Raw genomic sequence first — 52,136 nt, 5'->3', positions numbered from 1 at the left:
GTTAATTCTGGCTGACAAGGGTTTATTGCAAAAAAATGATCGTTCGGCCTAAATTTCACCACTACGCTCTATTTCACAACAATTTGCCTGGTAAGTGTGCGAAATCCCGGGCAAAGGCGGTGACTTTCTGCCAGTCCGTGTACTCCACTTCTTTACGGGTATCTGTTTCACCGCCCGTCATACGCATAATGAATTGAATCATGATGCGATCAACCCAGCGGTAACGCGGATAGCGCAGCGCTCCGGCAAACACTGCGCAGCAATCCGGCTGCCACGGCGACTGTGCCAGAAACTTACGTGTATAAGCGTTCGTCTCCGGCGTGCACTTATCCGCTTTGCGCGCCGTCAGGTTTACGCTAAAGAAGCCGCTGACCCGCTTTTGCAGTTCTGCCTGATGCGCAGTGACAAACTTCATCAATGCCGGCTGGAAATGCCCGTAACGGATCGATGCGCCGATCAGTACGCGATCGTACTGTGCCCAATCCACCTGCTGTGCAACGGCCAGGTCCAGCACATCACAAAGCTGTTGTGGGGCGAGCGCCTGTGCGATACGCGCCGCGATCTCGCGGGTCTGCCCGTCACGGCTGGAATAGAGAATCAACGCTTTCATCTTTTAATCCTGTTTCAGTTATTCGCGCCAGAAGGTTGGCGTGAACAGCACCAGCAGCGTAAACACCTCAAGGCGCCCAAACAGCATGGTGGAGATCAAAATCCACTTCGCCACATCGTTCATGGAGGCAAAGTTATCGGCCACCACCCCCAGGCCGGGCCCGAGGTTGTTCAGCGTGGCGGCCACAGCGGCAAACGCAGAGAAGTCATCAACGCCGGTGGCGATAATTGCCAGCATGCTCAGCAGGAACACTAAAGCATAGGCGGAGAAGAAGCCCCACACCGCTTCCAGAATGCGTTCCGGCAGCGCACGGTTCCCCAGCTTAATGGTGTAAACCGCATTGGGGTGCACCAGCCGCTTCAGTTCACGCGAGCCCTGTTTGAACAGCAGCAGAATGCGGATCACCTTCAGACCGCCACCGGTCGAGCCGGCCATTCCGCCGATAAACGCCGAACAGAGCAACAGTACCGGTAAAAACAGTGGCCAGCGCGCAATGCTGTCAGTGGTGAACCCCGCCGTGGTCGCCCATGAAACCACCTGGAAAAATGCCTGGTTGAGCGTTTGCCAGCCATCGTCGTAAACGTTATGCAACCACAGCACAAGGGTGCAGATAATTACCAGCGTCAGTTGTACGCCGATAAACATCCGGAATTCCGGATCGCGCCAGTACACTTTCAGGTTACGGCCGCTGAGCAGGGAGAAGTGCAAACCATAGTTGCAGCCAGAGATCAGCAGGAACACGGCAACAATCGTGTTGATGGTCGGACTGTTAAAATAGCCGATACTGGCATCGTGTGTAGAGAACCCGCCAATAGCAATGGTGGAAAAGCTGTGGCCGATGGCATCAAACATCGGCATCCCCGCCAGCCACAGCGCCACTGCGCACACCACGGTTAGCAACACGTAGATCAGCCAGAGCGTTTTTGCCGTCTCGGCAATACGCGGACGCATTTTGTTATCTTTAAGGGGGCCGGGCATCTCCGCACGGTACAGCTGCATCCCGCCGACGCCAAGAATCGGCAGAATGGCGACCGCCAGTACGATGATCCCCATGCCACCAAGCCACTGCAGCATCTGGCGGTAGAACAGAATCGCTTTGGGTAACGTATCCAGCCCCACCAGCGTGGTCGCGCCGGTAGTGGTTAAACCGGAAAAGGATTCAAAGAACGCATCGGTCACCGAAAGGTGCGGCTGCTCAGCGAAGATAAACGGCATCGCCCCCACGCTGCCCAGCACAGTCCAGAACAGCACCACAATCAGAAAGCCCTCACGCGGCTTAAGCTCCGTTTTCTGCTTCCGGTTCGGCCACCACAACAGCGAACCAATAACGATCGCCATCATAAAGGTCTGGCTGAACGCCCGCCCGGCACCGTCACGATAAATCAGAGCCACTAAGCCCGGCACGATCATCGTCACCGAGAACAGAATTACCAACAGGCCCACGATGCGGGTAATGGCGCGAAAATGCATTCAGCCGTTTCCTTTAAACAGATGCTTTTAGTTGTTCAGCGGGATCAGCGCCAGCGCGCCCCGGCTATAGTCAGAAAGGTTTTGCGTAAAGCCCGTAATCTGCGGATGCGGCAATGCCAGGCGCAGCGTGATGCGATCAAGATAATGGCTCTCTTCCACTCTGCCGTCAAAACGCTGCACCAAACGCTCAATATCGCTCAGCTGCGCATACTCGCACTGCAGGGTAAAGGATTGCATCGGGACTTTACGCTGGCGTGCGAGCTGCTTCAGCCCAAGCTGTACTCCGCCGCCGTAAGCTTTCACCAGGCCGCCGGTGCCCAGCATGATACCGCCATAATAGCGCACCACCACGGCAGTGATCTCGCCGATGCCGCTACCCATCAGCTGAGCCAGCATCGGCTTACCCGCCGTGCCGGAGGGTTCGCCATCGTCGGAGAAGCCCAACTGCTGTGAATCATCCGGCGCACCGGCTACCCACGCCCAGCAGTGATGCCGGGCAGCAGGATGCTCACTTTTCACCTGCTGCACAAACGCCCGCGCCGCATCTGTGCCGTCCGTATGTGCCAGCAAGGTAATAAAGCGGCTTTTTTTTATGGTCTCCTCGCTGAGGCTTACCGCCTCAGCAGGAATGTCGTAAGCATCCATCAGGCAAGGTGCAGGTCGCGCGTCATATTTTCGATACGGTTGGCGTGAACTACCACGTTATCCTCGATGCGAATACCGCCATAGGGCTTCAGTGCATCAATAGCCTGCCAGTCAAAGTGCTGACTAAACTTGCCGCCGCGCAGCTTCGCCAGCAGTGAATCGATAATATAGAAGCCTGGCTCGATGGTCAGCACCATGCCTGGCTCCAGCACGCGCGTACAGCGTAAGTACGGATACTGCGATGGCGCGGCCAGATGCGTGCCGTTCTCATCCTGCATGAATCCTGCGACGTCATGCACCTGCAGCCCCAGCGGATGGCCAAGGCCGTGCGGCATGAACGGACCGGTAAGATCTTCCGCCACCAGCGTCTCTTCGGTTAACCCTTTCACCAGCTCAAATTTCAGCAGCAGTCGCGCGATGCGCTGATGCATCTGCAGATGATAATCGGTATAGCGTACGCCGGCTTTCAGCGTGGCGATCAGCGCCAGCTCCTCTTTATTCAGTGCTTCAACCATCGCAGCGTAGCGCGATTTGCTCTGCGCGGCGTAGCTGCGCGTCAAATCAGCGGCGTAGCCGAGATACTCTGCGCCCGCATCAATCAGGAAGCTGTGACGTTTAGCCGGCGGCTGATGATCCAGTTTGGTGTAATGCAGTACCGCCGCGTGTTCATTCATCGCAATGATGTTGCCATACGGCACATCCGTATCACGGTGCCCGGTGGCGGTGAGGTACGTAAGGTTGATATCGAATTCACTCATCCCGGAGAAGAACGCCTCCTTCGCAGCGCGATGCCCTGCCACCGCCAGCTTCTGCGCTTCACGCATACAGGCCAGCTCGTAGTCAGTTTTAATGCTGCGATGGTAGTGCAGGAAGTCGATCACCCCTTTCGGATTGGTGTGCTCGCTGTGAATTCCCAGCTGGGCGGCACGTGCCGGCACCGGGCCGATATAGGCCACGTTATCCCGCTGAGCGGGCAGCAGCTGTGCGATATCATCCGCTTTTTTCAGGCCGACTACCTCAATATCGTGGGTCCAGAAGCTGTCCGGCAGCGGCTCCACGTTATGCCAGTAATCCACCGGCGAGTAGAACCACAGCTTTGGTTTATTCACGCCATCAATCCATAACCAGCAGTTCGGCACCTGCGTCACCGGCACCCAGGCCTTGAACTGTGGATTCACCTTAAACGGATAGTCATGATCGTCGAGAAATACGGTCAGTAACTCGCCAGAGTGAATCAGCATCGCATCGAGTTTAAAACGTGCCAGCACCTGTTGCGCGCGCTGCTGCAACGTCCTGATGTGCGCATGATACTGGGTTTTCAGTGAATCCATGGACTTGTCTCCGATGTCGCGAAAGTGGCCGCAGTGTAGCACAGCCGTGCGGCCGATGCCGTGCTGCCCGCGCTGTGATCGCTGTATCAAATAAGCAAACTCTCGTTTGCAAAAAATTAACATGACACCCACACTCCAGATCATCTGGTATGACCAGATCACCTTTCGCGTTTCAGGAGACGGACATGCTCTACCAAGGCGATACCCTTTCAGTTCACTGGCTTGACGATGGCATCGCCGAGCTGGTTTTTGATGCGCCCGGTTCGGTAAATAAACTCGATACCAACACTGTCGCTGCGCTGGGCGAAGCCTGAGCGTACTGGAGCAGCAACCCGCGCTGCGTGGCTTGCTGCTCACTTCGGCCAAACCGGCGTTTATCGTCGGTGCCGATATCACCGAATTTTTATCGCTGTTTGATGCGCCAGAAGCGCAGCTGAGCCAGTGGCTTACCTATGCCAACAGCATCTTTAATCGTCTGGAAGATCTGCCGGTGCCAACCCTTGCCGCTATCGACGGCTATGCGCTGGGCGGCGGCTGCGAGTGCGTGCTGGCAACGGATTTACGCGTGGCAACGCCCGCTGCACGCATTGGACTCCCGGAAACCAAACTCGGCATTATGCCAGGCTTTGGCGGCAGCGTACGCCTGCCGCGCCTGCTCGGCGCCGACAGCGCGCTGGAGATTATCGCAGCAGGTAAAGATGTTGACGGTTACGCCGCGCTCAAACTCGGCCTGGTTGATGCGGTCGTCAGCAGCGACAAACTGCGCAGCGCGGCGCTCACCATGCTGCAGGATGCCATTGCGCAGGGCAGCTGGCAGGCACGTCGGGCACCCAAGCTGGCACCGCTAAAGCTCAGCCCGATTGAAGCGGCAATGAGTTTTACCATCGCCAAAAGTATGGTGCTGCAGTCCGCAGGCAAACACTATCCGGCGCCGCTGACGGCGGTGAAAACCATTGAAGCAGCGGCCGGATTGGGTCGCGATGATGCGCTGAAGCTGGAAACCGCTGCCTTTGTCCCGCTGGCGCAGAGTGATGTGGCGCGCGCGCTGGTCGGCATCTTTCTCAACGATCAATATGTCAAAGGGCTGGCGAAAAAGCACAGCGCCGCAGTCGGTGCACCGCAGCAGGCAGCCGTGCTGGGTGCAGGCATTATGGGCGGTGGTATTGCCTATCAATCGGCGTGGAAAGGCGTGCCGGTGAAGATGAAAGATATCAATCCTCAGGCGCTGACGCTGGGTATGAATGAAGCCAGCAAGCTACTGAACAAGCAGATGGCGCGCGGCAAAATTGATGGTGCGAAGCTGGCCAGCGTGCTCACAACCATTCAGCCAACCCTGGATTACGCCGGGTTCGATCGTGCGGATGTTGTGGTCGAAGCCGTGGTGGAGAATCCCCAAATCAAAGCTAAAGTGCTGGCGGAGACCGAACAGCAGCTGCGCGACGATGCCATTCTCGCCTCGAATACCTCAACCATTCCAATCAGCCAGCTGGCGCAGGCGCTTAAGCGACCGCAAAACTTCTGCGGCATGCACTTCTTCAATCCGGTACCGCGGATGCCGCTGGTAGAGGTCATTCGCGGTGAGCAAACCTCGGAAACTACGCTCAGTAAAGTGGTGGCATGGGCCAGCAAAATGGGCAAGACACCGATTGTAGTAAACGACTGCCCGGGCTTCTTTGTGAACCGGGTGCTGTTCCCTTACTTTGCCGCCTTTAGCCTGCTGCTGCGCGACGGCGCCGATTTCCGTCAGATTGATACAGTGATGGAGAAACAGTTCGGCTGGCCGATGGGCCCGGCATGGTTGCTGGATGTGGTCGGCATTGATACTGCGCATCATGCTCAACAGGTGATGGCGCAGGGTTTCCCGTCACGCATGCAGAAAGATTACCGCGACGCCATCGACGTGCTGTTTGAGGCCAAACGCTACGGACAAAAAAACGGGCTGGGCTTCTACCAATGGGAACAGGACAAAAAAGGCAAAGCGCAGAAGCGCGCAGATGCCGCGGTCGATGCGCTGCTGGAGCCGGTTTGCGAACCGAAGCGCGTGTTCAGCGATGAGGAGATCGCGAATCGTATGATGCTACCGATGCTTAATGAAGTGGTGCGCTGTCTCGAAGAGAACATTATTGCCTCCCCTGCCGAAGCCGATATGGCGCTGGTTTACGGCCTGGGCTTCCCGCCATTCCGTGGTGGTGCCTTCCGCTATATGGATACGCTGGGTCTCAGCAATGTGCTCGATCAGGCCAAACGCTACACTGCACTTGGCCCACTCTATGCGCTGCCAGAGTTGCTGGTGCAGAAAGCCCATCAGCATCAGAGCTGGTATCCCGCCGTGCAACCGATTGATGCAGCCGCGCTGCAACGTGCCTGAGGTAATGAATATGGAAAAGGTAGTAGTTGTCGATGCAGTGAGAACGCCCATGGGCCGTTCCAAAGGTGGCGCGTTTCGTCAGGTGCGTGCAGAAGATCTCTCCGCGCATCTGATGCGTGAACTGCTCAGCCGTAATCCGGCGGTCGATCCGGCCACGCTGGATGACATCATCTGGGGCTGCGTACAGCAGACGCTGGAGCAGGGCTTCAATATTGCGCGCAACGCCGCACTGCTGGCAGAGATACCGCACCGCGTACCGGCCAGCACCGTTAACCGCCTGTGCGGCTCCTCGATGCAGGCGCTGCACGATGCAGCGCGCGCCATCATGGTAGGTGATGCGCACAGCTGCCTGATCGGTGGCGTGGAGCACATGGGCCACGTGCCCATGAGCCACGGCGTCGATTTCCACCCGGGCCTCGGACGCACCGTTGCCAAAGCCGCCGGCATGATGGGGCTGACCGCCGAGATGCTGGCCCGTATGCACCATATCAGCCGTGAGCAGCAGGATGCTTTTGCGCTGCGCTCTCACCAGCGCGCCTGGGCAGCCACCCAACGCGGCGATTTTCAGCGTGAAATTGTACCGACCTGTGGCCATGACGCTGACGGCGTGCTCAAACGCTATACAACGGACGAAGTGATTCGCGAGGAGACCAGCCTGGAGGGGCTGGCGGCGCTGCGCCCGGCCTTTGATCCGGCCAATGGCACGGTGACGGCGGGCAGCTCATCCGCGCTGTCTGACGGTGCCGCAGCCATGCTGATCATGAGCGAGAGCCGGGCGCATGAACTGGGCCTGACGCCGCGCGCGCGTATCCGCAGCATGGCGGTGGTCGGCTGCGATCCGTCGATTATGGGTTATGGTCCGGTACCGGCCAGTAAGCTGGCGCTGAAGCGCGCCGGACTGAGCGTGCAGGATATCGATCTGTTCGAGCTTAACGAAGCCTTCGCCGCGCAGACACTGCCCTGCATCAAGGATTTAGGCCTGCTGGAGCAGCTGGATGAGAAAGTGAACCTGAATGGCGGCGCGATTGCACTTGGGCATCCGCTGGGCTGTTCCGGCGCACGCATCAGCACCACATTGCTGAATCTGATGGAGCGCCGTGATGCGCAGTTTGGTCTGGCAAGCATGTGTATCGGCTTAGGCCAGGGTATCGCGACGGTGTTTGAACGGGTCTGATTCTGCGCTTAATGCCCCCTGCGCCGCGCCGGAACCCGAAGCGGCGCAGGGTATCACGCCTCTCTGACATCAGATAAAAGCGAACGCATCACCAAACATCTGCGCTTCAACGGCACCGCGCTCGGCACAGAAACGCTCGCGCGCAATCTTCGCCATCTCAAACCGTCCGGCGATATAGATATCGTGGCCGCTCAGCGTGGCGTAATCCTGCATGACGGCGGTCAGTACCGTGCCGCTGCGGCCGGTCCACGCTTCTGCCGGCTGCTCCACCACCGGAATGACCTTCAGGTTCGGGTGCTTCACCGCCAGTGCGTTCAGTTCATCCAGATCGTACAGGTGCATCAGCTCACGGCCGCCCCAGTAAATGGCGATGTCGCGATCCGGCTTTTGTGCCAGCGCCGTCAGTAGAATGGAGCGTGCGTATGAGAAGCCCGTTCCGCCGGCGATGAGGATCATCGGGCGCTCGCTCTCTTCGCGCAGCCAGGCGTCGCCGTGCGGCATATCAACGGTGATCTGACGATCCTGCTTGATGCGATCCATCACCGCCATGGCATAGAGGTTTAAATCAGATGCGCCAATGTGCAGCTCAATGATCTCTTTTTCCATCGGCGTAGACGCCAGCGAGAACGGACGCTTGTCGCGCTCATCCATCACCACCATCAGATACTGACCAGCGCGGAAGGTAAAATCCGCCGCCGGAATCAAACGGACGCGATAAACCGTATCCGTAATGGCTTCAACCGAAGTGACTTTGCAGCTTAACGTCGTCATACATGCCCTTTCTTATGGTTATTTATTGCCGTTCGCGCTGCGGCGGCGCGGCAAAAATGGCTAACTCATCCCAAATTGCGTCAATACGTGCCGTCACCGCCGGATCTTTAACAATCGGCGTGCCCCATTCGCGCGTGGTTTCACCCGGCCACTTGTTGGTGGCGTCCAGCCCCATTTTCGACCCCAGGCCGGAAACCGGCGAGGCGAAGTCGAGATAGTCGATCGGCGTGTTCTCTACCAGCACCGTATCGCGTGCCGGGTCCATACGGGTGGTAATCGCCCAGATCACGTCATTCCAGTCGCGCGCGTTGACGTCGTCGTCACACACAATCACAAACTTGGTATACATAAACTGGCGCAGGAACGACCACACGCCGAACATCACGCGCTTGGCGTGACCGGCATACTGCTTTTTGATTGTCACCACCGCCAGACGGTAGGAGCAGCCTTCAGGCGGCAGATAGAAATCGACAATCTCCGGGAACTGCTTGATCAGAATCGGCACCAGAACTTCATTCAGCGCAACGCCCAGAACTGCCGGTTCATCCGGCGGGCGGCCGGTGTAAGTCGAATGGTAAATCGGGTTACGCCGCTGGGTAACGTGCGTCACGGTAAACACCGGGAAGCTATCTACTTCATTGTAGTAGCCTGTGTGATCGCCGTACGGACCTTCCGGTGCCATGTCACCGGGCTCGATATACCCCTCCAGCACAATCTCGGCGCTGGCGGGCACTTCGAGATCGCTGGAGACACACTTCACCACCTCGGTTTTATTGCCGCGCAGTAAACCGGCAAAGGCGTATTCAGAGAGCGTATCCGGCACCGGTGTGACCGCGCCAAGAATCGTCGCCGGATCGGCGCCCAGCGCCACTGCGACCGGGAAGCGTTCACCCGGATGCGCTTTGCACCACTCCTGGAAATCAAGCGCGCCACCGCGGTGCGACAGCCAGCGCATGATCACGCGATTTTTACCAATCACCTGCTGCCGATAGATGCCCAGATTCTGCCGCTCTTTGTGCGGCCCGCGTGAAACGGTTAATCCCCAGGTGATCAGCGGTGCCGCATCGCCCGGCCAGCATTTCATTACCGGAATACGCGACAGATCAACATCATCGCCGCTGAATATCTCTTCCTGACACGGCGCATTACGCAGGCGCTTTGTCGGCATATTCAGCACCTGTTTGAACTGCGGCATCTTATCGAACAGATCGCGGAACCCTTTTGGCGGCTCCGGCTCTTTGAGAAACGCCAGCAACTTGCCCACTTCACGCAGCGCGCTGACCTCTTCCTGCCCCATGCCCATCGCCACGCGTTTGGGTGTACCGAACAGGTTGCACAGCACCGGCATGCTGTACCCTTTCGGGTTCTCGAACAGCAGCGCCGGTCCGCCGGCACGCAGCGTGCGATCGGCGATTTCTGTCATCTCCAGCTCAGGATCGATCTCCTGAGTGATGCGCTTTAACTCGCCACGCTGTTCCAGCAGTGCGAGAAAATCTCGTAAATCCTGATATTTCATATGGCGTTCGTTTCCGGCCAGAGTAAGTCGGGCATTATATACCCCAAAATCAGATAGGCTGACAGGAGAATGGCACCAGCGCCTGCAGTGCCAGCACATCGTGACAGGCCTTGACCGGTTCACCATGGCGGAACACTTTAAAGTCTTCGCCGCGCGCGCTGTAGTAGCTCAACCGATTTTCGCTGACGTGCAGGAAACTGGCTTCGCGGAGCGCAATCACGGATTCGTGCGGGTTAACGGCGCAGAACTCCGCCAGGCGTTCATCACGGGTTTCGCCCATATGACCGCTGACGTGCGCATCAATGTAGTGCGGGTTGATCTGCACCGGGAACAGGCCGAGCGCCGGCAATACCACGCTGCTGCGCACCGGCATATCGTTCGTGGTGCGGATAGAGGGTGTGGCGACGTTGCAGCCCGCGCTCCAGCCGACATAAGGCACATCGCGCTCACGCACTGCGCGCTGAATTGCCACAATCAGCCCCTGCTCATGCAGCATCTGATTCAGAAACCAGGTATTACCGCCGCTGACCAGAATCAGCTCAGCCTGCTCAATGGCCGCAATCGGGGAGTCGAATTCATGCAGGGTGCGTACCGGGATACCCAGCGATTGCGAAAGGTCCTGCGCCCGCGCCGCATGATCGCCCCGGATAATCGCATAAGGCACCAGTACCGCTGAGGTAATGCCACGCCGGGCAATCATGGCGTGTAGCTGCGGGTGGGCGTAACTTAGCAGCGGCGCATCCTCAGCCACTTTGCCATTACTCAACAGAAACAGTTCCATCAGCCAATCCTTTTCGTTCGCGTAATGGTTTGGCAGTCTGATACAGATGGTTATCAGCCGTCAATTTTCTTGCAGAAAACTGCGATAAAGCCGCATCAATCGGAAAATTCGTAGAGATTTTTCCTGCGCGACGCGGATTCCATTAGCCGATGCGCTATAACTCTGACAGCAGGTTTGATATTCTTAGCGTCCATTATTTGGGAGCAGTTATGGAATCCTGGTACTTACTCTATTGCAAACGTGGACAGCTGTTGCGCGCGAAAGAGCACCTTGAGCGGCAAGCGGTGAACTGCCTCAGCCCGATGATCGCGCTGGAGAAGATTGTTCGCGGCAAGCGCACCACCGTGAGTGAACCGCTGTTTCCCAACTATCTGTTTATCGAATTTGATCCGGAAGCGATTCATACCACCACTATCAGCAGCACGCGCGGCGTCAGCCACTTTGTGCGCTTTGGCGCCATGCCCGCAACGGTGCCCTATGAGGTGATTGAAGCGCTGCAAACTGATGCGCCGCAAATCATGCTGGACCCGGAGACGCCGCAGGTCGGTGATGAAGTGCTGATCACCGACGGCACCTTTGAGGGGCTGCGCGCCATCTTCGCCGAGCCCGATGGGGAAACCCGCTCCATCCTGCTGCTTAACCTGCTGAATAAACAGGTAACGCGCAGCGTGGATAACAAGCTCTTCCGTAAAGTTTAAGCCAGCCTGAAGAGCTGACGCGCATTCTCTGCAACGCGTGCTCCCAGCGCTTCCGCCTCTTCGCCTCGCCAGTTCGCCACCTGCTGCACAATATGCGGCAGGAAGCACGGCTCGTTACGCCGCGATGTCGGGCGCGGACGCATGTCGCGCGGTAACAGATAGGGTGCGTCCGTCTCCAGCAGCAGACGATCGGCCGGAATCAGCGGCAGTAACTCACGCAGCGTCATGCCTCGGCGTTCGTCACACACCCAACCCGTAATGCCCACCGATAAGCCCATTGCCAGGCACGCTTCCAGCTCCTCGCGCGTGCCGGTAAAGCAGTGCACTACGGCACCCGTCAGTTTTGGCAACCACGGCTGTAGTACGGCGGCAAAGCGCGCATGCGCTTCCCGGCAGTGCAGGAAAACCGGCAGCTGCAGTTCGGCGGCCAGCGCCAGCTGCGCATCAAACGCATACTCCTGCTGATCGTGTGCCGAGAGATTACGGTTGAAGTCGAGCCCGCATTCGCCAATCGCGACCACCTGCTCGCGCTCCGCCAGACGGCGCAGCGTGTTGGCGGTCTCTGCCGACCACTCGCTGGCATGATGCGGATGCACGCCGGCAGTGGACCAGCAGTAGCCTGGATGTTGCGCAGCCAGCTGACGCGCCTGCTGGCTCTCCAGCGCATTGGTGCCGGTAATCAGCAGGCCGGTGACGCCTGCTTCGCGCGCACGTTTCACCACCTGCTCGCGATCTTTCGCGAATTGCGTGCTGGTCAGGTTTACACCGATATCAAACATGTATTTTCCCAAATAAAAACCGCCCGGTTGGGCGGTTAAGATTCATCACTTTCCCGCTCGCGTGCGGGATACCCTGTATTAAGGACATCAGGATTGCGAATCTGTTTCCTCATCGACCGCAGCCTTACGCCCTTTACCCACGTAGTAGCGGGAGAAGAATACGCCGACTTCAAACAGACAGTACATCGGAATAGCGAGCAAAGTTTGGGAGAAAACATCCGGCGGTGTGAGCAACATCCCAACCACGAATGCGCCAACCAGAATGTAAGGACGCTTCTTCTTCAGATCTTCTGGCGTAGTGATACCGGTCCAGCAGATCAGCACAATCGCAATCGGCACCTCAAAGGCAACGCCAAACGCCATAAAGATCGTCATGACAAAATCGAGGTAGTTGGTGATGTCGGTGGCGATGGTCACGCCCTGCGGCGCGGTTTTGGCAAAAAAGCCAAAGGCCAGCGGGAACACGATGAAGTAGGCAAACGCCACGCCAACGTAGAACAGCAGCGTACTGGAGAACAGCAGCGGCATAACCAGCTTGCGCTCGTGACGATAGAGCGCCGGCGCTACGAACGCCCACACCTGATAGAGGATCACCGGCACGGCTAAAAAGACCGAGACGATGATGGTCAATTTGATCGGTGTGAAAAACGGCGACGCCACATCGGTCGCAATCATGCTGGCGCCGGCAGGCATCTGGCTGATCAGCGGCGAAGCGACAGCGTGATAGATGTCGTTAGCGAAATAGACCAGGCACAGGAAGATGACAAAAACTGCGATAATGCAGTTTAACAAGCGCTTGCGCAGCTCAATCAGGTGGCTGATGAGCGGTTGGGTATCTTCAACGGCCATGTTTATCGTTCATCTTTTACAGGAGGAGGCGACGGGGGATCGGCTTTCACCACGGTCTCAGCAGCAGGTTCCACCGGTTGCGGCGCTGCGCAGGAGCACTGGCCTGCTGCTGTGCAGCGGCAGGCGAAACCGGCGCGGCGGGCGCAGCAGGTGGCGTCTGATGAATGGTGTTAGCTTCATCTTCCGCTTTTTCGATATCAATGCTCTGCTGCACGGAGCGCTTCATGGAGTCTGCGGTTTTACGTAACTCTTCCATGGACTCTTTCAGCTCCGGCGAGAGCGTGCCGCGGCCTGCCTCTTCGACTTTCTTCAGGCTGTCCTGCAGCTCCTGCAGTTTCAGCTCCTGCGCCAGTTCGTTCTGCACGTTGGCGGCCAGCGAGCGAATCGCCCGAATCCAGCCCACCACGGTTTTCACCGCAACCGGTAATCGCTGCGGGCCAAGCACAATCAGCCCGATAACGAACACCAATACCAGTTCACTAAAACCAATATCGAACACAGTTATACCTTACTTGTCCCTGGCGTCATCTTTGCTTGCCGAGGTTTGCTGTTTGTCTGACAGAGTTTTGGCGTTGAAGTCAGCGTCCTGCTCTTTCGGTTGATCCTTTTTATCGTCTTCATCGCCCATGGCTTTTTTGAAGCCACGGATAGAAGAGCCTAAATCCGAACCCAGGTTGCGAAGTTTATTGGTACCGAACAGAAGTACAACAATGACGGCAATGATTAATAATTGCCAAATACTGATACCGCCCATGAGATATGCCTCTAATATTCTGTGAAAAACTGTTGACTGTAACGCACAGAAAGTCCGTTTGTACTCGAACTTTAGCCTGCGACATTACGCGATTTGCACCAGGCAAACAATCAGTTTGTCTTGCGCCAGCCGATGAGCCAGGTCACGATGCCCGCAGCCAGTAACAGCGCCGGGAAGAAATCCCAGTCCGGCCGGCTCAGCAGCACCGCAGTCCCACTCAATAACAGTGTAGCGCCAATGCCAAACAGATAGCGCGACTGATGATGACGTGTCCGCTGCGCGTTCAAATCGGTGACGAGTTTATCGACACTGTGCTTCAATAACTTGTGCTGGCGCATACTGTCGTAAAAAAGCTCCGGCAGCTCCGGCAATTTTTCCGCCCAGTACGGCGCTTTGTCTTTTACCGCCCGCAGAATCGCCGGAATACCGATCTGGTCTTTGATCCACTCTTCCAGGAATGGCTTCGCGGTTTTCCACAGATCAAGCTGCGGATAGAGCTGACGACCAATGCCTTCAATGTACAGCAGCGTTTTCTGCAGTAACACCAGTTGCGGCTGTACTTCCATGTTGAAGCGGCGCGCAGTATTAAACAGGTTGAGCAGCACATGCCCAAACGAGATCTCCGCCAGCGGCTTCTCGAAGATCGGCTCACAGACGGTGCGAATAGCGAACTCGAAATCTTCCACATTGGTATCCGGCGGTACCCAGCCAGAATCCACGTGCAGTTCTGCCACTTTACGATAGTCGCGGTTAAAGAAGGCGATAAAGTTCTCCGCCAGATAGCGCTTATCTTCTTTGTTCAGTGAACCCACAATACCGCAATCGATCCCGATATATTGCGGATCTTCCGGATGTTCGTAACTGACAAAGATGTTGCCGGGGTGCATATCGGCATGGAAGAAACTGTCGCGGAAGACCTGAGTGAAGAACACCTGCACGCCGCGCTCCGCCAGCAGCTTCATGTTGACACCATGCTGCTCCAGCGTGGCGACATCAGAGATCGGAATACCGTAAATGCGCTCCATTACCAGCATGGATTCGCTGCAGTAGTCAGAGAATACTTCGGGCACGTAGAGCATGCGGCTCTGATCAAAGTTACGGCGCAGCTGAATGGCGTTCGCCGCTTCACGCAGTAAATTGAGTTCATCAATCAGCGTTTTTTCGTAATCCCGCACCACTTCCATCGGACGTAAACGGCGGCCATCCGGCAGCAGACGCGGAACCCAGCGTGCAAGACGGTAAATCAGCTTCATGTCCGCTTTGATCACCGGCAGAATATCCGGGCGAATCACTTTGATGACCACTTCGCGCCCGTTAGATTTCAGCGTGGCGGTATGCACCTGGGCAATCGACGCCGAAGCCAGCGGCTTGATATCGAAATCGTCGAACCAGGTTTCCACCGGGCCGCCGATGGATCGTTCGATCTGCGCTTTGGCTTTGACGCCATCGAACGGCGCGACGCGGTCCTGCAGAATTGCCAGCTCATCAGCAATTTTGGGCGGGAACAGATCGCGCCGCGTGGAGAGCATTTGCCCGAACTTGATCCAGACCGGCCCAAGCTGCTCCATCGCCAGACGCAGGCGAATACCCATTTCCGCTTCTTTGTGCTTATTGGGTATCCAGAAAACGCAGCGCCGCCACAATCGCAGCGGCAACGTAATGCGCATGTGGGGGATCAGTTCATCCAGCCCGTAGGTCAGGAAGATTTTAACAATAAAGTATAAGCGCCGAATTTCTCCCAGCGTCATTTCGCCTCCAGCTGTGCTAAACGCGCCTCGAACGCATTAACCGAACGTTCCATCGCTTCAACCTCTTCACTGAACCAGGCCTGCTCCAGCGCGCCCGGCGCCATGCGCCACTCTTCGGTCAGCACCTGGCCAAGATAGTCCTGGCGGCGGGAAACCTGACGCTGCATGAATGTCAGCGCCTGCTGAGCCGCCTGGCTGATGCCCTGCGCAGCGATATCGCCGACCCAAGGCGCAAGATACTCCGCCGGATCGAGTTCAGCGAGATCCATTAGCGCGGAGAACTGCTGCACCACCTGCAGATCGCCCTCCACTTCCAGCTCACCGCTGCGGATCAGGCCGGTAAGCTGCTGACGGTCGCGCAGTTTAGGCAAGGTGCTAAGACGCAGGCTGACGCTGCAATCGCTGCTGTCCTGCCAGTCACTCAATACATCCAGCTGATTTTCGCTGAACACCAGCACCAGCGGGAAGTCCAGCTCCTGCAGACGCAGCAGCAGCACTTTACCCGCCAGGCGCTGACGCGCGGCCTTCAGGCCACGGTCGCGATAGAGTACGCGGTTCAGGGCAGTTTCAAGACCGCCGGTAATGAGAGGGGTAAAAGTCATGGTTAATCAGAACTTAAAGCCGCGATGCAGTGCGACAATACCGCCGGTCATATTGGAGTAGGTGGTATTTTCGAAGCCAGCATCGTTCATCATGGCTTTCAGGGTCTCCTGATCCGGATGCATACGGATCGACTCTGCCAGATAACGATAGCTCTCTGCATCCTGCGCCACCAGCTGACCGATACGCGGCAGAATATGGAATGAGTAAGTATCGTAAGCTTTGCTCAGGGGATCGAACACCGGTTTGGAGAACTCCAGCACCAGTAACCGTCCACCCGGCTTCAGTACGCGGAACATAGAGGCCAGCGCTTTCTCTTTTTCGGTGACGTTACGCAGACCGAACGAGATGGTGATGCAATCGAAGTAATTATCCGGGAACGGCAGCGCTTCGGCATTCGCCTGCACATAGCTTACGTTACCCGCAACGCCGAGATTACGCAGCTTTTCGCGGCCCATCTTCAGCATTGAACTGTTAATATCCGCCAGCACAACCTGGCCGGTTTCGCCTACCAGGCGGGAGAATTTGGCGGTGAGATCGCCTGTTCCGCCAGCCAGATCCAGCACGCGCTGACCACGGCGCACGCCGCTGCTGTCAATGGTAAAACGCTTCCAGACGCGATGAATGCCGAACGACATCAGGTCGTTCATCAGGTCATATTTCGCCGCAACCGAGTGAAACACGTCTGCGACTTTATCGGCCTTTTCACTTTTCGCGACGGTCTGAAAGCCAAAATGGGTAGTTTCCTGCTGTGATTCATCTGCCATCGGTTTTACCTGTTCCACAAACAATACTTCCCGAAGTGTATCAGAGTCGCGCGATCCGAGCACGCGACCGGCGAGTTATTCATTGATGCGGCGCAGGGAAGCGGCGGAAGAATCTGCTGCTTTTTCATCGCACTCACTGTCATCTGCCCAACTCTCATCGGCCTCTTCCGGCAGTGCCTGCTCTGCCAGCTGCGGATTGATTGGCCGCTTTATCTCAACACCGAGGGCACGAAACGCTTCGCTCTGTGCAATCAGGTTACCCCGCCCCTGCGCCAGCTTTTTCATGGCCTGATGATAGCTCTGCTGCGCTTTGTCGAGGTTATGGCCGATGCCGTTCATGTCATCGACAAACAGCCGCATCTTGTCATACAGTCGTGCGGCACGGTCGGCGATGCGCTGCGCGTTACGGCTTTGATGCTCATAACGCCACAGGTTATTGATGGTACGTAGCGCCACCAGCAGCGTGGTTGGGCTCACCAGCATGATGTTCTGCTGCAGCGCTTCGCTAATCAGCTCTGGCTGGCGGTCAATGGCCAGCAAAAACGCGGGCTCCACCGGAATAAACATCAGCACATAATCCAGCGAGCGTAAACCGGGCAATTGTTGATAATCTTTTCGTCCCAGCAGGCGGATATGGCCCCGCACCGCGTTAACGTGCTCCTGGATCGCCTGTTCACGCGTCGCCTCCTCTTCAGCATTGAAGTAGCGTTCATAGGCAATCAGCGTCATTTTCGCGTCGATCACCACATCTTTACCCTGCGGCAGCCGCACGATTACGTCAGGCTGCATGCGGCCCTGCTGCTGCTCCAGCTGCACGCTGACCTGGGTTTCGTACTCGTAGCCTGCGCGCAGACCGGACGCTTCCAGTACGCGGCTCAGCACCACTTCGCCCCAGTTGCCCTGAATTTTGTTGTCGCCTTTCAGCGCTTTGGTCAGGTTGATGGCCTCCTGCGCCATTTGCGCATTCAGCTGTTGCAGCTGGCGGATCTCGTGCGCCAGCGTATGACGCTCCCGTGCCTCCTGACCAAAGCTGTCATTGACCTGCCGGCGGAAGCCGTCGAGCTGTTCGCGTAGCGGGCCAATCAGGCTATTGAGGCTTTGACGGTTCTGTTCATCGACGCGCCGCCCGCTGTTTTCGAAAATGCGGTTGGCCAGGTTTTCAAACTGGGCGCTGAGGCGCTGTTCGCTGTTGGTGAGCAGACGCTGCTTCTCCTCGGCGGCGAAGCGCGTCTCCTCCAGGCGGATGGTGACTTCACGCAGTTCAGCTTCCTGCGCGCTGTTAACCTCCAGCTGATTGCGCAATTCGCGGCTGAGCTGTTCGCTTTCGCCGCGCCAGTAATCCAGCTGCTGCAGCCGCTCCTGCGCGCCGCTCAGGGCTCCATGCAGCTTCAGCAGCTCCTGTTCACGCTGCTGAAGCTGCTGTTGCAGCTGCGTGACCTGCTGCTGCTGACGCTGCTGCGCCTCTTCCAGCAATCTGCGTTCGGTAGTGAAGCTGGCGTGCTGATGACCGGCGCGCAGCTGGGCCATTATCCAGCCCAGGCCAAGGCCAGCCAGTGCCAGCGCGCCGCTAATGATAAGTTGCTGATCCATAATTCCCCCGCGGATCGTCTCGCTGAGGAAAAGGTAAAGTTGCACTGTATGAATGTCCAGACATAAATGATACGCCTGTCAATTATTCAGAGCGCTGATCCACTGCACTGCAATTTATTGCAGTGCAAAGTGATAACGCTACAGCGCCCGCACCGTTAACTCTCCTGCCCGCCACGCATCGATCAGGAAAAAGGGCATTGGCAGCACCCACTCGGTTTCATTATGCACTCTGGCCGGGTAGCACCAGCTCTGGCCGCCACAGGTCAGTTCTACCTGCTGCTCACCGTTCTCTGCATTGGCCACTTTGCCGGCCATGCTGGCAAAACCGGCATTACTGCCGACATGGAAGCTCTCGGTCTGCCAGCGAATCGGTGCATGCGCCGGCCAGGGCTGCGCATGGTGGAAGCGGAAGATGTCATCGTGATTAAGGATGCTTTCACGCACCGTCGGCCATAGCGCCACTTTGAGGAAATATTGGTCGGTAAAGCGCTCACTGCCCTGATACTGCGCGATAAAGTCGCGCATCTGCTGCTCAACGTTATGGAAAACGCCGTGGCAGCCGCCCCACATGCCCGCCAGGAGTAGCTCGGTATGCGAATAGTAATCACGCATATGATGGAACCAGTAAGGGGATGCAAGCCAGGCATCGACGGCAACGACTTCCCGCTCGGAGAGCAGTGAATCCGCGTCACGTACGATGTAGCGTTTAACCTGCGGATCGTCCATGACGAGGAAACGCCACAGCGTTGGAAACAGGGTCTTCTCCTGCGACATATCCACCAGCTGGGTGTTGGGCTGCTCAAGGCGCTGCCAGACATGTTCTGGCACGCTGTCATCAAGGTAGATGCGGCATATCCAGTCAGGATAGAGCTCCCGCGCCACCTCCACGTTTTTAATCAGCGTTTCGCAGTAGCGTGGCTGACCACCGTACAGGCTAAAGGAGATGATATTTTCGGCCGGGCTGGTGCGATTGATGGGCGGCGGCGTGGGCGCTGGCAGAGAAGCTTTCTGGCCTTTACTGAAAATGGCATCGGAGTTGTTCAGGGATTCCAGACCATAGCGGGCGACCTCATCCTGCTTGCCCAGCCAGCCGCACACTTCGGTTAAGCCATCCAGCCAGGTCTCTGTCGCCTGTGCACGTTGCGCTGCGGGCGCCTGGTAGATCTTCTGGTAGATTTTGTAGGATTTTTTGTATTCGCCGGTGCGCATCAGCGTTAACGCATAGTCGCTGAGCACCTGCATCTGGTTGGGCATCACGCGCAGCACTTCTTCACAGCACTGGCGGGCCAGCGGGTAGTTCGCAGCCGCCATCGCCTGGCGGAACCGCGCTGCTGCGCTCTCAACACGCGCCTGCGTAGCAGCGGGATGACTCATTAAAGTCGGACGTGGGACGGAAACCGTTTTGCGCATAAGAAATTTCTCAGATCGGCTGAATTTGCGCGCATTCTAATCAGGCAATTACTGAGCTCCCTATAAGCCTGGTCTCGAATTCATCCCCTGACTGACGCACTACAGTAAGCGACGCGCAGCTTCTACCACAATTTTCACCGCATCGCTTTCGGTCTGCTTCATGGTTGCCGCATCCGGGATCTCTTTCTGCGTCCGGTTGACGATGACGCCTGCCACCATACCGGCACGCAGTCCCTGACTGGCGCACATGGTTAACAGTGTAGCGGATTCCATCTCATAGTTAAGGACGCCCATCTCCTGCCACTCTTTCATCGATCCCTGGAAGCGACTGACCACGCGCCCGGAGAAGGTGTCATAGCGCTCCTGGCCCGGATAGAAGGTGTCAGACGATGCCGTAATACCGATATGCGTTTTTGCGCCGCAGGCTCTGCCGCCGCCACCAGCGCGGTAGTGCAGCTAAAATCAGCTACCGCCGGGAACTCCATCGGTGCAAAGTGCAGGCTGGCACCGTCAAGGCGCACGGATGCGGTCGTGACCAGCACATCGCCAACGTTGATGTGCGGCTGAATTGCGCCGGTAGTACCCACGCGCAGGAATGTACGCACGCCAAGCTGTGCCAGCTCCTCTACGGCGATAGAGGTCGACGGGCCGCCGATGCCGGTTGAGCAGACAACCACCGGTTTTCCATCCACTTCGGCCAGGTAAGTGGTGAACTCGCGGTGTGAAGCCAGATGTTGCGGGTTGTCCATCAGCGCGGCAATTTTCTTCACGCGCTCCGGATCGCCAGGAACGATCGCCAGCGTGGCTCCTTTCAGATCGGCTTTAGTGATGCCAAGGTGGAAAACGTCAGACTGGGCCATAACAGACTCCTGGATAAATAAGGGAATGAGCGCGTCACTTTACGTCAGCTGCCCGGATAAATATGTGACTAATTTCACTATCAATAATGAAACTTGCAGTAAGAACAAAAATTAATGTGACTTAAATCACACATTAACGCTCTGCCCGGCTAAATTGCTACAAGCAGTGCTGTGTAACCCAGGACGGCAATGTTAATAGAGAAGCAGAACCTGTAATCCGATCCCTCTGTACCTTACGCCAGCCTTGCCTGTTGGCCAGGCTATAGTTACGTGATTGCGCATTTGCCAGCACGGAGAGAACAATGAAAACTGAAGACAATATGGCACAAAAATCAGCGCCCGGCGGCTTTGCGCCAGCGGTTCAGCCCACGGCCAGCAGCACTATTACCACCCGCAGCGAGGCGATTCACGCCGGCGAAACCTCGGTGCCAAGCCAGGGCGAAAATCTGCCCGCTTACTATGCCCGTCCCAAAAATTATGAAGGCACGCTGCCCGTGGTGTTGGTAGTGCAGGAAATCTTTGGCGTGCATGAGCATATTCGCGACATCTGCCGTCGCCTGGCGCTGGAGGGGTATCTCGCGGTCGCGCCGGAGCTCTACTTCCGCGAAGGCGACCCGAACGATTACAACGACATCCCTACGCTGTTTAAAGAGCTGGTCAGCAAGGTACCCGATACGCAGGTGCTCTCCGACCTCGATCATGTCGCCAACTGGGCGGCGCGCCACGACGGAGATATTCGTCGTATGGCGATCACCGGTTTCTGCTGGGGCGGCCGTATCAGCTGGCTGTTCGCCGCACACAATCCGCAGGTGCGCGCCGCCGCAGCCTGGTATGGTCGCCTGGAGGGGGAGAAGACGCTGAAGCAGCAGAAGCATCCGATTGACGTCGCCGTGGATTTGAATGCGCCGGTACTGGGTTTGTACGGCGGGCAGGATGAGAGCATCCCGCTGGAGAGTATCGATAAGATGCGCCAGGCGCTGCACGCCGCCAACGCCAAAGCAGAGATTGTGGTATACCCGGAAGCCGGCCATGCGTTTAACGCAGACTACCGTCCGAGCTACCACGCAGAGTCTGCCAACGATGGCTGGCAGCGCATGCTGGCATGGTTTGCACAGTATGGCGTTGCGCCAAACGCATAACAAAAAGGGGCGCACAGGCGCCCCGCTCTCTTTTTATCCGCCTGTTAGCTAAGCGCACGCAGGTTTTGCGCGGCTTTAACCATGTTCGCCAGCGCCTGACGCGTCTCACTCCAGCCGCGGGTTTTCAGCCCGCAGTCCGGGTTGACCCACAAGCGCTCTGGCGGAATGTTCCGCGCCGCTTTGCGCAGCAACTCCTCCATCCACGTTACGCCGGGAACATTTGGCGAGTGAATGTCATACACGCCCGGTCCGATTTCGTTGGGGTACTCAAACGCTTTGAACGCCTCCAGAAGATCCATATCTGAACGTGAGGTTTCGATGGTAATCACATCGGCATCCAGCGCGGCGATCGAATCCATGATGTCGTTGAACTCGCAGTAACACATGTGGGTGTGAATCTGCGTCTCATCCTGCGCGACAGCGGCGTTCAGGCGGAAAGCGTCAACGGCCCAGGTCAGATAGGCGGCCCAGTCAGACTGATGCAGCGGCAACCCTTCGCGCAGCGCCGGTTCATCAATCTGGATGATACCGATACCCGCCTGCTCCAGATCCGCCACTTCGTCACGCAGCGCCAGCGCAATTTGTTTCGCAATGGTTTCGCGGCTCACATCCTCACGCGGGAAGGACCAGCAGAGAATGGTCACCGGGCCGGTCAGCATTCCTTTCACCGGTTTGTCGGTCAGCGACTGGGCATATCTGGCCCACTCCACGGTGATTGGCGCCGGACGGCTGATATCTCCGATGATGATCGGTGGCTTCACGCAGCGTGAACCATAGCTCTGCACCCAGCCGTTCTGGGTAAACACAAAGCCATCAAGGTTTTCGCCAAAGTACTCCACCATGTCATTACGCTCCGCTTCACCGTGCACCAGCACATCAAGCCCCAAACGCTCCTGCTCGGCAATCGCCTGTTTAATGTGCTCTGCGATGCCGGTACGATAGCGGCCGCCGTCAATATTGCCTTTTTTGAAGTCGAGACGCAGGCCGCGAATCTCCGTGGTTTGCGGGAATGAGCCGATGGTAGTGGTCGGCCAGGCTGGCAGGTTGAAGCGGTGGCGCTGCGCTTTTGCGCGCTCGGTGTAGGCGCTGCGGCGTTCAGTATCGCTGGCCTGGATCGTTGCCAGACGCTGCGCCACGGCCGCGTTGTGTACGCGTGAAGAGTGCGCGCGTGCGTGAACTGGCGCGCTCCACGCCGTCAGCGAAGCCGCATCATGGTTATTCAGCGCCGTGCTCAGCAGCGCCAGTTCAGTACACTTCTGCAGCGCGAACGCAAACCAGCTTTTGACTTCATCATCCAGCCGCGTTTCCACACTCAGGTCAATGGGGCTGTGCAGAAGCGAGCAGGATGACCCGATCCACAGCTGTTTCCGCTGACTGACCAATGGCTGCAGGCGTTCAAACCAGCGGCTAAGATCGGCGCGCCAGACGTTGCGGCCGTTGATTATGCCCAGCGACAGCAGCCACTCTGCGGGGAGCTGCTGGTTCAGCTGCTGAATATCATCCTTGCCGTGTACCAGATCGACATGCAGGCCCTGCACCGGCAGCGTGTTGATAACATCAAGATTCTGACCGATGCTGTCGAAGTAGGTTGTCAGCAGCAGTTTTACCTCGCCCTGCAGCGCACGGTACGCTGGTGCGAACGCCTCGCGCCATGCCTGCGGCAGCTCCAGCGCCAGTGCCGGTTCGTCAATCTGTACCCACTCAATATTGCGCTTTTTCAGTTCGTGCAGGAGTTGCTGGTAAACCGGCAGAATCTCCTGCAGCAGCGTCAGACGATCAAACGTCTCCCCCTTCACTTTCCCCAGCCACAGGTACGTTACCGGGCCGAGCAGCACCGGCTTGATGGTGTGACCGAGCGCCAGCGCTTCGTCCACTTCATCCAGCAGTTGCGTCCAGGTGAGGCTGAACTGCTGCCCTTTGGTGAACTCCGGCACCATATAGTGATAATTGGTGTTAAACCACTTGGTCATCTCTGCGGCGGCGGCGGGCTCGCCAGTGGGTGCCCGGCCCCGGGCAATGCGAAACAGGGTATCGAGATCCACTGAGCCATCTTTATTCTGGTGACGCGCCGGCACATTGCCGAGCAGCAGGCTGGTGGTGAGAACGTGATCGTACCAGGCGAAATCACCCACCGGCAGGAGGTCCACACCCGCCTCCTTCTGCTGTTGCCAGTGACGCGCACGCAATTCGCGACCCACGGCCTGCAGCTCTTCTTGTGAGCTATTACCTGCCCAGTAGCTTTCCTGTGCTTTCTTCAGTTCACGACGCAGACCAACGCGTGGGAAACCGAGGGTGTGGTTTAGAATGGTCATCAGATACTCTCCAGATATGCTTCGCTTTGCTGCGGGTTCTGGCTGAACAAACCGAAAGGGCAATAGTGCTTACCTGAGATGTTTAGCCGTCCAGATGTTTACACCGCTATAATCTGCGGGTACTGTATGCTCCTCAAGCGCAATTTGTTCAATCCGATGTGAAGGACTCTCATGATCGAACTCAAACACCTGCGGACGCTGCAGGCGCTGCGGAATACCGGTTCGTTAGCCGCCGCCGCTGCCCAGCTCCATCAGACGCAATCGGCGTTGTCTCACCAGTTCAGCGATCTGGAGCAGCGGCTGGGTTTCCGGCTGTTTGTGCGTAAGAGCCAGCCATTACGTTTTACGCCGCAGGGTGAAATTTTGCTGCAGCTGGCAGAGCAGATTCTGCCGCAGATTCAGCAGGCGCTGCAGGCATGCCATGAGCCGCACCAGACAACGCTGCGCATCGCGATTGAGTGCCACAGCTGCATTCAGTGGCTCACGCCCGCGCTGAACAATTTCCGTCAGAGCTGGCCGCAGGTGGCGGTGGATTTCAAATCGGGCGTGACCTTTGATCCGCAGCCCGCTTTACAGCAGGGCGAGCTGGATGTGGTGCTGACGTCAGATATCTTGCCGCGCAGCGGGCTGTTTTACTCACCGATGTTTGATTTCGAGGTGCGCCTGGTGCTGGCGCCGGATCATCCGCTGGCGCGGCTTGAGCACATCTCACCGGAGGATCTGGCCAGTGAAGTCTTGATGATTTACCCGGTACAGCGTCAGCGTCTGGATGTGTGGCGCCATTTCCTGCAGCCTGCGGGCGTAAGTCCGGCTCTGAAAAGCGTGGATAACACGCTGCTGCTGATTCAGATGGTGTCGGCGGGCATGGGAATTGCCGCCCTGCCACACTGGGTGGTTGAGAGTTTTGAGAAGCAGGGGCTGGTGGTTACCCGCACGCTGGGCGAAGGCCTGTGGAGCCGCCTGTACGCGGCCGTGCGCGACGGTGAGCAGCGTCAGCCGGTGCTGGAAGCCTTTGTGCGATTTGCCCGCCAGCACGCCTGTGAGCATCTGCCCTTTGTGCGTGACGCCGCGCGTCCGGGCTCACTGCAGTCGGTTTCTTCCTGATTAAGCGGGCGGCGCACGTCGCCCGTGCTGTTATCCCCGCCCCGCCTGCTCTATAATGCGCCGCCTTATTCGCTACCCGGAGAGTTTCACCATGACCAATAACGATGTTCTGCGCAGCGTGCGCTATATGCTTGATTTGAGCGATAGCAAAGTGGTGGAGATTTTTGCCCTGGCGGGAAGCGATGTGCCGCTGGAGGATGTGCAGGCCTGGCTGAAGAAGGATGATGACGCCGCTTTCCGTAAGCTGCCGGATGTGCTGATGGGTTATTTCCTTAACGGGTTGATCTTCTATCGTCGCGGTAAGAGCGAGGATGCGCCTGCGCCGTCGATTGAGCGCCGCATGACAAACAATATCTTCCTGAAGAAACTGCGCATCGCCTTTGCACTGAAAACCACCGATATCCCCGATATTCTGCTCAGGGCGAATTTTAAAGTGTCGCAGGGCGAAATCGGGGCGATTTTCCGTAATCCGGATCACAAGAACTACCGCGAGTGCGGCGACCAGATTCTGCGTAACTTCCTCAAGGGATTAACGCTGGTGCAGCGCCCGACCACGCCGGCCAAAAAGGCTAAGGGCGTCTGAGTAGCCTGCCAGGCCCGCTGGCGGCCCGGCACGCTACCGATCTCAAACCGGGCGAAGCGCGCCCGGCGACATTACGGCTGGCGCTTGCCAAGTATCCAGCGCTTATGCACATAAAGCGATGCGAAAATCACTATCGCACCCGCGATAAAGCTTGGCCAGTGCGGCTTTTGCTGCCAGATAGCCAGATTCACCAGCAGGCCTGCCGGCACGTGCATATTGTTCATGATCCCCAGCGTGCCGGCATCAACCTGCGTGGCACCATAGTTCCACATGAAATACCCCAGCCCGGAAGCGGCGACTCCCAGCCAGACCAGAATGCCCCACTGCAGTGACGTGGTCGGCAGTTTGTTCGGATTGCCCCACATGCCCCATGCCAGCGCCGCAATCAGCACCGCGCCCAGATAGAACCAGGAAAACGCCGTATGCTGCGGCATTGGCCGGATCTCCTGTAAACGCTTATAGCCCACCATGCCAATAGCAAAGCAGAGGTTCGCGGCCTGCACCAGCATCAACCCAAACCAGAAGTGCTCGCTGACCTGGTCGTAGCGAATGATCGCCGCGCCGGCCACCGCCAGCAGCGCGCTGAAAGCGTAGCCAATGCGCAACGGGCGCTTACTGAGCAGATCGTAAATCAGCGTGATATAGAGCGGCGTCATCACGGTAAACAGCAGGAACTCTGAGACACTAAGATAGAGATAGGCTTCGAAACTGATCAGGTACATGATGCCGAGCTGCAGCATGCCAACCAGCATATAGAGCAGAAGCGTGGAGGCGCGATAGCCACGCCAGCGCAGGAATGGCAGAAAAACCAGCGCAGCCAGCCCAAGCCGCATCAGCACCGAGAACCAGGTATCAACCTGTCCCGCCAGATACTCGCCGATTAAGCTAAAGGAAAAAGCCCACAGAATGGTGGTAACGATCAGTAACAGCACGGTAAAGGATCCCAAAATCAATAATACCGCTAGTGTAAACAAACTGCGCAGCCGGCACTGATTTATCTGGTTTACAAGCGGACAAAATTCACTCTTCCAATTGCATGCATTTGCCCTGCTATGCCAGGGTCTGACAAGCCAAAGGCGTTTACGCTGCGTTAACGCGCCACGCTGGCAAAAATGCGCGAATACCAACATTTTTTGGTTTTTATCGCTCTCAATTGTCATAAAACTGTAACATATGTGTCACACATCACAGTAACTGCACGTAACCATCACTATCCTTTGCGCGAAATGGAAACGGGCTGTCTCCATTTATATTTGTCCGACTTCACTGCCCAACCTGCTGGGAATCCATAACTATATTGCGCCCCCGGAGGGCCATCTACATGTTAAGTATCTTTAAACCTGCACCGCATCAGCCCCAGGTGGCCGATGATCGTGTTGATCCGCTCTATCGCCGCCTGCGCTGGCAAATCTTCCTGGGCATCTTCTTCGGCTATGCCGCTTACTATCTGGTGCGGAAAAACTTTGCGCTGGCGATGCCGTATCTGGTTGAGCAAGGCTTTTCCCGTGGCGATCTCGGTTTTGCGCTATCGGGGATCTCCATCGCCTACGGCTTTTCCAAGTTCATTATGGGCTCGGTTTCGGATCGCTCGAACCCGCGCGTATTTTTACCCGCGGGCTTAATTTTGGCGGCAGCGGTGATGCTGTTCATGGGCTTCGTGCCGTGGGCGACATCAAGCATCATGGTGATGTTTGTGCTGCTGTTCCTGTGCGGCTGGTTCCAGGGCATGGGCTGGCCACCGTGCGGACGCACCATGGTGCACTGGTGGTCGCAAAAGGAGCGCGGCGGGATTGTCTCCGTATGGAACTGCGCGCATAACGTTGGCGGTGGTCTTCCGCCACTCCTGTTCCTGCTGGGCATGGCATGGTTTAACGACTGGAAAGCGGCCCTGTATATGCCGGCATTTGGCGCGATCCTTGTCGCCATCATTGCGTTTGCCCTGATGCGCGATACGCCGCAGTCGTGCGGTCTGCCGCCAATTGAGGCTTACAAAAATGACTATCCGCCAGACTATAACGAAGAGCATGAGCAGGAGCTGACGGCGAAGCAGATTTTCATGCAGTACGTGCTGCCGAATAAGTTGCTGTGGTATATCGCGCTGGCGAATGTGTTTGTCTACCTGCTGCGCTACGGCATTCTTGACTGGTCACCGACCTACCTGAAAGAGGTAAAACACTTCACGCTGGATAAATCTTCGTGGGCCTACTTCCTGTATGAGTACGCCGGTATTCCCGGTACGCTGCTGTGTGGCTGGATGTCAGACAAGGTTTTCCGCGGCAACCGTGGTGCCACGGGCGTGTTCTTTATGACGCTGGTGACTATCGCGACCATCGTTTACTGGCTTAACCCACCGGGCAACCCTGGCATCGATATGCTCTGTATGATCGTTATCGGCTTCCTGATTTACGGTCCGGTGATGCTGATTGGCCTGCACGCGCTGGAGCTGGCTCCGAAGAAAGCCGCCGGTACTGCAGCCGGCTTTACGGGGCTGTTCGGTTATCTGGGTGGTTCCGTGGCGGCAAGTGCGATTGTTGGTTATACCGTGGATTACTTTGGCTGGGACGGCGGCTTTATGGTGATGATTGCCGGTTCGGTTCTGGCAGTGATCCTGCTGCTGCTCACCATGGTGAACGAGCATAAGCATAAGAAGCAGATGGCCTGATTGAGGGCGGGAACGATGGCGGCGGCCCTGCTGCCGCCATCACCCCAATCATTCGTAGTGGCGACCCGGCAGGGCCGCCAGCCGCTCTCAGGAGAGAAACAGCTTACGCAAGGTATGCGGCACCGCATCCTCTGCGTTGCTGCCAATCACCTCCAGCGTGGGCAATGTATCCTTCAGACGCTGATAAGCGTTGCGCATAATGCAGCCCTTGCCTGCCATGCTCAGCATCTCTACATCATTCATACCATCACCAAAAGCAATGCACTCCTTCAGCGAATGGCCAAGCTGCTTTGCCACCGCCTCTAACGCATGGCCTTTCGACACGCCACCCGCCATCACCTCCAGACAGGTCGGCAGAGAGAAACTCACATTAACGCGATCGCCCCAGCGGGCCTCAATGGCCTGCTCCAGCGGGATCAGATGCTGCGGATCGGTACAGGTAAAGAACACTTTGCTGATGCCGTCGGTCGGCAGCATACCCGGCTGATAGACCTCATAGTTGAACACCGACTCCTGAAAAAAGTCCTCTTCATCCGGATTATGGCGGCTCATATACCACTCATCATCACGGTAAACATGGGTCAGGATATGTTCATTGTGATACTGCAGGCCGTACAGTTCGCTGGCGATATCCGCGTCGAGGTTATGGCTGAACACCAGCTCGCCCGCTGCATTGTGCACGCGCGCGCCGTTGGAGGTGATCATATAAGCCGGAATGCCCAGCTTATCGCGCATCTGTCCGACATCAATGTAGTGGCGGCCGGTGGCAAAAATAAAATGAACATCCTGTGCCACCAGCGCCTGCAGCGTGGTGCGTGCGAAAGGGGTCAGACGGTGTTCCGGTGAAAGCAGCGTGCCATCCAGGTCGGATGCGACGATGTGGTACATGTAAACCTCTGGTAATGATGTCAAAAGTGGCAATTCAGGAAACGGGGCGCTCAAAGAAATCGATCACCGCGTTAAGGGCTTCGGCGCGCATAGCGTCTGTTTCAAACAGGATCTCATGACGCGCGCCCTGGATGATATATGGCGTCGTGCCGGCGACCGGATGCCCGGCTTCGGCCATCGCGGCGCAGAAAATATCCTGTGAGCGGTTATCCACCACGTCATCCTCGCTGGCCTGCAGCAGCAGCGTCGGCGTGGTAATTTTATCCACCTGACTGAGGATGCTGCGCCCGGCCTGCACGCCTTCGCGCACCCAGTGATAGGTCGGTCCGCCCACGCGGATCGCCGGGTCGTCGGCGTAAAAACGCAGATTACGCCGATAGCGCTCGCGGCTGTGCGTCAGCCGATTGATGCCAAACGGGTGCGCACGCCAGCGGCCGGTGCCGAGCGCATAGCCGTCACGCAGCACCGGTAATTTTTCTGCCCAGTCCAGAATGCGGTGGGCGAGAAACGGCGGCAGCGGCAGTACAATACCGAACATGGGCGCGCAAAACACAGCAGCATGAAAGGCCTGCGGCTGTCGCGCCAGGAACAGCGCCAGAATCGCACCGCCCATTGAGTGGGCCAGCACATAGCGCTGCTGATAGTGGTTGCTGACGATCTCTTTCAGATACAGCGTCTCCAGATCGTCAACGTAGTGACTGAACTCCACGACATGGCCGCGATGCGAATCCGCCAGCAGACGATCGGAGCGCCCCTGACCGCGGTGGTCAACGATCACCACATCATAGCCGCAGTGGAACAGATCGTAAGCCAGCTCGGGGTATTTGATGTAGCTCTCAATACGGCCCGGCACAATCAGAATGACACGGCGATGTTGCGGTGAAGTGAAACGCACATAGCGAATCTTCAGGTTACCGACGCCGGTGAATTCACACTCTTCACGCTGACGCCAGAAGTCCAGCAGCGGGCCGGTGGCAAAGGCTGAAAACCCTTTTTCACGCCCGAGCCAACTCTGTTTATGCTGCTGCATCTCTCCCCCTGAAAAAAACGTCAAGAGCGGGCCGTCACGTAATAGCCCGCCGCGATTTTCTGGCGTATTGTGTCACACTTCGCTCTCTTCAGGGAATGTCACACATGACCATTGAATGGTGGTTAACCTACCTGCTAACCACAACTATCCTCAGCCTTTCACCGGGTTCCGGCGCCATTAATACCATGAGCACCGGCATCAGCCACGGCTATCGCGGAACGGCAGCGTCGATCACCGGCCTGCAGCTTGGTCTGGCGGTGCATATTGTGCTGGTGGGCGCCGGGTTAGGTGCGCTGTTCTCACAGTCGATGCTGGCGTTCGAGATTCTGAAATGGGCAGGAGCGGCTTATCTGGTGTGGCTGGGTATTCAGCAGTGGCGGGCGGCAGGCGGCATTGATCTGAATGCGGTGGCAAAAGCCATGCCGCGCCGCCGTCTGTTTCAGCGCGCGCTGCTGGTGAATCTCACCAACCCGAAAAGCATCGTGTTTCTCGCAGCCCTGTTCCCGCAGTTTATCGTGCCACATCAGCCGCAGCTGATGCAGTATCTGGTGCTTGGCGTCACGACCATTGTGGTCGATATCATTGTGATGATTGGCTACGCCACGCTGGCGACACGCATTGCTGGCTGGATTAAAGGTCCGAAGCAGATGAAGCTGCTGAACCGGATATTTGGCGGACTATTTATGGCGGTTGGCGCGCTGTTGGCGAGCGCGCGTAAAATAGCGTAAGACGTTTTGAGGCTTTTCGCATTCGTGGTAAACCGTGGGTGGCGCAGCCAGTTCGGTGCCGGCCAGCGCACAGCCCCCGGAGCGTACAGGTAGTACGTGAGGAGGGCGAGCACTGCCCGGTACCAAAATGGCAAGTAAACCAGGTTTACCGGGAGATAATTAAGTGGATACCGAAACCGGCAAACAGGACTCCGGCTACACCATCCACCCACTTCGCCATCCGCTGATACTTATCACGCATCCACGGCAGCGCAAAAATCGCTGCTACTACGGTAAACCATGCAAATGTCTCACCTACAATCAGCAGGAACAATCCCCAGCGCTCCATCGCGCCGACGTCGTTACCGACAAACAGCGAGAACACGCTACCAAAGTAGATGATGGCTTTCGGGTTTGACAGATTCGTCAGGAAACCTTTCAGGAAGCTCATGCCTCTTTTCGGCAGTTCAACCATCTGCGCTTCCGCCTGCGGCTGTTTGTGTCGTTGACGCGCCGAGCGCATCAGCTGCCAGCCCATCCACAGCAGATACAGACCGCCGCCAACCATGATGATCTCATGCAGCCACGCCATTTTCTGCAGAATCAGATGCAGGCCCATCAGCGCCACGCCCGCCCAAATCACGATCCCTAACGTAATACCGAATACGCCCATCATCGCCTCTTTGCGCGATCGGCTGGCCGCCGTTTGTGATACAAAAAAGAAGTCCGGCCCCGGACTCATCAGCGCAACCAGATGCACCAGCGCGACGGTGGCAAATAACATCAACATGGTCTGTTTCCCTTACTCTTCATCAAGATGCTCTTTGATCATCACCAGGAACGGCTTACCAAAACGCTCCAGCTTGCGATGACCGACACCGTTCACGCTCAGCATTTCTGAGGCACTTACCGGCAACTGTTCCGCCATTTCAATCAGCGTGGCGTCATTAAACACCACATAGGGTGGAATATTCTCTTCATCGGCGATGGCTTTACGCAGCTTGCGCAGTTTGGCAAACAGCTTGCGATCGTAATTGCCGCCGTAAACTTTGGGCGAACTGCTGCGGCTTTTCACCGTGGCGACACGCGGCACCGCCAGCATCAGCGGCACGTCAGCACGCAGCACCGGGCGCGCCGCTTCGGTCAGCTGCAGCGCCGAATGCATGGCGATATTTTGCGTCACCATGCCAAGGTGAATCAGCTGGCGCAGCACGCTCACCCAGTGCTCCTGACTCTGCTCACGCCCTATACCGTAGACCGGCAGCTTGTCGTGACCGTTATCGCGAATACGCTGGTTGGTCGAGCCGCGCAGTACTTCGACAATATAACTCATACCAAACCGCTGCCCGGTACGATAAATGCCTGACAGCGCTTTTTGTGCTTCCACCAGCCCGTCATAACGGCGCGGCGGGTCAAGACAGATATCGCAGTTGCCGCACGGCTGCTGGCGACCTTCGCCGAAGTAGTTCAGCAGCACCAGACGGCGGCAGGTTTGCGCTTCGGCAAACGCGCCCATGGCGTTGAGTTTATGACGCTCAATGTCCTGTAACGGGCCCGGCATCTTCTCTTCCAGACACTTGCGCAGCCACGCCATATCAGCCGGGTCGTACAGCATCATCGCTTCGGCCGGCAGGCCGTCACGTCCGGCGCGGCCAGTCTCCTGATAGTAGGATTCAATATTGCGCGGAATATCGAAATGCACCACGAAACGCACGTTAGGCTTGTTGATGCCCATACCAAAGGCCACGGTTGCGACCACAATCTGCAGATCGTCGCGCTGGAACGCTTCCTGCACGCGCGCACGCTGTTCGCTTTCGATACCGGCATGATAAGCCCCGACGCTGATGCCGCGGCTTTGCAGGCGCGCAGCGGTGTCTTCCACTTTGGCACGGCTGTTACAGTAAATGATGCCGCTTTTGCCGCGCTGATCCTGCACGTAGCGCAGCAGCTGATCGGTCGGTTTGAACTTCTCCACCAGCGTATAGCGGATATTTGGCCGATCAAAGCTGCTGACCTGAATCAGCGGGTCATCCATCTGCAGCAGATGCGCGATATCGTTGCGGGTGGTTTCGTCGGCGGTAGCGGTCAGCGCCATCACCGGCAGCGCCGGGAAGCGCTGGCGCAGCTGGCCAAGAGCGCCATACTCCGGACGGAAATCGTGGCCCCACTGGGAAATACAGTGCGCTTCATCGACCGCCAGCATCACCGGATTCCAGTGCTGCAAGCTATCAAGGAAGTTATCCATCATCAGGCGCTCTGGGGCGATGTAGAGCAGCTTCAGCTTGCCGGTACGGCAGTCAGCAAAGACCTGCTGCTGCTGCTCGCGCGTCTGCGTCGAGTTAAGGCACGCTGCCGCTACGCCGTTAGCCAGCAGCTGGTCCACCTGATCTTTCATCAGTGAAATCAGCGGCGAAACCACCAGCGTCAGCCCTTCGCGCACCAGCGCCGGGATCTGATAGCACAGCGATTTGCCGCCGCCGGTTGGCATCACCACCAGACAGTCCCGTCCGGCCAGGGCGGTTTCAATGATGGTTTGCTGACCCGGACGGAACTGCTGGTAGCCGAAGGTATCCTGTAATACCTGCTGCGCCAGCGTTTCCTGATTGAGCACTGCCGATGTTGCCACGGTAATCCTGTTTTGACTGGTTAGAACAGATCGTTCAGCGTAACGCCAACGCCCAAGCGCGTCTGGCGGTGGTTATAGTCGATAAGCGATTCACCATAACCGCTGAACAGTTGCGTATAAAAGCGCACATGTTCGGTAATCGGATAGCTCCAGGCGAATGTCGCGCCGCCATAGCCGCTATTCCAGTTGTAGGTGCCTTCCACGCTGAAAATGCTGTCGCCCAGCATGTAGCCGAGCTTCGCGCGGTAGTAACCCATGTATTTTGTGATGTCCGGATTATCATCATTGCTGGCGCTCTCCGGCAGACGATACCAGGGCTTAATTTCCGCAAGGAAGTTGCCGTTTTCCGCCATCAGGCGCGCATACGCGCGGTTCCAGCTGCGTGAAGTGGGATCGCTGCGGCCATTGGACTCATGGTTCAGGCCCAGCTCAACGTCGCGTAGCGTCCAGCCACCCAGCGAATAGTCGGTTGCCCAGCCGAGGAAAATCTGCGGCTCATAGTTGGTTTCACGGAACGGCGATGAGGCGCCCCGGTTTGAGAGCTGCCACCACGAGCGCTGCGTGTAAGACGCCGCCAGCACCGAGTTGTCGCCCAGAATGCCACGCCATAGCGGAAATGCCAGGCTGAGCTGGAATTTTACTTCATCTTTTTTAGCTTTGTCTGCCCAACTGTACGAAGAGATGGCCTCTTTATTCATGTCGCTGGTGTAGGTATAAAGCAAATAGTTGTTTTCGTAGGGATAAAGCACGAAGGGGTTATCGTGTTTTTCCAGCAGGTTAGCGATAATGCTGCCCTTCACTGCCGGCGCATCGTGCACCTCTTTTATTGTTGCTTCATCAGCCTGCGCCAGCGCAGGAAGGGTTAATGCCGCTGCCAGCAAGGCGTACTGCTTACGCATAAAGTTCTCCAGGGCGCTGCGTGTGGACATCGTCAGGGCGACGGTTCAAAAAGCAGGCCATTCTACACGCAAAGCGAGTGGTTGATCAGCGCCGATTTTTGAAACTGGAAAGCAGCGCGAACGCGGCATAATATACACAATTCTTTAACATCCGAGGCAGGAACTATGTCATCTGTGATGCTGACACAGCAGGAAGCTCGCCGGCTGATCGGCGAAATCTTTGTTTATCATATGCCCTTTAATCAGGCGCTGGGCCTGGAGCTGGATCGGCTGGAAGCGGAGTACGCCGAGCTCGGCTTCGCCAATAAAACCATGCTGGTGGGCAATGCCGCGCAGCAGATTCTGCACGGCGGCGTTATCGCTTCGGTACTGGATGTCGCCGCCGGGCTGGTGTGCGTCAGCCATGCGCTTTCGCGTCAGGAGAGCATCAGCGAAGAGGAGCTGCGCCAGCGCCTGTCGCGCATGGGCACGATCGACATGCGCGTGGACTATCTGCGTCCCGGACGCGGCGAGCGCTTTGTCGCCACCAGCAGCCTGCTGCGCGCCGGCAACAAAGTGGCGGTGGCCCGCGTCGAACTTCACAATCAGCAGGGCGATTACATCGCTACGGCTACTGCGACCTATCTTATAGGTTAATCCCTTTCCGGCGTGTCACACTCGCCGCTTTTCTGGAACAGATGATGGACTCGCAACAGACTCGTCAGGGCGTTTTCTACGCGCTTGGCGCTTATTTTATCTGGGGTATCGCGCCGGCCTATTTCAAGCTGGTGAAAGAGGTGCCACCCACCGAAATCATGACGCATCGCGTTATCTGGTCAGCGCTATTTATGCTGGTGCTGATTACCCTTAGTCGCAGCTGGCGCCAGGTGCGCAGCGTTATCGCCCAGCCCAAAAAAGTGCTGCTGCTGGCGCTGACGGCCGTGACCATTGGCGGTAACTGGCTGCTGTTTATCTGGGCGGTGAATAATCAGCATATGCTGGAGGCCAGCCTGGGCTACTTTATCAACCCGCTGATCAATGTGGTATTTGGCATGCTATTCCTGCGTGAGCGCTTCCGCCGCCTGCAGTGGCTGGCGGTGTTACTGGCCACCAGCGGCGTGCTGGTACAGTTATGGCAGTTTGGTTCGCTGCCGGTTATCGGCCTTGGCCTGGCGCTGAGCTTTGCGCTGTACGGCTGGTACGTAAAAAGATTCAGGTCGATGCGCAGAGCGGTATGCTGATCGAAACCGCGTGGCTGTTCCCGCTGGCGGCGATCTATCTGTTTGGGTTTGCCGACAGCGCCACCAGCCATCTGAGCGCCAATCCGCTTAGCCTGAACCTGAAGCTGATCGCCGCCGGAATCATTACCACCATTCCGCTGATGCTGTTTGCCGCCGCCTGCGCGCGTCTGCGCCTCTCTACCGTGGGCTTCTTTCAGTACCTGGGCCCGACGCTGATGTTCCTGCTGGCCGTGCTGTTCTACGGCGAGCAGCTAACGCCGGATAAAATGGTGACCTTCGGCTTTATCTGGCTGGCGCTGGCGCTCTTTATCCTTGATGCCGTGCTGTTCTCAGCCCGCACGCGCATGCGCAAAGCGTGAGATAAAGCGCGCCATTGCCGGGCCGGTGAGCAGAATGGTGAACAGACGCAGCGTCTGCAGCGCCATGACAAACGCGATATCGACCCGGCTGCCGGCAGCAATAATCGCTACCGTATCCAGCCCGCCCGGGCTGGTTGCCAGGTAAGCGGTCATCAGATCAACATGCAGTACGCGCGTTAACATCCAGCTAAACCGCCGCACAGCAGCATCAGCCCGATGATGGAGGCGATCATCTGTGGCAGCGTGCGCAGCGCCAGCAGAAAGATCGGGCGGGTAAAACGCAGGCCAACGCTCCAGCCAATCAGCGCATAAGCCAGCGCCAGCAGCCACTCCGGCACCTGTAAGGTCGCTACGCCAGTGCCGTGCAGCGTGGCACCGATCAGCGCAGGCAGCAGCAGTGCGCCCGAAGGGATGCGCAACGTCTGCCCGAGCCACGCGCCTGCGATCATGACGATCAACGTCACTACGAAGCCACTGTGTAGCGCCGGGAACCATATCACCTGCGCCGCTCCACCGCTGCTGCCGAGGCCAATGCGCGCCACTACCGCTGCTGCCGTGGCGACAAACAGCACGCGCAGATACTGCATAAAGGCCACCAGACGCACGTCCGCACCGAAATCCCCGGCCATCGCGACCATCGCGGATGCGCCACCCGGCGACGATCCCCAGGCGCCGGTCGGTCCGGGCAGCGAGCTGAAGCGCACCAGCAGAAAACCTGATAGCCCGCTGGCCGCCAGCGTCAGGAGCAGTACCGCCAGCACCACCGGCCAGTCCTGCAGCAGCGGCGTAAGAATAGAGGGCGATAAGCTTTGGCCAATCATGCAGCCAAGCACGGCCTGGGCCAGCACGAACAGGCGTTTATCAATGCGCACCGTGGCGCCGGATAACCCCATCGCGGTCCCGATAATCATCGGGCCCAGCAGCAGCGCAGCAGGAAGATGGAACAGCTGGAGAACACTCCCCAGCGCTAACGAAGCAATCAGCAGCAGCGTCCACTGCAGCCGCAAAGAGAAGCGCGCCATAAAGTGGGAATCAGAAAATGAGAAGAGGCAACAGGTTAGCAGATTTGCGGTAAGGCGTCAGGGGCAACAGAAAGGATAGCGGTGAACACAATCCATGAAGAGGTCGTCATGCATGACGACCCTACGCCAGAGCAGCACATTAACCAGAACCGAAAGTATTCAGAGAGTGTGTACAGACAGGGCACATCATGCACATTTCATTGTAAGGTGCGCATTCATGCGCACCCGGTCAGGTTACAGCCAGTTTTTCCGTTTGAAGTAGAGATACGGCGCCAGGCCGGCAAGAATCATCAGCCCAATCGCACCGGGATAACCGAAGCTCCACTTCAGCTCCGGCATAAACTCGAAGTTCATGCCGTAGCTGGACGCCACCAGCGTGGGCGGCAGGAACACCACTGACACCACCGAGAAGATCTTAATGATGCGGTTCTGCTCGATGTTGATAAAGCCCATCGCCGCCTGCATCAGGAAGTTTACCTTCTGGAACAGCGACTCATTGTGCGGCAGCAGCGACTCGATATCGCGCAGGATCTCACGCGCCTGCTCCAGCTGATTGCCCGGCAGACGCGCCTTACGCACCAGGAAGTTCAGCGCGCGCTGGGTATCCATCAGGCACAGCCGCACCTTCCAGCCGATATCCTCCAGCTCCGCCAGACGCGACAGCGCCTCGTCGTACTCTTCGCCCTGCTGGCCTTCCATAATTACGCGGCTGAGCTTCTCCAGCGCGCTATAGATATTTTCAATCTCATCCGCCAGCTGCTCGATTTTGGTCTCAAACAGATCCAGCAGCAGCTCATAGGCGTTACCGTCGGTCAGCTGCTGGTTGCGTGCACGCATACGGTAGAGGCGAAACGCCGGCAGCTCGCGCTCGCGCAGCGTGTACAGGCGATCTTCACGGATGGTGAATGCCACGGTGGAGTTACCCGCGTGATCTTCCGCATCTTCGAAGAAGAAGAACGAGTGAATATGCAGGCCATCTTCGTCTTCGAAAAAACGTGCCGAGGCTTCGATATCCTCCAGCTCCGGGCGCGTCGCCAGGCTCTGCCCCAGCTCGGTTTGCACGCGCTCACGCTCGCTGTCGTCCGGCTCGATCAGATCGACCCACACCGAGGTGTTCAGTTTGTCGTTATTGTCTTCCAGCTCAATACGCGTCAGGCGGTCGCGTTCGAGTTTAAATGCGCTCAGCATAGCAATACTCCCCATTGCAGATGGAATGGGACAAGGCGGTGAACCGGTGCGCCAAAGGCACAACGGGCACGGCAAAGCCTGAACGCGGAAACTTTCGCTTCAAGGGTAAATCAGTGCTGACTCATGCGACGGGATCGAAAAGGGAGGTCGCTGATAACCGCTAAGGCTACCAGCGTAAAGAGGTAGCCTTAGATGTTCCTGTTAAACAGGGGATAGAGCCAGCATCGACTGGGCGCGTCCAAGGCATTGTCCTCTCTTGATAATAGTGCGCGCATGTTACGCTGAGACGAAAAAGTCGTCAAGGTAGCGCAACCGCGCTACTCGGTTTCCAGCCGGGCGTACGCCGCCACCAGCCATTTAATGCCCTGCCCCTGAAACGCCACCTGCAGCCGGCTGTGTTCGCCGCTGCCTTCAAGGTTAATAATGGTGCCTTCGCCAAACTTCGCGTGGCGTACGCGCTGGCCCAGCGTAAAGCCGCTGTCGCTTTTCGCTACTGGCGTTCCCATGCGCTGGTGACTCACCGGACGGCTCACGCTGGCGCGCAGACGCACCTCCTCCACGCACTCCTCCGGCAGCTCACCAATGAAGCGCGAAGGGCGGTGATACACTTCCTTACCATATAGCCGGCGGGTCTCGGCGTAGGTCAGCGTCAGCTTCTGCATGGCGCGCGTTACGCCAACGTAGGCCAGACGACGCTCCTCTTCCAGACGGCCACCTTCATCCAGCGACATCTGGCTCGGGAACATCCCCTCTTCCATACCCACGATATAAACCTGGCTGAACTCCAGCCCTTTAGCGGAGTGCAGCGTCATCAGCTGCACCGCATCCTGCCACTTGTCCGCCTGGCCTTCACCGGCTTCCAGCGCTGCGTGTGACAGAAACGCCTGCAGCGGCATCAGATCTTCATCTTCATCCTGATAGCTGAACTGGCGCGTAGCCGTCACCAGCTCCTCTAAGTTCTCAATGCGCGCCTGGCCTTTTTCGCCCTTCTCCTGCTCGTACATCATCCACAGGCCCGAATCTTTTATCACCCGGTCGGTTTGTACATGCAGCGGCATGTCGGCGGTTTCGCTGGCCAGTGAATCGACCAGCTCGCAGAAGCGCTGCAGCGCCGAAGCTGCACGTCCGGCCAGCGCTTTCACCTGCAGCAGTTCACGCGTCGCCTGCCACAGCGTCAGCTGACGTTCACGCGCCGTCTGGCGCACCACATCCAGCGTGCGATCGCCTACGCCGCGCGTTGGCGTGTTAACCACGCGCTCAAACGCGGCGTCATCATTACGGTTAGCCATCAGGCGCAGGTAGGCCAGCGCATCTTTGATCTCCTGACGTTCAAAGAAGCGCATGCCGCCGTAAATGCGATACGGCATGCTGCCCTGCAGCAGCGCCTCCTCCAGCACGCGCGACTGGGCGTTGCTGCGGTAGAGGATGGCGCAGTCCTGCAGCGCGTTGCCGTTCTCATGCCAGCTTTTGATGCGATTCACCACATAGCGTGCTTCATCCAGCTCGTTGAAGGCGCAGTAGAGCGCGATCTTCTCGCCGTCGCTACCGTCGGTCCACAGCTCTTTCCCCAGACGGCCATTGTTGTTAGCAATCAGGGCGTTAGCGGCTTTCAGAATGTTATTGGTTGAGCGGTAGTTCTGCTCCAGACGGATGGTCTCCGCACCGGAGAAATCCTGCAGGAAGCGCTGGATGTTTTCGACCTGCGCACCGCGCCAGCCGTAGATTGACTGATCGTCATCACCCACAATAATTACCCGGCCGCTGTCGCCTGCCAGCATACGGATCCACGCATACTGGATGTTGTTGGTATCCTGGAATTCGTCCACCAGAATGTTGCTGAAGCGTTCGCGGTAGTGATTAAGGATTTGCGGTTTGTTGAGCCATAGCTCATGCGCGCGCAGCAGCAGCTCGGCGAAATCCACCAGCCCGGCGCGATCGCAGGCTTCCTGATAGGCCTGATAGATACGCAGCCAGGTTTGCTCCACCGGATTGCCATAGCTTTCAATGTGCTTTGGCCGCAGGCCTTCATCTTTTTTGCCGTTGATGTACCACATACCCTGACGCGCCGGCCACTGCTTATCATCCAGGTTCATCGCTTTGATCAGGCGCTTCAGCAGGCGCAGCTGATCTTCGCTGTCGAGGATCTGAAAATCCTGCGGTAAGCCGGCATCGAGGTGGTGCGCGCGCAGCAAACGGTGCGCCAGGCCATGGAAGGTGCCGATCCACATGCCGCCCTGGCTGGTGCCGATCAGCTGATCAATACGGTGACGCATCTCTGCCGCCGCTTTGTTGGTAAAGGTCACGGCCATAATTGAGTACGGCGAGCAGTTCTCTACCGACAAAAGCCAGGCGATGCGATGGACCAGCACGCGGGTTTTACCACTGCCTGCTCCGGCCAGCACCAGCAGGTTGCTGCGCGGTGCGGCGACCGCCTCGCGCTGTTTGTCATTCAAGCCGTCAAGCAGATCAGAAACGTCCATAAGCACCGTTTTGCATAAGAAGGAGGGGTGAAGTCATGCCGTTCTCCGGCATTCGTCAACGCACCATGTGTAGCTGCGCGGGTTATCACGCATTAGCTTGCGCCGCTACACGTTGTGCGTCAGAGAGCGTCGGTCTTCAGCCTGTGAGTAGCTGGATAAATTCACAGTCATTATAACAGCGAGGTCAGCGATGCCAACTGATGAATTTCCACGTGCGGCAGCAGACGCGCATCATTAATCTTCATCAGATTACCGTCGCGCAGGTTAATCCAGCAGGCCTGCATACCGGCACGCAGTGAACCGGCAACGTCGGTGGTGAGGTCATCGCCTACGTGCAGAATCTCTTCAGGCGCCAGGCCTAACCGTTCGGCTGCCAGCTGGTACATATCCTGCCACGGTTTGGCACGCCCGTGCGGACCGGCGCGCAGCGCGAACTGAAAGTAGTGATGGATGCCGAGTTTCTCCGGGCAGGCATTGCCGTTAGTGATCGCCACCAGCGGCACACGCTCGCCCAGCCAGGCCAGCGTCTGATGCGTCTCTTCCGGCATCTCCACTACGCTGCGCCACTGATGAAATACGTCCATCACCGCATGTGAACCGGCGGTGGCTTCCGCTGCCGACAGGCCAACATTGCTTAGCGCCAGCTCTACCGAGCGACGGCGCCATTCAGAGACATCGTGATAGATCTCCGGCTCGCGCGCCAGCAGCTCATCACGCAGCTGTTGATACTGCGCCGGGGTGAAATCGCGCAGCGCCGGATGGTAAGCCTGCAGGGCAGCATGCGACTCCAGCGCCGTTTTGCGGATCACCGGGTGGTTGTCATACAGCGTATCGTCGAGATCGAAAGTGATCGCTTTGATCGGGCCCAGCGGGCGATAGAACTTCATTCAGACTTTCCTCGTTTAGCACGCGGGTGTGCCGCATCGTACACCGACGCCAGATGCTGGAAATCCAGATGGGTATAAATTTGCGTGGTCGAGAGATTGGCGTGGCCGAGCAGCTCCTGCACCGCACGCAGATCGCCGCTCGACTCCAGCAGGTGCGTCGCAAAGGAGTGACGTAATTTATGCGGATGTATATGGCTGGCCACGCCCTGTTTAATGCCCCACTCGGCAAAGCGCTTCTGCACGTTACGCGCAGAGATACGGCTGCCGCGCGTGGAGACAAACACCGCATCGTCCTGCGGCGCGAACTGGGCACGCAGCGGCAGCCAGTGCTGTAGCCAGGTCACCGCTGTACCACCGATCGGCACGCGGCGCTCTTTACTGCCTTTACCCACGACCCACACTTCGCCGGCCTCCAGATCGAGGTGCCGGCAATCCATGCCCACCAGCTCCGACAGACGCAAACCGCCGCCGTACATGGTCTCGAGCATGGCGCGGTCGCGCACCGCCAGCGGATCGTTAAGGTCAATCTCCAGCAGCTGATTAACCTCATCGACGTCCATATTTTTCGGCAGATGGCGCGCATTGCGCGGCGTGGTAATGCCTTTGGCCGGGTTCGCGCTCAGCATGCCCTGGCTCACCTGCCAGTCAAGAAAGCTGCGCAGCGCTGACATGCGTAACGCCAGGCTGCTGGGACCCAAACCGCCACGACGACTGCGCGCCGCCAGCTGACGCACCTGCGCCGGCTCCAGCTGCGCCCATGCGACGATCTTCATCTCATCGGCCATGGCGATGATCGCCTCAAGCTGGCGAGCGTAATTTTTCTGCGTGAGCGGGCTAAGCTGGCGTTCGACTTTCAGATAACGCAGAAAGCCTGTGACGGCCGGCAGCAGCGGGCTGGCGCTGCTCATGCGCGTTCAACCCAGCGCGCAAGCAGGTCCGGCAGCATCTGTGCCAGGTGCTGGAGCAGCAGCGTACCCATGCCCGCCTGATAGTGCTGGTTATCGCGGCTGGTAAAAATCAGCACGCCGAGATCGCCATGTTCACCCATCAGCGACATCGCCACCGAGCCGATGGCTTTGGCCTGCGGCAGCAGCAGCAGTAACTCCGGGCCATTCAGGCTGCCCAGATAGTGATGCTCACTGCCAAAGCGCTGAATGCGCAGCGGCTCAAAGGCCTGACGCGACAGGCCAAGCTGGGTGAAATCAGAGGGCGCGCCGATGTGCCACTGGTCACTGAACAGCCGGACATGCGCACCAGCAAGGCCGAGCTCACGCGCCCAGCGGTGAAGCCGGGTGAGCATCTCCTGCAAACTATCGGCCGCCGCCAGATGGCCCTGCAGCGCCAGCAGGCGATCGAACAGCTGATGGTTGGCCGTAGCCTGCTCCATCAGCAGCGTAATCTCCTCTTCCAGCTGCTGGATATGATTGCGCTGGCGCGCCATATGCCACTCCACCAGCGACACGCTGCCGCGCACCGGATGCGGCACCATCATCTGTTCAACCTGGCGCGCATTGCGAATAAAGAAATCGGGGTTGTGGCGCAGAAACTCGCTCACCGATTGATCGTCCAGCAAAACCGCGCTATCGGTCTGCTCTTCGACATTTTTCATAGATGAATAAACCCATCGTAGACGTGTGTGGCCGGGCCGGTCATAAACAGCGGCTGATCCGCCCCTTTCCAGGCGATGTGCAGCGTACCGCCGGGTAGATCAACGCGCACTTTTTCCGCCAGAATGCCCTGTTGAATACCACAGGCAACCGCCGCGCACGCGCCGCTGCCACAGGCCTGGGTTTCGCCTGCGCCGCGTTCATACACGCGCAGCCGAATGTGTTCCGGATTCACTACTTCCATAAAGCCGACGTTGACGCGCTCCGGGAAGCGTTCATGACTCTCCAGCGCCGGACCAAGCGTCTCTACCGGGGCCGTTTTCACGCTCTCGACCTGAATCACGCAGTGCGGATTCCCCATGGAGACGGCGCCAAACATCACGGTCTGATCGGCCACGCGCTGCAAATAGAGATTTTCTGCTTTGTTAGCACGCAGCGGCACCTGCTGCGGATCAAAATTGGGTTCACCCATATTGACGCGCACCAGCTCTTCGCTGTTGACGCTCAGCACCATGCGCCCGGTTTGTGTACTGACGCGAATGTCGCTTTTGTTGGTCAGCCCTTTCAGGCGTACGAAGCGCGCAAAGCAGCGTGCGCCATTGCCACACTGCGCCACTTCGCTGCCATCCGCGTTGAAAATACGATAGTGAAAATCGAGGTCCGGATCGTAAGGCGGTTCAACGATCAACAGCTGATCAAAACCGATCCCCAGATGCCGATCCGCCAGGCGGCGAATCAGTTCCGGCGAAAAAAAGACGTTTTGCGTCACGGCGTCCACGACCATGAAATCGTTACCGAGACCGTGCATTTTCGAGAACTGCATTTTCTGCTCCGCCGGATTACTCATTACGTTTAGTTCGCTTGCACACCAGCGGATTTGCCGGTCACCAGGCCACCAGTATCAGCATCCTGTGCGGCTTTTTTCTGCTGCTCAGTCACTTGCGGATTGGTCTGTTGCGGCTGATCTTTGGGCGGGAAATACAGCGGTCCTTTCAGGCCACAGCCTACCAGGCTGACCAGCGCCAGCGCCATACCCAGCTGGCTCATCACTCGTATCATTCTGTCTGCTCTTTTTGTCCAAATCCCAGCTGCTTATCATCGCAGTTGACGTTGTAAAAGCAACAGGTTTTCCGGCAGTCTGCACGATGAGAGGCGTATCCCACCGCGCAAATAGCGGCGGGATCAGTGCATCTGGTAACGCGGCTGGAAGTCGCCATTGTCGTTATCGGGCTGCGTGGCGCACAGCTGCGTTAACGTCTGGCTGCGGAACGGAATCACCTGGAAACGATCGCCGGTGTTCACAATCTGGTAGAACTGCGGCAGGTTGAAATTGATAAAGCTGGAGCCGTAAGTAAAGCGATCATGCGATGACGAGTAGAAGCGGCTGACATCGCGCACCAGCTCCTCTTTGCTGCCTTCGCAGTGGTGATACACCTCAACGCGATTGCTCTCGTCAAGGATATAGATGTTGAAACCGCGATCGTTAGTGGTGTCTTCAAAGAAGAACTGAATAATGCCTTCGCTGGCGTAGCCATTAACCACTGGCGGCAACGGCGTCTGGTTCGATTCCACTTTGATCGACAAACCGTGCAGTTTGTTGTTGGAGATTGCGCCGTAGAACTCTACCGCGTTCTCCAGCTTCTGCACGGATACGCTCATACGCTCAAAGAACAGGCCCCAGGTCTGGCCGGCCATGCGTAGCGCTTTGAAACGGCCCGGCTCCTGGCGCGTGCTCGACAGGCGCAGCTCGATGCACTCGGACACCAGCTGCTGTACACGGGTACGAATCAGGCCGCGCAGATGCTGGCTGTAGCAGAACACCTCTACCGTATCCGGCGGCGCAGCATCCTGATGCATTTTCCCCAAAATGGTCTTCAGCGCTTCAATCATCGCCTGTTCGCCGCTGAAGTGCAGCGTACGGACTTCGTTCCACGAGTTACGGTACAGCAGATCGATACTGCCAATCAGGCACTGCTGCTGCTGGCCAAAGCTGAACACATCCAGCTTGCGGAAGTCGAAGTGCACCACCTGATTACGGAACGCCGAAGTAGGATCGTGCTCAAGATTGACGATAATCGCCAGGTGACGAATCTCACACGGGCTGTAGAGCGCTTTTGGCGTTGGCGCAGGCAGACGCAGTGGGAAATGGCCCGAGACGTCATTAACCAGCTCCTGCAACCGTGACAAATCGCAAAACTCATTGCCCTTCATGTGCAGGCGCGTTCTGCTGGTCAGCAGCCCGTTGAACCATGCCCAGGCCACTAACTTGTTGAGATAGCGGTTATACTCCAGCGGCTGATGGCTGATGATCGAACTCATGTCCGGCGACTGGTTATACAGATACCAGCCTGAGCGGTTAGCGCGCCCTTCCGGCACGTGAATAAAGGTGAGATTTTCTTCCGATAAATCAGGGGAAATCTGCGGATTAACCAGCGTGACTTTGCCGGCAGCGCTTCAAACGCAGCATACAGCTTACGCGTCAGCACGCCGATATCCTGCGGGCTGGCGCTAACGCTTAAATTGTTACGACGGGCAAAGCGGATCAGGTTGCGATAGCTCTGCATCATCGCATCCAGCAATTCGTTGTGCGCTTCGCGTACGCGCTCGATTTTCCACCCGGCACGGTTATCCAGCACGGCCAGCTTCTCATCATCCCAGCCCCACTCTTTCACCAGCTGTGACAGGATCTCACGACGCCAGCCGGAACGATGATGCTGCTCTTCGCTGGAGAGCTTTTCGCACACTTTCAGGTAGAAACAGCGCCGTACTAAATCAAGGCGTGCCGTGTCTTCAACGCTGGTGAGATAGCGCGTAACGCGCTCCAGCATCATGCAGTAGGAATCAAGACCAAAGCAGACAATTTCACCGTCGTGCAGGCGCTGCTTGATATCCATCGCCAGCAGTTGCGTATTTGGGTACTCCCAGCTGTAGGCTTCGAGCAGCAAGGTTTTCAGCACCGCTTTATAGGGCGAATCGATACTTTTATACAGCTGCCACAGGCTGGCACCGAAGTACTCTTCCGCCGACAACGTGCCCAGACCGCCCAGGTCCAGCCACTCATTCGGCGTCAGCACGCCCTGCGAATAGAGCGACATAACGTAATCGTCGTAATGGTGCTCCTCTTCGCCGGGCACCATGTTCCACAGGATGCGTTTACCCGCCATACGTACCGCCGTACGGTAGAACTCATCCAGCAGTAAAATATGTTGTGTAGAGCCGCAGTCTTCACCACCCAGGCTGCCACTTTCGTTGTGGCGGAAGCGGTTCTCATCGATCAGGAAGAAGCTGACTTCCACTCCCATCGACACGCACCATTTCTGCAGTAGCGTACACTTGCGCTGCAGATTAAGGCGCTCTTCATTATCCAGCCACGACTGATGACACACCCAGATATCCAGGTCGGACACGCTGTTCTGTCCGACAGATGAAGTGCTGCCCATAGAGTAGATACCGGTAATCGGGCGTTCGCCCTTCACGGTCCCGCTCAGGTCGAGCGGCTGATCGCCCGCCAGGTACTGTAGCAGCTGCTGTTGGTTTTCATCGGGCGTGAAGAAGCTGACGCCATAGGGAACGCTACCTTCAAGGTAACCCGGCATCAGCGGATGATGATAATGCAGTAATGTTGGCAGCAGACTGTAGACGTGCTGGAAAGCAGGCCCCATGGCAGCCAGCGCGCGATCTACACGCAGCTGGTTTATCGCATCCAGTCTCTGTTTCAGTGTCTCAATGTAGAGGTACAAGACGTTTCGCCTGATTGTCCCAGTGTTAAGCACCCTGTTTCCAAAATCTGCCGCTTAATAAGAGAGATGTTGGGCAAATTATTGCTGGAAACGTGATCAATCTAACACCTGGAGGATTGACCGTAAAGAAAGTTGCGCTACCTGACAGTTTAGCACGTTCCACACGTCGCCCTGGTTTTTCAGACCGCGACCTCAGACCAGGGCGCTCTGTAAATCCGGCGCCAGTCCGGGATCGCGGCCTTTTCAATCCGTTGAAACTGACAGCATTCCCCTATCAATGATAGGATAATCGATGAACGATCAAAATGGTTAACAGCATGTTAAACAAAATTTTCAGAATTGCTACCAGACAAAGCCCTCTTGCTTTATGGCAGGCACATTATGTCCAGCAGCGCCTGATGGCGGCCCATCCGGGCCTGCAGGTTGAGCTGGTGCCCATGGTTACTAAAGGTGACGTCATCCTTGATACCCCGCTGGCGAAGGTGGGCGGTAAAGGGTTGTTTGTCAAAGAGCTTGAGCAGGCGATGCTGGAAAATCGCGCGGATATGGCAGTCCACTCCATGAAAGATGTGCCGGTCGATTTTCCTGCAGGTCTTGGTCTGGTGAGCATCTGTGAGCGCGAAGATCCGCGTGATGCCTTCGTCTCCAATCACTATCACTCCATTGATGAGCTGCCGCAGGGCGCGATCGTGGGTACATCAAGCCTGCGCCGTCAGTGCCAGATCAGCGCGCGCCGCCCGGATTTGGTGATCCGCTCGCTGCGCGGCAACGTCGGCACGCGTCTGGGTAAACTGGATGCGGGTGAGTACGATGCCATCATTCTCGCCGCCGCCGGGCTAAAACGCCTGGGGCTGGAGGCGCGTATTCGCCAGGCGTTGCCGGCGGAGTTCTCCCTGCCCGCGGTCGGCCAGGGCGCGGTCGGCATTGAGTGTCGTCTTGACGATCAGGCGTTGATCACGCTGCTGCAGGCGCTCAATCACAGCGATACCGCCGTATGCGTACGCGCAGAACGCGCCATGAATACCCGCCTGGAGGGGGGATGCCAGGTGCCGATCGGCAGCTTTGCGGTGCTGGAAGAGGATCAGCTATGGCTGCGCGGTTTAGTAGGAGCGCCCGATGGCAGCCAGATGGTGGCCGGCGAGCGTCGCGGGCCGCGCGAGCAGGCTGAGCAGATGGGAATTTCGCTGGCCGAAGAGCTGCTGGATGGCGGCGCGCGCGATATTCTGCGCGAAGTCTATCAGGGGCAGCCGCCAGCATGACCATTCTCGTGACCCGTCCGGAACCCGCCGCCAGCGAACTGGTTACGCGCTTGCGCAATCAGGGCAAAGTGGCGTGGACGTTACCGCTGATTGAATTCACGCCGGGTCGCGATCTACAACGTCTGCCGCATCAGCTCGCCGCCATGCAGCCGGGCGATCTGGTTTTTCTGCTGTCGCAACAGGTAGTGCATTTTGCCCATCCGGCGTTACAGCACAACGCCAGCGCGTGGCCGACGTTTCTCGACTATTATGCGATTGGTCGCAGCACTGCGCTGGCGCTGCATACCGTCACAAATCTGAAAGTAGACTATCCTCATGCGCGGGAAACCAGCGAAGAGCTGATACGCCTGAACCGTTTGCAGCAGGTTCAGGGCAAACGCGCGCTGATCCTGCGCGGCAGTCCTGGCCGTGAGTTGCTGGCGGAGACGCTGCTTGAACGAGGCGCGCAGGTAGACTATTGCGAATGCTACCAGCGCTGTGAGCAGCACTACAATGGCGCGATTGAGGGCCGTCGCTGGCGCGATCGCGGTATTACAACGCTGGTGGTCACCAGCGGTGAAATGTTACAACAACTGTTTACGCTATTCCCGCCAATCGATCGCCGGGAATGGCTACTGCACTGTCGATTAGTTGTCGTCAGTGAACGTTTGGCTACCAAAGCCGCTGAATTAGGCTGGCAGGAGATTAAGGTAGCCGATGGTGCCGATAACGATGCGCTGCTGCGTGCGTTACGCTGAACTTAACACAATGGGATGAGCCATAATGACGGAACAAAAAGCCTCCTCCGCCATGGTTGAAGAGACCACCCCAGCGGACACTTCCCCGACGCCAGCCAATAAGCCGCCACGCGATAAACAGCGTGATGGCAAAGTGCTGAGCGCGGTGGCAATTGTTATCGCGCTGGCGATTGGCGCGGGACTTTACCTGAATGGGAAACACCAGGCCGATTTACAGGCTCAGACTAACCAGCAGCTTAGCGACCAGCTGAGCGCCCTGCAGCAGCAACTGGGCAGCGATAAACAGCAGTTGACGCAACAGCTGACGGACGCCAATACGGCGCTGCAGGAAGCGCGCACCCAGCAGGATAACAGCGCGAAAGAGCTGGAGACCCTGCGTGAGAAGGTCGCGACTATTTCCGGTAACGATACCCGCACCTGGCTGCTGGCTCAGGCGGATTATCTGGTCAAACTGGCGGGCCGTAAGCTGTGGAGCGATCAGGATGTCACTACCGCAGCGACCCTGCTGAAGAGCGCGGATGCCAGCCTCGCAGAGATGAACGATCCCAGCATCATGAATGTGCGCCGTGCGCTGACGCAGGATATCAGCTCGCTGTCGGCGGTAAGCCAGGTGGATTACGACGGCATCATCCTCAAGCTGAACCAGCTCTCTAACGGCGTAGATAATCTGCGTCTCGCTGACAACGACAGTGACGATTCACCGATGGATGCTGACGGCGGCGAACTCTCCAGCTCGCTGCACGAGTGGCGGCAGAATCTGGTGAAGAGCTGGCACAACTTTATGGATGACTTCATTACCATTCGCCGCCGTGATAATACCGCTCAGCCGCTGCTGGCACCGAATCAGGATGTGTATCTGCGTGAAAACATCCGCTCGCGTCTGCTGATTGCCGCGCAGGCGGTGCCGCGTCATCAGGATGAGATCTACAGGCAATCGATCGATGCCGTCTCCAGTTGGGTGCGCGCCTGGTACGATACCAATGATGCGGCGACCAAAGCGTTTCTGGCGCAGCTCGACGAACTGAGCCAGCAGAGTATTACGATGGATGTCCCGGACACGCTGGAAAGTCAGGCGCTGCTGGAAAAACTGATGCAAACGCGCGTGCGCAACCTGCTGGCGCAGCCATCGGTTGCGGCTGATCAACAGGGAGGCTAAGCATGCTGAAAGTATTAGTGCTTTTCCTGCTGCTGATTGCCGGTATCGTGCTGGGGCCGATGATTGCCGGTCATCAGGGCTATGTACTGATTCAGACCGATAACTGGAACGTCGAAACCAGCGTCACGGGTTTGGCGATCATTCTGATCCTTAGCCTGATTGTGATTCTGCTGGTCGAGTGGATTCTGCGTCGCCTGTTCCGTACCGGCGCGCGTACCCGAGGCTGGTTCACTGGCCGTAAACGCCGCAGCGCACAGCGCCACACGCAAAATGCGTTGATGAAGCTGGCCGAAGGCGATCACCAGCAGGTGGAGAAGCTGCTGTCGAAAAATGCCGATCACGCTGACCAGCCGGTAGCTAACTATTTGCTGGCGGCAGAGGCTGCACAGCATCGCGGTGACGAAATACGCGCGAATCAGCATCTGGAGCGCGCGGCTGAACTGTCGCAAAACGATACCATTCCGGTGGAGATCACCCGTGTACGTTTACAGCTGGCACGCAATGAAGATCATGCGGCCCGTCACGGTATTGACCGTTTGCTGGAGGTAGCACCGCGCCATCCGGAAGTGCTGCGTCTGGCCGAGCAGGCTTATGTCCGTACCGGTGCCTGGGGTGCGTTACTCGATATTCTGCCGGCTATGCAGAAAACGCAGCTTAATGATGAGGCGCAGCGCCATATGCTGCAGCAGCAAGCCTGGCTGGGCCTGATGAATCAGGCGATGGCCGATCAGGGCAGCGAGGGACTGAAAAGATGGTGGCAGAACCAGAGCCGCAAAACGCGTCAGGAAACCGCACTGCAGGTGGCCATGGCTGAGCATCTGATCGAATGCGACGATCCGGATACCGCACAAAGCATCGTGCTGGAAGGCCTGAAACGTCAGTATGACGATCGCCTGATTTTGCTGATGCCGCGTATTAAGAGTGGCGACCCGCAGGCGCTGGAAAAAGCACTGCGTCAGCAGATTAAACAGCATGGGGCAACGCCGCTGCTGCACAGTACGCTGGGTCAGTTGCTGATGCGTCACGGTGAGTGGCAGCAAGCCGCGGAAGCTTTCCAGCAGGCGCTGGAACAGCGTCCGGATGCGTTTGATTACGCCTGGCTGGCCGATGTTTACGATCGCCTGCGCCGCCCGGAAGATGCCGCGAAAATGCGCCGTGAAGGCCTGTTACTGACGTTAAAAACGAATCCTGGCGCCTGATTTTACGATTGTTACTTTTGTGCACGCCGGGCTTGTCCCGGCTTTTTTTTGCTCAAAACTCTGTTGCCTGGCTTGTCTGACCCTGCCGCCAGACAGACAAATCGCAGATAAAAAAACACCTGCCATAAGCAGGTGCAAGATCAGGTCGGTAAGACAACTGATGGTATCCGACTCAACGTAATGTCCTTCTGACTGCAGTAGCGCGTGCACGTTACTGCCTGCTGGACAACGGATACCGTAAGGGGCTCTGCGTCATTCCCAGGTTTATGTCGCTAATGCGAACATAAGAGGTGGAATGAGCATCTACAGCATAAGTATTGCATAAGTCGTGCCATAATTGCAGATAAGCCATTTAATATTTATAAATCAGAAAGATATCCTGACAGGTCGCAGCCTTAATTGGCTCACTGTCTTGATACTGCGACAAGTTAGCAAATATCTGTCGTCAGAGAGCGACAAGGTATGCAAGGAATTGTCAGCCAGATAAGAATCAAGGGGTTAAATGTCGCAAAATAACGACAACCTCTGACAAAGGCGGAGATTACAGCCTTCAACCAGTTTGGATACGAACTCCTGCAGTAAAATGTCATACGAATGAGTCAGATAAAGGA

Annotated in this window: 41 protein-coding genes and 6 pseudogenes; 14 read left to right on the top strand and 33 right to left on the bottom strand. The window is 57.4% G+C overall.

The genetic code is table 11. The features are described from left to right. Window positions 1-73 precede the first annotated feature (73 nt). The 4 genes from hemG to pepQ are packed head-to-tail and all read right to left on the bottom strand — an operon-like array spanning window position 74 to window position 4,056. Complete coding sequence (hemG, locus tag HA48_RS12945; protein WP_128601681.1) at window positions 74-610, bottom strand: menaquinone-dependent protoporphyrinogen IX dehydrogenase; 537 nt, start codon at window positions 608-610, stop codon at window positions 74-76. Window positions 611-628: 18 nt separating this feature from the next. Next, window positions 629-2,080 (bottom strand): Trk system potassium transporter TrkH, encoded by a 1,452-nt coding sequence (gene trkH / locus HA48_RS12940; RefSeq protein WP_128601680.1) that lies wholly within the window; start codon window positions 2,078-2,080, stop codon window positions 629-631. Between the two features lie 27 nt (window positions 2,081-2,107). Then, window positions 2,108-2,725: an IMPACT family protein gene (locus HA48_RS12935; RefSeq protein WP_128601679.1), complete on the bottom strand. Its 618-nt coding sequence runs from the start codon at window positions 2,723-2,725 to the stop codon at window positions 2,108-2,110. Continuing rightward, complete coding sequence (gene pepQ, locus HA48_RS12930; protein ID WP_128601678.1) at window positions 2,725-4,056, bottom strand: Xaa-Pro dipeptidase; 1,332 nt, start codon at window positions 4,054-4,056, stop codon at window positions 2,725-2,727. Before pepQ ends, HA48_RS12935 begins: the two co-directional genes overlap by 1 nt. A gap of 185 nt (window positions 4,057-4,241) precedes the next feature. On the opposite strand from pepQ, the pseudogene fadB reads away from it, so the two are divergent. Further along, window positions 4,242-6,424, top strand: a pseudogene (fadB, locus tag HA48_RS12925) (fatty acid oxidation complex subunit alpha FadB). Window positions 6,425-6,434: 10 nt separating this feature from the next. Continuing rightward, complete coding sequence (fadA, locus tag HA48_RS12920) at window positions 6,435-7,598, top strand: acetyl-CoA C-acyltransferase FadA (protein ID WP_128601677.1); 1,164 nt, start codon at window positions 6,435-6,437, stop codon at window positions 7,596-7,598. 69 nt (window positions 7,599-7,667) lie between these two features. On the opposite strand, the gene fre is transcribed toward fadA, so the two are convergent. The 3 genes from fre to pepE are packed head-to-tail and all read right to left on the bottom strand — an operon-like array spanning window position 7,668 to window position 10,666. Then, window positions 7,668-8,369, bottom strand: a complete 702-nt coding sequence (fre, locus tag HA48_RS12915) for an NAD(P)H-flavin reductase (RefSeq protein ID WP_128601676.1) — start codon at window positions 8,367-8,369, stop codon at window positions 7,668-7,670. A gap of 22 nt (window positions 8,370-8,391) precedes the next feature. Continuing rightward, complete coding sequence (ubiD, locus tag HA48_RS12910) at window positions 8,392-9,885, bottom strand: 4-hydroxy-3-polyprenylbenzoate decarboxylase (protein ID WP_128601675.1); 1,494 nt, start codon at window positions 9,883-9,885, stop codon at window positions 8,392-8,394. A 49-nt stretch (window positions 9,886-9,934) separates the two neighbouring features. Beyond that, window positions 9,935-10,666: a dipeptidase PepE gene (pepE, locus tag HA48_RS12905; protein WP_128601674.1), complete on the bottom strand. Its 732-nt coding sequence runs from the start codon at window positions 10,664-10,666 to the stop codon at window positions 9,935-9,937. A 209-nt stretch (window positions 10,667-10,875) separates the two neighbouring features. Here pepE and rfaH point away from each other — a divergent pair, with 209 nt between their 5' ends. Then, the gene (gene rfaH / locus HA48_RS12900; protein WP_128601673.1) at window positions 10,876-11,364 is read left to right on the top strand and encodes a transcription/translation regulatory transformer protein RfaH; all 489 of its coding nucleotides are present in this window, start codon (window positions 10,876-10,878) and stop codon (window positions 11,362-11,364) included. On the opposite strand, the gene tatD is transcribed toward rfaH, so the two are convergent. From tatD to udp, 10 genes and pseudogenes are all read right to left on the bottom strand, one after another. Continuing rightward, complete coding sequence (gene tatD, locus HA48_RS12895; protein ID WP_128601672.1) at window positions 11,361-12,143, bottom strand: 3'-5' ssDNA/RNA exonuclease TatD; 783 nt, start codon at window positions 12,141-12,143, stop codon at window positions 11,361-11,363. The two genes, rfaH and tatD, sit on opposite strands and share 4 nt — an antisense overlap. A gap of 87 nt (window positions 12,144-12,230) precedes the next feature. Beyond that, complete coding sequence (tatC, locus tag HA48_RS12890) at window positions 12,231-12,992, bottom strand: Sec-independent protein translocase subunit TatC (RefSeq protein ID WP_128601671.1); 762 nt, start codon at window positions 12,990-12,992, stop codon at window positions 12,231-12,233. An 85-nt stretch (window positions 12,993-13,077) separates the two neighbouring features. Continuing rightward, window positions 13,078-13,491: pseudogene (tatB, locus tag HA48_RS12885) on the bottom strand (Sec-independent protein translocase protein TatB); the annotation flags it as partial. A 9-nt stretch (window positions 13,492-13,500) separates the two neighbouring features. Continuing rightward, window positions 13,501-13,746 (bottom strand): Sec-independent protein translocase subunit TatA, encoded by a 246-nt coding sequence (tatA, locus tag HA48_RS12880; protein WP_128601669.1) that lies wholly within the window; start codon window positions 13,744-13,746, stop codon window positions 13,501-13,503. Between the two features lie 110 nt (window positions 13,747-13,856). Further along, the gene (gene ubiB, locus HA48_RS12875) at window positions 13,857-15,494 is read right to left on the bottom strand and encodes a ubiquinone biosynthesis regulatory protein kinase UbiB (protein WP_128601668.1); all 1,638 of its coding nucleotides are present in this window, start codon (window positions 15,492-15,494) and stop codon (window positions 13,857-13,859) included. Then, on the bottom strand, window positions 15,491-16,096 hold the full coding sequence (gene ubiJ, locus HA48_RS12870) for a ubiquinone biosynthesis protein UbiJ (RefSeq protein WP_128601667.1): 606 nt from the start codon (window positions 16,094-16,096) through the stop codon (window positions 15,491-15,493). The genes ubiB and ubiJ overlap by 4 nt, the downstream gene beginning before the upstream one ends. Before the next feature lie 6 nt (window positions 16,097-16,102). Further along, complete coding sequence (ubiE, locus tag HA48_RS12865; protein ID WP_128601666.1) at window positions 16,103-16,861, bottom strand: bifunctional demethylmenaquinone methyltransferase/2-methoxy-6-polyprenyl-1,4-benzoquinol methylase UbiE; 759 nt, start codon at window positions 16,859-16,861, stop codon at window positions 16,103-16,105. Window positions 16,862-16,936: 75 nt separating this feature from the next. After that, a complete protein-coding gene (gene rmuC, locus HA48_RS12860) occupies window positions 16,937-18,451 on the bottom strand; it encodes a DNA recombination protein RmuC (protein WP_128601665.1) in 1,515 nt (504 codons plus the stop codon). A gap of 138 nt (window positions 18,452-18,589) precedes the next feature. Beyond that, on the bottom strand, window positions 18,590-19,861 hold the full coding sequence (locus HA48_RS12855) for a tetratricopeptide repeat protein (protein ID WP_128601664.1): 1,272 nt from the start codon (window positions 19,859-19,861) through the stop codon (window positions 18,590-18,592). A gap of 99 nt (window positions 19,862-19,960) precedes the next feature. Further along, window positions 19,961-20,721, bottom strand: a pseudogene (udp, locus tag HA48_RS12850) (uridine phosphorylase). A 302-nt stretch (window positions 20,722-21,023) separates the two neighbouring features. Between udp and HA48_RS12845 the strand changes: the two are divergent. After that, on the top strand, window positions 21,024-21,860 hold the full coding sequence (locus HA48_RS12845; RefSeq protein ID WP_128601663.1) for a dienelactone hydrolase family protein: 837 nt from the start codon (window positions 21,024-21,026) through the stop codon (window positions 21,858-21,860). Between the two features lie 44 nt (window positions 21,861-21,904). Here HA48_RS12845 and metE read toward each other — a convergent pair whose 3' ends face one another. Beyond that, entirely contained in the window at window positions 21,905-24,172 is a 2,268-nt protein-coding gene (gene metE / locus HA48_RS12840) for a 5-methyltetrahydropteroyltriglutamate--homocysteine S-methyltransferase (protein ID WP_128601662.1), read from the bottom strand. Between the two features lie 171 nt (window positions 24,173-24,343). Between metE and metR the strand changes: the two genes are divergently transcribed. Together metR and HA48_RS12830 are read left to right on the top strand one after the other, a co-directional pair. Continuing rightward, entirely contained in the window at window positions 24,344-25,276 is a 933-nt protein-coding gene (gene metR / locus HA48_RS12835; protein WP_128601661.1) for an HTH-type transcriptional regulator MetR, read from the top strand. A 91-nt stretch (window positions 25,277-25,367) separates the two neighbouring features. Further along, window positions 25,368-25,859, top strand: coding sequence for a YehS family protein (locus tag HA48_RS12830; protein WP_128601660.1), 492 nt, complete (start codon window positions 25,368-25,370; stop codon window positions 25,857-25,859). Between the two features lie 71 nt (window positions 25,860-25,930). Here HA48_RS12830 and HA48_RS12825 read toward each other — a convergent pair whose 3' ends face one another. Then, complete coding sequence (locus HA48_RS12825; RefSeq protein ID WP_128601659.1) at window positions 25,931-26,791, bottom strand: carboxylate/amino acid/amine transporter; 861 nt, start codon at window positions 26,789-26,791, stop codon at window positions 25,931-25,933. Between the two features lie 389 nt (window positions 26,792-27,180). On the opposite strand from HA48_RS12825, the gene glpT reads away from it, so the two are divergent. Next, on the top strand, window positions 27,181-28,521 hold the full coding sequence (glpT, locus tag HA48_RS12820; protein ID WP_128601658.1) for a glycerol-3-phosphate transporter: 1,341 nt from the start codon (window positions 27,181-27,183) through the stop codon (window positions 28,519-28,521). Window positions 28,522-28,608: 87 nt separating this feature from the next. Here glpT and yigL read toward each other — a convergent pair whose 3' ends face one another. Then, a complete protein-coding gene (yigL, locus tag HA48_RS12815; RefSeq protein ID WP_128601657.1) occupies window positions 28,609-29,409 on the bottom strand; it encodes a sugar/pyridoxal phosphate phosphatase YigL in 801 nt (266 codons plus the stop codon). Window positions 29,410-29,443: 34 nt separating this feature from the next. Next, window positions 29,444-30,439 carry a lysophospholipase L2 gene (gene pldB, locus HA48_RS12810; protein ID WP_128601656.1) on the bottom strand — a complete coding sequence of 332 codons (996 nt, stop codon included), beginning with the start codon at window positions 30,437-30,439 and terminating at the stop codon, window positions 29,444-29,446. A 104-nt stretch (window positions 30,440-30,543) separates the two neighbouring features. Between pldB and rhtB the strand changes: the two genes are divergently transcribed. Then, window positions 30,544-31,167 (top strand): homoserine/homoserine lactone efflux protein, encoded by a 624-nt coding sequence (rhtB, locus tag HA48_RS12805; RefSeq protein ID WP_128601655.1) that lies wholly within the window; start codon window positions 30,544-30,546, stop codon window positions 31,165-31,167. Window positions 31,168-31,312: 145 nt separating this feature from the next. Here rhtB and rhtC read toward each other — a convergent pair whose 3' ends face one another. The 3 genes from rhtC to pldA are packed head-to-tail and all read right to left on the bottom strand — an operon-like array spanning window position 31,313 to window position 34,671. Next, on the bottom strand, window positions 31,313-31,936 hold the full coding sequence (rhtC, locus tag HA48_RS12800; protein WP_128601654.1) for a threonine export protein RhtC: 624 nt from the start codon (window positions 31,934-31,936) through the stop codon (window positions 31,313-31,315). Window positions 31,937-31,948: 12 nt separating this feature from the next. Next, a complete protein-coding gene (gene recQ / locus HA48_RS12795; RefSeq protein ID WP_128601653.1) occupies window positions 31,949-33,772 on the bottom strand; it encodes an ATP-dependent DNA helicase RecQ in 1,824 nt (607 codons plus the stop codon). Window positions 33,773-33,792: 20 nt separating this feature from the next. After that, window positions 33,793-34,671 carry a phospholipase A gene (gene pldA, locus HA48_RS12790; protein ID WP_128601652.1) on the bottom strand — a complete coding sequence of 293 codons (879 nt, stop codon included), beginning with the start codon at window positions 34,669-34,671 and terminating at the stop codon, window positions 33,793-33,795. A 165-nt stretch (window positions 34,672-34,836) separates the two neighbouring features. Between pldA and HA48_RS12785 the strand changes: the two genes are divergently transcribed. After that, complete coding sequence (locus HA48_RS12785; RefSeq protein ID WP_128601651.1) at window positions 34,837-35,307, top strand: thioesterase family protein; 471 nt, start codon at window positions 34,837-34,839, stop codon at window positions 35,305-35,307. A 44-nt stretch (window positions 35,308-35,351) separates the two neighbouring features. Beyond that, a pseudogene (gene rarD / locus HA48_RS12780) lies at window positions 35,352-36,250 on the top strand (EamA family transporter RarD). Here the strand turns inward: rarD and HA48_RS12775 are convergent. The 9 genes and pseudogenes from HA48_RS12775 to HA48_RS12735 form a co-directional block, all read right to left on the bottom strand. Further along, a pseudogene (locus tag HA48_RS12775) lies at window positions 36,221-37,272 on the bottom strand (AbrB family transcriptional regulator). The pseudogenes rarD and HA48_RS12775 sit on opposite strands and share 30 nt — an antisense overlap. A gap of 234 nt (window positions 37,273-37,506) precedes the next feature. Further along, window positions 37,507-38,460 carry a magnesium/cobalt transporter CorA gene (gene corA / locus HA48_RS12770; RefSeq protein WP_128601650.1) on the bottom strand — a complete coding sequence of 318 codons (954 nt, stop codon included), beginning with the start codon at window positions 38,458-38,460 and terminating at the stop codon, window positions 37,507-37,509. A 317-nt stretch (window positions 38,461-38,777) separates the two neighbouring features. After that, window positions 38,778-40,940 (bottom strand): DNA helicase II, encoded by a 2,163-nt coding sequence (gene uvrD, locus HA48_RS12765; protein WP_128601649.1) that lies wholly within the window; start codon window positions 40,938-40,940, stop codon window positions 38,778-38,780. A 170-nt stretch (window positions 40,941-41,110) separates the two neighbouring features. Next, entirely contained in the window at window positions 41,111-41,827 is a 717-nt protein-coding gene (gene yigB / locus HA48_RS12760; RefSeq protein WP_128601648.1) for a 5-amino-6-(5-phospho-D-ribitylamino)uracil phosphatase YigB, read from the bottom strand. Then, the gene (gene xerC / locus HA48_RS12755) at window positions 41,824-42,735 is read right to left on the bottom strand and encodes a tyrosine recombinase XerC (RefSeq protein ID WP_128601647.1); all 912 of its coding nucleotides are present in this window, start codon (window positions 42,733-42,735) and stop codon (window positions 41,824-41,826) included. Before xerC ends, yigB begins: the two co-directional genes overlap by 4 nt. After that, on the bottom strand, window positions 42,732-43,436 hold the full coding sequence (locus HA48_RS12750; protein ID WP_128601646.1) for a DUF484 domain-containing protein: 705 nt from the start codon (window positions 43,434-43,436) through the stop codon (window positions 42,732-42,734). The genes xerC and HA48_RS12750 overlap by 4 nt, the downstream gene beginning before the upstream one ends. Further along, a complete protein-coding gene (gene dapF, locus HA48_RS12745; RefSeq protein ID WP_128601645.1) occupies window positions 43,433-44,257 on the bottom strand; it encodes a diaminopimelate epimerase in 825 nt (274 codons plus the stop codon). The genes HA48_RS12750 and dapF overlap by 4 nt, the downstream gene beginning before the upstream one ends. Before the next feature lie 29 nt (window positions 44,258-44,286). Beyond that, window positions 44,287-44,493: an LPS translocon maturation chaperone LptM gene (lptM, locus tag HA48_RS12740; RefSeq protein WP_128601644.1), complete on the bottom strand. Its 207-nt coding sequence runs from the start codon at window positions 44,491-44,493 to the stop codon at window positions 44,287-44,289. Between the two features lie 123 nt (window positions 44,494-44,616). Then, window positions 44,617-47,174 (bottom strand): annotated as a pseudogene (locus tag HA48_RS12735) (class I adenylate cyclase). A 317-nt stretch (window positions 47,175-47,491) separates the two neighbouring features. On the opposite strand from HA48_RS12735, the gene hemC reads away from it, so the two are divergent. The 4 genes from hemC to hemY are packed head-to-tail and all read left to right on the top strand — an operon-like array spanning window position 47,492 to window position 51,525. Further along, the gene (gene hemC, locus HA48_RS12730) at window positions 47,492-48,433 is read left to right on the top strand and encodes a hydroxymethylbilane synthase (RefSeq protein WP_128601643.1); all 942 of its coding nucleotides are present in this window, start codon (window positions 47,492-47,494) and stop codon (window positions 48,431-48,433) included. Further along, entirely contained in the window at window positions 48,430-49,170 is a 741-nt protein-coding gene (hemD, locus tag HA48_RS12725) for a uroporphyrinogen-III synthase (RefSeq protein ID WP_128601642.1), read from the top strand. The genes hemC and hemD overlap by 4 nt, the downstream gene beginning before the upstream one ends. Window positions 49,171-49,195: 25 nt before the next feature. Then, a complete protein-coding gene (gene hemX, locus HA48_RS12720; protein ID WP_128601641.1) occupies window positions 49,196-50,326 on the top strand; it encodes a uroporphyrinogen-III C-methyltransferase in 1,131 nt (376 codons plus the stop codon). 2 nt (window positions 50,327-50,328) lie between these two features. Further along, window positions 50,329-51,525 (top strand): protoheme IX biogenesis protein HemY, encoded by a 1,197-nt coding sequence (gene hemY, locus HA48_RS12715; RefSeq protein WP_128601640.1) that lies wholly within the window; start codon window positions 50,329-50,331, stop codon window positions 51,523-51,525. Window positions 51,526-52,136 lie beyond the last annotated feature (611 nt).

This window comes from Pantoea wallisii (genome assembly GCF_002095485.1).
Taxonomy (GTDB): Bacteria; Pseudomonadota; Gammaproteobacteria; order Enterobacterales; family Enterobacteriaceae; genus Pantoea; species Pantoea wallisii.
This window is presented reverse-complemented; position numbering and strand designations above follow the sequence as displayed.

Excerpts from the sequence above, each read along its gene's own strand:
- trkH (WP_128601680.1), bottom strand. The coding sequence starts at position 2,080 with ATGCATTTTCGCGCCATTACCCGCATCGTGGGCCTGTTGGTAATTCTG.
- HA48_RS12830 (WP_128601660.1), top strand. The coding sequence starts at position 25,368 with ATGACCAATAACGATGTTCTGCGCAGCGTGCGCTATATGCTTGATTTG.
- HA48_RS12785 (WP_128601651.1), top strand. The coding sequence starts at position 34,837 with ATGTCATCTGTGATGCTGACACAGCAGGAAGCTCGCCGGCTGATCGGC.
- HA48_RS12935 (WP_128601679.1), bottom strand. The coding sequence starts at position 2,725 with ATGGATGCTTACGACATTCCTGCTGAGGCGGTAAGCCTCAGCGAGGAG.
- tatA (WP_128601669.1), bottom strand. The coding sequence starts at position 13,746 with ATGGGCGGTATCAGTATTTGGCAATTATTAATCATTGCCGTCATTGTT.
- xerC (WP_128601647.1), bottom strand. The coding sequence starts at position 42,735 with ATGAGCAGCGCCAGCCCGCTGCTGCCGGCCGTCACAGGCTTTCTGCGT.
- metE (WP_128601662.1), bottom strand. The coding sequence starts at position 24,172 with ATGACCATTCTAAACCACACCCTCGGTTTCCCACGCGTTGGTCTGCGT.
- HA48_RS12750 (WP_128601646.1), bottom strand. The coding sequence starts at position 43,436 with ATGAAAAATGTCGAAGAGCAGACCGATAGCGCGGTTTTGCTGGACGAT.
- ubiJ (WP_128601667.1), bottom strand. The coding sequence starts at position 16,096 with ATGACTTTTACCCCTCTCATTACCGGCGGTCTTGAAACTGCCCTGAAC.
- uvrD (WP_128601649.1), bottom strand. The coding sequence starts at position 40,940 with ATGGACGTTTCTGATCTGCTTGACGGCTTGAATGACAAACAGCGCGAG.
- rhtB (WP_128601655.1), top strand. The coding sequence starts at position 30,544 with ATGACCATTGAATGGTGGTTAACCTACCTGCTAACCACAACTATCCTC.
- rfaH (WP_128601673.1), top strand. The coding sequence starts at position 10,876 with ATGGAATCCTGGTACTTACTCTATTGCAAACGTGGACAGCTGTTGCGC.
- ubiE (WP_128601666.1), bottom strand. The coding sequence starts at position 16,861 with ATGGCAGATGAATCACAGCAGGAAACTACCCATTTTGGCTTTCAGACC.
- HA48_RS12845 (WP_128601663.1), top strand. The coding sequence starts at position 21,024 with ATGAAAACTGAAGACAATATGGCACAAAAATCAGCGCCCGGCGGCTTT.
- lptM (WP_128601644.1), bottom strand. The coding sequence starts at position 44,493 with ATGATACGAGTGATGAGCCAGCTGGGTATGGCGCTGGCGCTGGTCAGC.
- ubiB (WP_128601668.1), bottom strand. The coding sequence starts at position 15,494 with ATGACGCTGGGAGAAATTCGGCGCTTATACTTTATTGTTAAAATCTTC.
- rmuC (WP_128601665.1), bottom strand. The coding sequence starts at position 18,451 with ATGGATCAGCAACTTATCATTAGCGGCGCGCTGGCACTGGCTGGCCTT.
- hemX (WP_128601641.1), top strand. The coding sequence starts at position 49,196 with ATGACGGAACAAAAAGCCTCCTCCGCCATGGTTGAAGAGACCACCCCA.
- dapF (WP_128601645.1), bottom strand. The coding sequence starts at position 44,257 with ATGCAGTTCTCGAAAATGCACGGTCTCGGTAACGATTTCATGGTCGTG.
- pepQ (WP_128601678.1), bottom strand. The coding sequence starts at position 4,056 with ATGGATTCACTGAAAACCCAGTATCATGCGCACATCAGGACGTTGCAG.
- hemD (WP_128601642.1), top strand. The coding sequence starts at position 48,430 with ATGACCATTCTCGTGACCCGTCCGGAACCCGCCGCCAGCGAACTGGTT.
- fre (WP_128601676.1), bottom strand. The coding sequence starts at position 8,369 with ATGACGACGTTAAGCTGCAAAGTCACTTCGGTTGAAGCCATTACGGAT.
- tatD (WP_128601672.1), bottom strand. The coding sequence starts at position 12,143 with ATGTTTGATATCGGTGTAAACCTGACCAGCACGCAATTCGCGAAAGAT.
- hemG (WP_128601681.1), bottom strand. The coding sequence starts at position 610 with ATGAAAGCGTTGATTCTCTATTCCAGCCGTGACGGGCAGACCCGCGAG.
- pepE (WP_128601674.1), bottom strand. The coding sequence starts at position 10,666 with ATGGAACTGTTTCTGTTGAGTAATGGCAAAGTGGCTGAGGATGCGCCG.
- corA (WP_128601650.1), bottom strand. The coding sequence starts at position 38,460 with ATGCTGAGCGCATTTAAACTCGAACGCGACCGCCTGACGCGTATTGAG.
- glpT (WP_128601658.1), top strand. The coding sequence starts at position 27,181 with ATGTTAAGTATCTTTAAACCTGCACCGCATCAGCCCCAGGTGGCCGAT.
- ubiD (WP_128601675.1), bottom strand. The coding sequence starts at position 9,885 with ATGAAATATCAGGATTTACGAGATTTTCTCGCACTGCTGGAACAGCGT.
- pldA (WP_128601652.1), bottom strand. The coding sequence starts at position 34,671 with ATGCGTAAGCAGTACGCCTTGCTGGCAGCGGCATTAACCCTTCCTGCG.
- hemC (WP_128601643.1), top strand. The coding sequence starts at position 47,492 with ATGTTAAACAAAATTTTCAGAATTGCTACCAGACAAAGCCCTCTTGCT.
- rhtC (WP_128601654.1), bottom strand. The coding sequence starts at position 31,936 with ATGTTGATGTTATTTGCCACCGTCGCGCTGGTGCATCTGGTTGCGCTG.
- yigB (WP_128601648.1), bottom strand. The coding sequence starts at position 41,827 with ATGAAGTTCTATCGCCCGCTGGGCCCGATCAAAGCGATCACTTTCGAT.
- tatC (WP_128601671.1), bottom strand. The coding sequence starts at position 12,992 with ATGGCCGTTGAAGATACCCAACCGCTCATCAGCCACCTGATTGAGCTG.
- HA48_RS12855 (WP_128601664.1), bottom strand. The coding sequence starts at position 19,861 with ATGCGCAAAACGGTTTCCGTCCCACGTCCGACTTTAATGAGTCATCCC.
- hemY (WP_128601640.1), top strand. The coding sequence starts at position 50,329 with ATGCTGAAAGTATTAGTGCTTTTCCTGCTGCTGATTGCCGGTATCGTG.
- metR (WP_128601661.1), top strand. The coding sequence starts at position 24,344 with ATGATCGAACTCAAACACCTGCGGACGCTGCAGGCGCTGCGGAATACC.
- yigL (WP_128601657.1), bottom strand. The coding sequence starts at position 29,409 with ATGTACCACATCGTCGCATCCGACCTGGATGGCACGCTGCTTTCACCG.
- pldB (WP_128601656.1), bottom strand. The coding sequence starts at position 30,439 with ATGCAGCAGCATAAACAGAGTTGGCTCGGGCGTGAAAAAGGGTTTTCA.
- fadA (WP_128601677.1), top strand. The coding sequence starts at position 6,435 with ATGGAAAAGGTAGTAGTTGTCGATGCAGTGAGAACGCCCATGGGCCGT.